The organism is Chryseobacterium cucumeris (genome assembly GCF_001593385.1).
Taxonomy (GTDB): Bacteria; Bacteroidota; Bacteroidia; order Flavobacteriales; family Weeksellaceae; genus Chryseobacterium; species Chryseobacterium cucumeris.
In genome coordinates this window covers 1-57,671 of sequence record NZ_LUVZ01000002.1, presented here as the reverse complement: position 1 = coordinate 57,671, position 57,671 = coordinate 1, and the positions used below count along the sequence as shown (strand labels likewise).

The 57,671-nt window shown below is 36.2% G+C and carries 43 protein-coding genes (1 of these 43 running past the window's edge); 7 read left to right on the top strand and 36 right to left on the bottom strand.

What is annotated here, in order from left to right; translation table 11 throughout:
- The 19 genes from A1704_RS06505 to A1704_RS24390 form a co-directional block, all read right to left on the bottom strand.
- Nucleotides 1–14: the start of a WxL protein peptidoglycan domain-containing protein gene (locus A1704_RS06505; protein ID WP_238590584.1), read on the bottom strand. 787 nt of this gene lie to the left of the window's left edge; the window shows 14 of its 801 coding nt (coding positions 1–14); it begins with the start codon at nucleotides 12–14; its stop codon lies beyond the left edge, outside the window.
- Between the two features lie 80 nt (nucleotides 15–94).
- Nucleotides 95–640, bottom strand: a complete 546-nt coding sequence (locus A1704_RS06500; RefSeq protein WP_062671703.1) for a hypothetical protein — start codon at nucleotides 638–640, stop codon at nucleotides 95–97.
- Between the two features lie 223 nt (nucleotides 641–863).
- Entirely contained in the window at nucleotides 864–1,409 is a 546-nt protein-coding gene (locus A1704_RS06495; RefSeq protein WP_062671701.1) for a hypothetical protein, read from the bottom strand.
- A 667-nt stretch (nucleotides 1,410–2,076) separates the two neighbouring features.
- Nucleotides 2,077–2,622, bottom strand: a complete 546-nt coding sequence (locus A1704_RS06490; protein ID WP_062671699.1) for a hypothetical protein — start codon at nucleotides 2,620–2,622, stop codon at nucleotides 2,077–2,079.
- A gap of 205 nt (nucleotides 2,623–2,827) precedes the next feature.
- The gene (locus A1704_RS06485; RefSeq protein WP_062671697.1) at nucleotides 2,828–3,370 is read right to left on the bottom strand and encodes a hypothetical protein; all 543 of its coding nucleotides are present in this window, start codon (nucleotides 3,368–3,370) and stop codon (nucleotides 2,828–2,830) included.
- A 320-nt stretch (nucleotides 3,371–3,690) separates the two neighbouring features.
- Nucleotides 3,691–8,448 (bottom strand): head decoration protein, encoded by a 4,758-nt coding sequence (locus A1704_RS06480; RefSeq protein WP_062671695.1) that lies wholly within the window; start codon nucleotides 8,446–8,448, stop codon nucleotides 3,691–3,693.
- Nucleotides 8,448–9,467 (bottom strand): hypothetical protein, encoded by a 1,020-nt coding sequence (locus A1704_RS06475; RefSeq protein WP_062671693.1) that lies wholly within the window; start codon nucleotides 9,465–9,467, stop codon nucleotides 8,448–8,450. The genes A1704_RS06480 and A1704_RS06475 overlap by 1 nt, the downstream gene beginning before the upstream one ends.
- Nucleotides 9,468–9,480: 13 nt before the next feature.
- Entirely contained in the window at nucleotides 9,481–10,323 is an 843-nt protein-coding gene (locus A1704_RS06470) for a hypothetical protein (protein ID WP_062671691.1), read from the bottom strand.
- Between the two features lie 325 nt (nucleotides 10,324–10,648).
- Entirely contained in the window at nucleotides 10,649–11,089 is a 441-nt protein-coding gene (locus A1704_RS06465) for a lysozyme (protein ID WP_062671689.1), read from the bottom strand.
- Nucleotides 11,086–11,655: a hypothetical protein gene (locus A1704_RS06460; protein WP_131797478.1), complete on the bottom strand. Its 570-nt coding sequence runs from the start codon at nucleotides 11,653–11,655 to the stop codon at nucleotides 11,086–11,088. The genes A1704_RS06465 and A1704_RS06460 overlap by 4 nt, the downstream gene beginning before the upstream one ends.
- A 76-nt stretch (nucleotides 11,656–11,731) precedes the next feature.
- Nucleotides 11,732–13,048: an ATP-binding protein gene (locus A1704_RS06455; protein ID WP_062671685.1), complete on the bottom strand. Its 1,317-nt coding sequence runs from the start codon at nucleotides 13,046–13,048 to the stop codon at nucleotides 11,732–11,734.
- Between the two features lie 611 nt (nucleotides 13,049–13,659).
- Entirely contained in the window at nucleotides 13,660–14,523 is an 864-nt protein-coding gene (locus tag A1704_RS06450) for a hypothetical protein (RefSeq protein WP_062671683.1), read from the bottom strand.
- Nucleotides 14,524–14,862: 339 nt separating this feature from the next.
- Nucleotides 14,863–15,720, bottom strand: coding sequence for a hypothetical protein (locus tag A1704_RS06445; RefSeq protein ID WP_062671681.1), 858 nt, complete (start codon nucleotides 15,718–15,720; stop codon nucleotides 14,863–14,865).
- Nucleotides 15,721–16,071: 351 nt separating this feature from the next.
- The gene (locus A1704_RS06440) at nucleotides 16,072–16,479 is read right to left on the bottom strand and encodes a 5-fold beta-flower protein (protein ID WP_062671679.1); all 408 of its coding nucleotides are present in this window, start codon (nucleotides 16,477–16,479) and stop codon (nucleotides 16,072–16,074) included.
- Nucleotides 16,480–16,904: 425 nt separating this feature from the next.
- Complete coding sequence (locus tag A1704_RS06435) at nucleotides 16,905–17,591, bottom strand: hypothetical protein (protein WP_062671677.1); 687 nt, start codon at nucleotides 17,589–17,591, stop codon at nucleotides 16,905–16,907.
- A 2-nt stretch (nucleotides 17,592–17,593) separates the two neighbouring features.
- Nucleotides 17,594–21,649, bottom strand: a complete 4,056-nt coding sequence (locus tag A1704_RS06430) for a hypothetical protein (RefSeq protein WP_062671675.1) — start codon at nucleotides 21,647–21,649, stop codon at nucleotides 17,594–17,596.
- Nucleotides 21,650–21,951: 302 nt separating this feature from the next.
- Nucleotides 21,952–22,332, bottom strand: a complete 381-nt coding sequence (locus A1704_RS06420) for a hypothetical protein (protein WP_062671671.1) — start codon at nucleotides 22,330–22,332, stop codon at nucleotides 21,952–21,954.
- A gap of 61 nt (nucleotides 22,333–22,393) precedes the next feature.
- On the bottom strand, nucleotides 22,394–22,561 hold the full coding sequence (locus A1704_RS24395) for a hypothetical protein (protein ID WP_156106585.1): 168 nt from the start codon (nucleotides 22,559–22,561) through the stop codon (nucleotides 22,394–22,396).
- Nucleotides 22,562–22,941: 380 nt separating this feature from the next.
- Nucleotides 22,942–23,100: a hypothetical protein gene (locus A1704_RS24390; protein WP_156106583.1), complete on the bottom strand. Its 159-nt coding sequence runs from the start codon at nucleotides 23,098–23,100 to the stop codon at nucleotides 22,942–22,944.
- A gap of 768 nt (nucleotides 23,101–23,868) precedes the next feature.
- Here A1704_RS24390 and A1704_RS06415 point away from each other — a divergent pair.
- Nucleotides 23,869–24,531: a S24 family peptidase gene (locus A1704_RS06415; RefSeq protein WP_062671670.1), complete on the top strand. Its 663-nt coding sequence runs from the start codon at nucleotides 23,869–23,871 to the stop codon at nucleotides 24,529–24,531.
- Between the two features lie 76 nt (nucleotides 24,532–24,607).
- Here A1704_RS06415 and A1704_RS06410 read toward each other — a convergent pair whose 3' ends face one another.
- From A1704_RS06410 to A1704_RS06335, 17 genes are all read right to left on the bottom strand, one after another.
- Nucleotides 24,608–25,513, bottom strand: a complete 906-nt coding sequence (locus A1704_RS06410; protein WP_062671669.1) for a hypothetical protein — start codon at nucleotides 25,511–25,513, stop codon at nucleotides 24,608–24,610.
- 114 nt (nucleotides 25,514–25,627) lie between these two features.
- Nucleotides 25,628–29,155 carry a PKD domain-containing protein gene (locus tag A1704_RS06405; protein ID WP_062671667.1) on the bottom strand — a complete coding sequence of 1,176 codons (3,528 nt, stop codon included), beginning with the start codon at nucleotides 29,153–29,155 and terminating at the stop codon, nucleotides 25,628–25,630.
- An 85-nt stretch (nucleotides 29,156–29,240) separates the two neighbouring features.
- Entirely contained in the window at nucleotides 29,241–32,243 is a 3,003-nt protein-coding gene (locus tag A1704_RS06400) for a PKD domain-containing protein (RefSeq protein WP_062671665.1), read from the bottom strand.
- The gene (locus tag A1704_RS06395) at nucleotides 32,233–35,094 is read right to left on the bottom strand and encodes a hypothetical protein (protein WP_062671663.1); all 2,862 of its coding nucleotides are present in this window, start codon (nucleotides 35,092–35,094) and stop codon (nucleotides 32,233–32,235) included. Before A1704_RS06395 ends, A1704_RS06400 begins: the two co-directional genes overlap by 11 nt.
- A 24-nt stretch (nucleotides 35,095–35,118) precedes the next feature.
- Nucleotides 35,119–38,169 (bottom strand): baseplate J/gp47 family protein, encoded by a 3,051-nt coding sequence (locus tag A1704_RS06390; RefSeq protein ID WP_062671661.1) that lies wholly within the window; start codon nucleotides 38,167–38,169, stop codon nucleotides 35,119–35,121.
- Nucleotides 38,170–38,258: 89 nt separating this feature from the next.
- Nucleotides 38,259–38,669, bottom strand: coding sequence for a GPW/gp25 family protein (locus tag A1704_RS06385; protein WP_062671659.1), 411 nt, complete (start codon nucleotides 38,667–38,669; stop codon nucleotides 38,259–38,261).
- Between the two features lie 153 nt (nucleotides 38,670–38,822).
- A complete protein-coding gene (locus A1704_RS06380; protein ID WP_034699500.1) occupies nucleotides 38,823–39,113 on the bottom strand; it encodes a PAAR domain-containing protein in 291 nt (96 codons plus the stop codon).
- Between the two features lie 5 nt (nucleotides 39,114–39,118).
- Nucleotides 39,119–40,864 (bottom strand): type VI secretion system tip protein VgrG, encoded by a 1,746-nt coding sequence (gene vgrG / locus A1704_RS06375; protein ID WP_062671657.1) that lies wholly within the window; start codon nucleotides 40,862–40,864, stop codon nucleotides 39,119–39,121.
- A gap of 1 nt (nucleotide 40,865) precedes the next feature.
- Nucleotides 40,866–41,585, bottom strand: a complete 720-nt coding sequence (locus A1704_RS06370) for a CIS tube protein (protein WP_062671655.1) — start codon at nucleotides 41,583–41,585, stop codon at nucleotides 40,866–40,868.
- Nucleotides 41,585–41,746: a DUF5908 family protein gene (locus tag A1704_RS24720; protein WP_167348777.1), complete on the bottom strand. Its 162-nt coding sequence runs from the start codon at nucleotides 41,744–41,746 to the stop codon at nucleotides 41,585–41,587. The genes A1704_RS06370 and A1704_RS24720 overlap by 1 nt, the downstream gene beginning before the upstream one ends.
- A gap of 202 nt (nucleotides 41,747–41,948) precedes the next feature.
- Complete coding sequence (locus A1704_RS06365) at nucleotides 41,949–42,416, bottom strand: phage tail protein (protein ID WP_047388278.1); 468 nt, start codon at nucleotides 42,414–42,416, stop codon at nucleotides 41,949–41,951.
- 2 nt (nucleotides 42,417–42,418) lie between these two features.
- A complete protein-coding gene (locus A1704_RS06360) occupies nucleotides 42,419–42,850 on the bottom strand; it encodes a phage tail protein (protein ID WP_034699490.1) in 432 nt (143 codons plus the stop codon).
- 34 nt (nucleotides 42,851–42,884) lie between these two features.
- A complete protein-coding gene (locus A1704_RS06355; RefSeq protein ID WP_062671653.1) occupies nucleotides 42,885–44,258 on the bottom strand; it encodes a phage tail sheath family protein in 1,374 nt (457 codons plus the stop codon).
- 23 nt (nucleotides 44,259–44,281) lie between these two features.
- Nucleotides 44,282–44,713 carry a phage tail protein gene (locus tag A1704_RS06350; RefSeq protein WP_034699490.1) on the bottom strand — a complete coding sequence of 144 codons (432 nt, stop codon included), beginning with the start codon at nucleotides 44,711–44,713 and terminating at the stop codon, nucleotides 44,282–44,284.
- Nucleotides 44,714–44,749: 36 nt separating this feature from the next.
- Nucleotides 44,750–46,471, bottom strand: a complete 1,722-nt coding sequence (locus A1704_RS24885) for a phage tail sheath family protein (protein ID WP_062671652.1) — start codon at nucleotides 46,469–46,471, stop codon at nucleotides 44,750–44,752.
- An 86-nt stretch (nucleotides 46,472–46,557) separates the two neighbouring features.
- Complete coding sequence (locus A1704_RS06340) at nucleotides 46,558–48,276, bottom strand: phage tail sheath family protein (protein ID WP_062671650.1); 1,719 nt, start codon at nucleotides 48,274–48,276, stop codon at nucleotides 46,558–46,560.
- Between the two features lie 56 nt (nucleotides 48,277–48,332).
- Nucleotides 48,333–48,917: a DUF4255 domain-containing protein gene (locus A1704_RS06335; protein ID WP_062671648.1), complete on the bottom strand. Its 585-nt coding sequence runs from the start codon at nucleotides 48,915–48,917 to the stop codon at nucleotides 48,333–48,335.
- Between the two features lie 571 nt (nucleotides 48,918–49,488).
- Here A1704_RS06335 and A1704_RS06330 point away from each other — a divergent pair.
- The 6 genes from A1704_RS06330 to A1704_RS06305 all read left to right on the top strand — a co-directional run bounded on the left by A1704_RS06330 (nucleotide 49,489) and on the right by A1704_RS06305 (nucleotide 57,517).
- Nucleotides 49,489–49,809 (top strand): hypothetical protein, encoded by a 321-nt coding sequence (locus A1704_RS06330; protein ID WP_062671646.1) that lies wholly within the window; start codon nucleotides 49,489–49,491, stop codon nucleotides 49,807–49,809.
- 46 nt (nucleotides 49,810–49,855) lie between these two features.
- Nucleotides 49,856–51,295: a contractile injection system tape measure protein gene (locus A1704_RS06325; RefSeq protein WP_062671645.1), complete on the top strand. Its 1,440-nt coding sequence runs from the start codon at nucleotides 49,856–49,858 to the stop codon at nucleotides 51,293–51,295.
- Between the two features lie 108 nt (nucleotides 51,296–51,403).
- Nucleotides 51,404–52,858, top strand: a complete 1,455-nt coding sequence (locus tag A1704_RS24840; protein WP_062671643.1) for an ATP-binding protein — start codon at nucleotides 51,404–51,406, stop codon at nucleotides 52,856–52,858.
- Nucleotides 52,859–52,882: 24 nt separating this feature from the next.
- On the top strand, nucleotides 52,883–56,584 hold the full coding sequence (locus tag A1704_RS06315) for a TNT domain-containing protein (protein ID WP_062671641.1): 3,702 nt from the start codon (nucleotides 52,883–52,885) through the stop codon (nucleotides 56,582–56,584).
- Between the two features lie 11 nt (nucleotides 56,585–56,595).
- On the top strand, nucleotides 56,596–57,111 hold the full coding sequence (locus A1704_RS06310; protein ID WP_062671639.1) for a hypothetical protein: 516 nt from the start codon (nucleotides 56,596–56,598) through the stop codon (nucleotides 57,109–57,111).
- 67 nt (nucleotides 57,112–57,178) lie between these two features.
- Nucleotides 57,179–57,517 (top strand): hypothetical protein, encoded by a 339-nt coding sequence (locus A1704_RS06305; protein WP_062671637.1) that lies wholly within the window; start codon nucleotides 57,179–57,181, stop codon nucleotides 57,515–57,517.
- Nucleotides 57,518–57,671: the final 154 nt, after the last annotated feature.

Here is a 57,671-nt window from a genome sequence, read left to right as displayed (position 1 = left end):
ATAAACTTGTTCATGGTGTAAATAGTTTAATAATAAAGATTCTCAAAACTACTGAAAACGTAGCAAAATAAGCCTTTACAAACTAAAAATTTTATTATAAAGCAGTCGCCGTATAAGTTACTGTTTGCGTATAAGTTCCCGCTGGCTTACCTAAAATATCCGAAGATGATGATTTCTCTGCTGGAATGGTGTAGTCCAGATTCAGTGTTAATGCACTTCCGAGAGGAGCATTGGATACTAAGGTTCTTTCTCCTGGGGATAAAACCACTTCGTTTTTTGCTCCGCCCATACTTCCGGGAGCTTCTGCAGCTTTGATTGTCAAAACATCCACTGGGATCGAGTTTGAACCATTGACGAAATTCGGTCCCCCTGCTTTTACCTTTACATTAAAGTTCTTCGTGGAAGTAACTTTTAAAGAGTTGGCTTTAGTAATGGTCTGATCAGAGTTATAGTCTGCTGCAGTAGCATAGTTAAAGGCAACTATACCACCAATGGCGGTACTTCCTGCGTCGATAGAGATGACATCGTTCAGGATAATTTTTACAACTGTGGTTGCAGTAGTATTTTGAGCCTGTACATTATTAGTTCCTAATATGATCGCTCCAAAAGTTAAGGCTGTGATTGCAATTTGTTTTGTCATGATAATATTATTTAATTGTTAATCTTGTTTACCTGTTCTCTTTTGAACATTACAAATCTACAGCGGTCATAAAAGTTTCTTTGTAGTGGAAAACGGAAGTACATGTAGTAAAATCACTACACAGTTTATTCACATAATAAACAAAAAAACCCTCAGTACTTTTCAGGTACTGAGGGCATGTATATTGATGTGTTTTTTTATTATAAAATTGATGTATTTTTTATTATAAAGCAGTCGCGGTATAAGTTACAGTTTGCGTATAAGTTCCCGCTGGCTTACCTAAAATATCAGAAGATGATGATTTTGCTGCTGGAATAGTATAGTCCAGATTCAGTGTTAACGCACTTCCAAGAGGAGCATTTGTAACTAAATTCTGATCTGTTGCAGATAAAACTACAGTATTTTTTGTCCCGCCCATTGTTCCGGCAGCTGTTGCTGCTTTAATAGTCAAAACATTGACAGGGATTAAGTTTGTTCCATTCATAAAACTAGCGCCTCCTGCTTTTACTTTAACATTAAAGTTCTTTGTGGAAGTAACTTTCAGAGAGTTGGCTTTAGTAATGGTCTGATCAGAGTTGTAGTCTGCTGCAGTAACATAGTTAAAATCTACCGTATTACCAATGGCAGTACTTCCTGCGTCGATGGAGATTACATCATTCAGGGTAATGTTTACAGTAGTGGTTGCTGTAGTATTTTGAGCTTGAACATTATTAGTTCCAAATATGATCGCTCCAAAAGTTAAGGCTGTGATTACGATTTGTTTTTTCATGATGGTAATATTTTATTGTTATTTTTTACTTAATTGTTATCTTTTGTATACTGCAAATTTATAGTGGTGCTAAAAGTTTCTTTGTAGTGGAAAAAGGAAGTTCGTGTAGTAAAATCACTACACGGTTTATCATTTGGACTTAAATAGGAAAGCCCTCAACATTTTCTAAGTATTGAGGGCCTATATAAATTGCTGTTATTTCTATTATAAAGCTGTCATAATATAAATTACCGTTTGTGTATAATTTTTCTTTAGGTTTTCACAAAAAAATATTTATAGATTGGTAACTTTATTATCATTGTTATTTAAGAGTATTATGGTAATATAACTCAAATAACCAATATAATTAATTTGTTATTGTAATAGTAATAATGTACCAAGCATTCAGCAAACTATTTTCAAAAGAGTGCAGGCAAACATTAATTGCTTTTTGAGATTTGATAACTTTAAATAGATATAAAACGGTTAATGAATTTACTGAATGTTTGGTTTGATGTATTAATTAGATTTCAATGTCCAAAAACATAGATTCTACCTTACAGCTGACTGATCGTTATTGCCGGATTTTGAATTTTATCTATATTGGTACAATACATAAAAAATCAAAGGCCTCCTGAGGAAGCCTTCGAAACACCAAATCACAAAATATTAATATGAAAAAATTAATTTATAAAGCAGTCGCGGTATAAGTTACTGTTTGCGTATAAGTTCCCGCTGGTTTACCTAAAATATCAGAAGATGATGATTTCGCTGCTGGAATAGTGTAGTCCAGATTCAGTGTTAACGCACTTCCAAGAGGAGCATTTGTAACTAAATTCTGATCTGTTGCTGATAAAACTACTGTATTTTTTGTCCCGCCCATTGTTCCGGCAGCTGTTGCTGCTTTAATAGTCAAAACATTGACAGGGATTAAGTTCGTTCCATTCATAAAATTAGCGCCTCCTGCTTTTACTTTAACATTAAAGTTCTTTGTGGAAGTAACTTTCAAAGAGTTGGCTTTAGTAACGGTCTGATCAGAGTTGTAGTCTGCTGCAGTAACATAGTTAAAATCAACTGTATTACCAATGGCAGTACTTCCTGCATCGATAGAGATCACATCGTTAAGGGTAATGTTTACCGTGGTGGTTGCGGTTGTATTTTGAGCCTGAACATTATTAGTTCCTAATATCATGGCTCCGAAAGTTAAGGCTGTGATTACGATTTGTTTTGTCATGGCTGTATTATTTAATTGTTATTTTTTACTTAATTGTTATCTTTTGTATACTGCAAATTTATAGTGGTGCTAAAAGTTTCCTTGTAGTGGAAAAAGGAAGTTCGTGTAGTAAAATCACTACACGGTTTATCATTTGGACTTAAATAGAAAAGCCCTCAATACTGTCAAAGTATTGAGGGCTTTTCTATTTAGAATTGTTATTTACTTACAATGCAGTGGCGGTATAAGTTATTTTTTGTGTGTAAGTTCCCTGTGGTTTTCCCAGAAGGACCTTAGATGCATTTTCCGCCGAAATGGAGTAGGCAATATTTAAAGACTGTTTGGTTCCTAAACTTGCATTACTCACCAGCACCTGATCAGTTGTAGATAAAGTGACCTCATTCAGGGTTCCCACCAAACTTCCGCCCGGTATTGCCTTGACCTTTAATATATCTACAGGAATTACATTTGCACCACTTACAAAGTGTGCCCCTTCAGATTTTACTTTTATATCAAAATTTTTAGAGGAAATAATGACTAAACTGTTGGGAACAGTCACATTTTTTGGTGAATTATAGTCTTTTGTGCTCCCATAAATAAAATCTACAGTACCTTCTGAAACAACAGAGCCAATGTCCATGGCAATAACGTCCGATAAAATAATATTTACTGATGTACTCACCTGCTCTGAACTTTGTGCCATAATCTGGTTGGTTCCTAAGGCGATTGCTCCCAAAGACAGCGCAATGATAAAAATTTGCTTTTTCATGATTAATAAATTTTAGTGAGGTGTAATAATATTATCATTCTGAATTCATTATAAATCTAATAACAATATATGACATCACCAAAGCTTTTTCACTCTAATGTGAGTGAATGTAGATTTTTCGCCGAAAATCATGGAATCAGCATAGGTATCGTAAGAATAATTGATCAAATTAACAGTATTGTAATGCTTAAGGAACTTCTCCCTGATAAAATTACTGTTTAAACATTTCATTTTAATAATAAAATATAAATGGCGCCACTTTAAAAAAAGTGACGCCATTTTATATGGGTTATATATTCCTTATTTTGAATTTTCAAGTTTTAATACATCTTATTTTCTGCATATTTATAAACTGTCTTTTCATCCCAAACAAATAATTGAATAGAGCTATACGGTGGTATTTTGTATGAATACCCTGCGCTTTTTATATCAAATCCCTGCCCATAACTATCACTGGCATTTAATACGAGTATTCTCTGACCTCGGAAAACTTTTCCTAATGTAAATTGCTCACCATACATACATCTGATGACCAGCATTCTATTATCAGAATCATAATACTGAATTCCTGGCTGCTGCTCAATCATTCCATGAGACAATCTCATTCTAGAGTCCTCATTGATAATCTCATCATCAAGGTAGGAAAGACTTCCGTCAGGAATAAATAAAGTATTAGGCTTTTCATCTTTTGATTTAAAGTTTTCAGTAGCCTTTACAGAGCCCTCAACATATACTGGACCGGCAATATTAACTTTATGCGAATCATTAGCCGGTGCACCTATACCAATATTATGGCTCTTTCTATGGAAGTTAATACCTTCCCAACCCTTATATTTACTTGAATATTTATAATACTCACCTTCCAATACAGTTAAATAGAACCCATCCTGTTCATTATATATACCGGATTCTCCGCCATTATATTCATCAGCAACCATTAATCCATTACCTGTATGACTAGTAAATTGCTGGTTTACAATAACACCGTTATTAGACATATAATTCCAGCTATTGATATTACCCTGAGAGAAATCTGCGTCACTCCAAACAGTTCTCCAAGGCTGCCATCCTATGTCTCCAGAGCCTGAATAACTTCCTCTGAATTTCATTCCATTTCCTGTTCTGTCAATGGTTAGCTGTTGTCTGCCATCAGCCGAGTTCAGATTTAAAGTAGTTGTATAATTAAACCCTGAAGATGGGGCTTCCTGTCTATAAATTCCAGATTCAGAAACTAAATTTAAATTAGCAACATATTTTAATTCTTTAAACTTATCATTCCAATTACTGATCATAGCAGGGGTAAGATTACCGGCATCCCAAATTACATTTCCCTGAAAAGTTGGTCTTGATCTTAGATGATTAATGGCACCATAATTATCAATGGTCATCGCTATCTGAGGCCCTGCTGCAAACGAATTGGTTGTTGCAAAAGCCATAGATGTACCATTTCCGTCATTACTTCGTACATATATACCGGCTTGTGTACCGCTATTAGAATAAAATCCAATGGATGCTGTATATTGATTATCAGGATTTGAACCACTTTCAGTTTCTACTAAGAAAGAGTATTCGGCTGATGTACTGGTATTGCCCCAGCCTGTGCCTGTATTTTTTGCTCTACCTTTAATAGTTTTAAGTCCGGTAATATCCTGCTGGCCATCGACATTAACAAACTTGCTGTTTGTCCAATTATGCGTTGCTAAAAATACATAACCATCTGTTCTGTGGTATATGTAAGGCGCACCTGCTGATAAACCATTTGAGAATCCTAATGTTTGAGCATTTTCGGCAGAATTAACTTTAGTATCAGGGTTAAAATTATTATTAGTCCAAAGCGATTCTCCATCTGACAGTAAAGGAATATTCCCTTTTTTCGTCATCGTTGTTGTATTTATCGCCTGCCAATATTCTAAGTGATTGCTGAATAAAGGAAAATCTATCCTGTGATACCATGTATTATTTCCTGCTATGTGTAAAGAGTTACCATAAGTAGATGGAAATCCGTTACCTGTCGCCCAATCTGTAACACTTAAAGGATAATCAGTTTTTACTGCAGTTGCATCCTGATGGTTCCCTCTTTTCGCAAGATATTCTCCGGGATTTAAATTGTTCGTAGTCCACGGAATGCCTCCCTGAATTTTAACTGCACCACTATCTGAACTTAATAATAAGTCACCACCATTTACAGCTCTCATTGCAAAGCTATCTCCTGCTCCACTCCATACGGCAGAATTTCCATCAGCTCCAATATAGGCTATATCTTTAGATCCATCATACTTTTGCCAGGTCAGATAATTCCCTGTTTGTGCTGTACTTTTCCATCTCCCTAACATAGCTGGAGTTTCTATATTGAAAGCACCTGTCATAGTACCACCATCTTTTCTGAGATAGTTTCCTAAATCTGAAGATGACACAAAATCTGAGGCTAATCTCTGGCCACCACCCGCTGTTAAGATATAGTTATCATTATACCCAACTTTATTGAAACCTCTTGAGGAAACCTGACCGGCATCAGTAAATGTTATACCATTATTTAAATCCCAATCTTCTGCATTATTGGTAACAGAGGGCGCCAATATCAAATTGTTATTGGTAGGTTTCTGAATTGACCAGGATTTATATGAACTGTTTTTTAGTTTGAAAGGTATTCTGTTATAATAGGATTTTGCTGCCGATATAATTTCATCCGTATTTCTCGTCTGGTAATCGCTCGGTTTGAAATTTACATTATCCCAGGCTTTTCTCCATAGTGTCCAATTTCCATTATGCCCACTTCTATACACCAGTTCTCCTGCATCTGCATTAGTATCATTATATTTTATCTGCAACTGTGCTGTAGTGTCCTGAGCACCCATGTGCAACATAGGACTATATAGATGCTGAACTCCGCCTGCGTTATTGTTTGCTCTGTAAACTCCGGAACTGGAATACCCTCCAAGACTATTGAAGTTATCATTAAACTGAACTGCTTTTGGAATATAGCTGCTGTCTGCAAAATTAGTTAACCAACTTCTTGTAGCGACTACATCAGACGGTAAAGTAATGATATGGGTAGGATATAAGTCAAGATTAGGTTCTAATGCATGAGACCATCCCAGATTCCAATCCTGATAATAGTTTCCATATTTAACTTCCACTCTAGCCACTTCAAATGAGAAATACCCATTCCAAAAAGTCTCTGATTCTCCTAATAAAACACTTACATATCCATCAGTCCCAATCCCAATCCTTGCAGTAGTGGTAGGAAAATTATCTGTTACTTCCCATATCGCTTTTGAACCATTAGTAACCAGAGTTCCTGATACATATTTATAGAAAGCGACATTAACTTTACCTAAGTACTGGCTTTCATATCCATAAATATTAATATCAATACTAAACATTGCATGCTCCGGTGAAGCTTGTGGCATTTTAATCGCTAAAATACCCGTATGTCCTCCAACATCATAATAGCCCTGATAAACTTTATTAAATATTCTTACTTTATTTTGGCTTTTATTAATAGATCCCCCATCTTCAAATTCTAAATCCTTTGTACCAAGATTAACATCCTGTGATGCGCCAGTATAAGGAACATAATTATTTAAAGTTGATGTATTAACAAAAGTTGACGGGTTTAAATTATGAGCATCCCAAACCACTCCATTTACTCCGTTTTTAGAGTGTATTATATCATTGTTATTAGATTCTATAATAGTATTAATCGTTGGGTTTCCTATGTATAATGTGGAGGAACCGCTATAATTTAACACCTGGTTATTACCTGTAGTAAATGAAGTAGAATAAATACCTTGTTTAGAATAAATCTGACCTGAGCGTCCCAGATAATGGGTAGGATGATCCGGATCTCCAAAATGGAAACCAATACCTTCATTCAAGCTATTGGCACTTCCCTGATAATAAGAAAGTCCATAAGCATCTGCATTAGCAAATGACCAGATTCTATTTCTTTCATCGGTTTTGTAGAACCTGTTTTGAAATCCTTCATCTGTTTGCACAAAACCTCTTGAATGGATACCATAAGGAGGAATAAACTGGGAGTCGGTATAAGAAGAAGAGGCTAATAAACCACCAGATAAAATAACTTGAGAATTATTACCGTTTAAACCCGCTATAGGTTTATCTGAATCTAATGCCCAATAGCTACCTGTATCTTTCTTCTCCCAAAATGTATTACCAGAAACTAACTCTTCTTTAGTGAGCAAATGTTTAAGATTTATCTGAACCCTTTTTGTACCTCCCGGATCCGGGTGATCCGACACTGAAGTAACTCTGTTATTCCCCTGGTCTAAACCTCCATATCCAACCGTTACTTTGACATCAAACCCCTGCCAGTAAGATAATTGGGTAAACCAAAAACAAAGTTTACCATTTAAGTTTAAGGCCGTAATTCCATTCCAGTAATATAATGTAGAATAGCCGCTATGAGAAATAATAGTCCCGTTATAGATATAGCCCTGGATCTTACAATCTAAAGGCTGATCATTGCCATACATATTACCTTTAATCTCTAAAAGAAACTGATCTCCATAGTCTACAGAATAATCTACATCAGTTTCAATTAAGGTACCCTGTGGGAAGTTTCTTCCCGAATGATACCAGGAGTCTTCTTTTCTTCGGGAATCATAATCTCCACCGCCTCCCGTCAGAAATTTTTCATTATCTGACCCATCTTTATAATACCCGGCCGATCTCACATAATCAAAAGCATTGCCATTGATATTCATAAAGTGATACCCATTTGGCCTATACTGTAGTGTAGCAGCGTAAAGCCCCGGCTGATGAAAAGAAATTGCAGGGTAAATTGTATCAGACACACCATTACCTCTTACTTCTAAAGCAACTGCATTATAAGCATTACCTGTAGCTCCTGAAAAGGATTTTCTTACCGGTATATCCTGGTATGTATTGGTTGTTACTAAATTTAAATCAGAAACTATTTCCGCATGGGTTCGTGTGCTAATTTTTTTCGTTACAGAATTCCAAACCATTACAGAACCTGCATCGTTTGGAACACTTTTCACAATTATTTCGCCTTCTACAGCGATATGATTGTTAAAATATTCAGGAGCAATCATTAGTCTAATCTAGCAGTTAAAGTAATTCTATATTCATTCGGGGTAAGAGGTGCCAAAACATCTATTTGTACGTCATTTTCTGATATAACCGTACAGCTTACATTTATTTTTCTATTATCAGCATTACGATAACAGATATAGTCAACATTGATGGTATTCCAGCCATGGGTGATGGGGAAAGTAACGGACGATCCGTCTCCGATGTGCCATGTTTGGGATTTAATTTTTGCATCCAAAACAGCTTTGGTAGATTTTGGAGTCATTGCTTTAGTAATATTGACTCCTTCAATAGCTTCAACATCTGTAGCGATCTGGATCAGACCTTTTACCGAATCTGTAGCGTCTACAATATCAGGAATACCTTTTTCTATAATCTGATAATTTTTAGGGATATTGTAAGCATCATCGGTATTGGCAATAAGATGGTCACCCACAGATACAGGTTCATTGCCCACCCATCCATTGGCTGTAATTACCCATACCATTCCTGTTTTAATTACAGCTGCTGTAGCAGGTGATGGCATCGTCATTGAACCTTCAACAGTAGAAGGAATATAACCTCCCGGCTGATAGATCAGTGCTCCTGTAAGGCTTTGTCCTATGAAGTTTTCAACATAAGTTTTAATCTTATAGGATGACCATGTAAAGGTACCTGACTGAATAGCGTCATTCACAACAATAGAAACAATATCTGCATTGGTAAGATTTCGGCCTGCTACTTTAATAACATGCCCTGAACTATTGGTCAATATCTGACTTAGCAATAGAAGCCCGCTTGTCTGATTGGTCTGAAATGGATTATTAGTCAGCGGATAATCCGGATGTACATAATTTTCGGCCAAATTAATCCATTCGGTTCCGTTCCATTGATGCAACTGGCCGTTATAATCAATTACCCAGCCTGCAGGAACACCATCCGTACTGGGAAATGAAGTAAATTGTTGAAAACGGGTACGTTGTAGTTCCCCGAAAAAATTATCCTGATTTGCGTTGTTACTGATTACTGCATTGTTATTCATAGTTTTCTATTTTTTATGGTTTAACTTTTAAAATGAGAATGTTTATAGGATTAGCAAGGTCGCCCAGCATCTTGATCTCGATGGTTTGATTGGTTGCATAATCGTCAATATTTATTTTTTTTCCGGTAACACTATCCCGGGCCTGAATGATTACATTTTCCGTTTCAAGGGTATTGGGAAATACTGCACTTCCGGTAATCTGCACTACTGCACTTTCAGCTGTCTGAGAGATCAGCAAAACCTTATCATAGATCTGCTTATTAAATTCCTGTTGATTTTTCGGGCTGCTTAGCCAATCGTAGTCCAATACCAGCTTTACTTTATCTTCACTTGATTCTCCGATAGGAAGAGCTTTTAAAGCTTCAATATCATCACGGTTTTTTTTAATGAAGTTTACTATTTCCTGAAGTTCATCTAAAGACAGATCATTAGACAAGAGGATTTTTCTAACATTTTCTATCTTCAGGGCTAAGTCTTTATCAGCATCTTTCAGTGCATCTACAAAGCTATTTACCTGTATTTTAGTGTACACATTCCCCAATTGATCAGAACTGTCAATTGTAGCAACATTGCTTATTCCAAGTTTGCTTTTCCAGCTGTCAACATGAGCCGAGGTCAGATTACCGGCATTCAATAAAGCCAGATATTCCGAATGAGCTTTTGGGTCTTTTAAGTGTTCCTGAAATGCTTCCGCACTGGCAAATAATTGAAAGATTTCTTCAAATCCTTCAATACCTGTCACAGGGATTAAGTCATCTTTGTGATAAAAAGATAAAAACGTGTCTTTAAACTGGGTTTCTGTTGGAAAATCTCCAGTTTCAAACCAACTTAAAATTGTATGTAATGGTGTACTCATTTGATAATTGATAATTAGTTTTGATAAAATTGTTAATTGGGAAAGGCTTAAAGATGATTTCTATCGTGTGATATTTTAAGCGAGCGAAGAAGTCCATATATCTGCAGATGATGCTATACCACATTGCATTCACTCAGAAAGAATCAATGAAGCGGATTCCACTTTGCAATCTCAAAATATTACAATGATACTATAACATCTTTGCCTGAAACCTGAACTGTATGAGCAGTTTGAAGGCGGAACAAAGTAGGCTGCACATGAATTTGGAGATTTATTTCCAATGATAACAGAGGGTTTAGAGTTCCCAGTATTAGGTAGAAATCGTTTATTTAGAAAAGAACAGATCAGCTTCAGCCTTTCTTCTGTGGATGAGTCCGTTTAATGTTTTTCCGGCAGCCGTAATGTATTTTGTGGTAAACCAATTTCTGATAGCCTGCTCTTCTGCTTTTTTATTAATCAAAGAAAATAGTCCGTCTGATCCACCGGTATTGTAAGTGTGTGAAACAAGAGCATCAAATTGATTCTGAGTAAGATTCAGTTTAATTTTGCTGTTGACGATTTTTTCATAAGTTGGTAAAACTGATGAAAATAGCTCTATTCCTTTCTCTTTAGTGATGGCAGGATCTTTCATGGTTACTTTTTTCCCTCCGGGATAGTACGTGTTGCCATATCCAATTGTCGGAATTCCTGCAGAATCCAGATAAGGCTTTGAACTGAAACCTTCAAATGATACAATCAGATTGATTCCCTTTTGTGATGTTTTCATGTTTTAAAATATTTGTAGGTGAAAAAGATGAGTATTAAAGTGATTCCAATAATTGTAATGAAAATCCAGGCCAGGATCTCCAATCCATCTGTTTGAATTTTCCTGGTTTCTTCAGAGACTTTTGAAGCCACTTCTTTAACTGTTTCTTTTGAACTTGTTTTTTGGATCAAATCCTGGATAACATGAGTAGTTTCTTCTTTTCTAAGCTCTGATTTTTCATGGTTGCCCTTTGCGTAAGAGCTGCTGATGGAATATTCTGCATTTCCCACAATAGAAATACGTTGAAGCGTATCACGTCCCACTACATTATGGAAAACAAAGGGATTAGATGCATCCGATTTTCCTTTAATCAATAGCTCTCCGGATATTTCATTTCTCTCTTCCTTCAGCGACACCTCATCCGATATACTTTGAGCTGACTGTGAGCTTTGAAGGATTAAAGAATCAGCTTTTATTTCTTCTGTTTTTTTTGTATTTTCTTTATAAGTGGCTGTAATTTTGTGTTTACTCCGGCAGCCCAACATGAGACTGCTCAATATGAGCAATAACAGAATTTTTGTTTTCATGAGTTTTAGTTTTAAAAATTGAAAAGGCTTATCTTGAATTCTTCAATCCCAGAAAATCCAAATGATATTCAAATTCTTACATAAAGATTTTATCTTCTTTTACGTATTCTTTTTTGATGCTATCTAGCAACATGTCTAAGCTTACTTTGAAACCAGGTTCTTTTAACGCAATTGTTTTTAAACTTACATCCTGTATGATATTCATAATATTTGAACCGGTTAACTCATATCGTTGAGCAATTTGCTCCAGATCAATATCTTCAAGTTGTAATTGTTCGGGTAAATTTTGCTGCCAGATACGCAGACGCTCTTCATGCTTTGGATTATTAAATTGTATGCAGCTATGAAAGCGTCGCGTAAAGGCTTTATCCATATTATTTTTAAAGTTGGATGCCAGAATAATAAGGCCTGAAAATGTTTCTATGCGTTGCAGCAAATAAGAAACTTCCTGATTGGCATATTTGTCATGGGCATCTTTTACAGAGGTTCGTTTTCCGAAAATAGCATCTGCTTCATCAAAAAATAAAATCCAGTTTTTATTTTCTGCTTTGTTGAATAGTTTAGCTAATTGTTTTTCTGTTTCTCCGATGTATTTTGAGACCAGCATAGAAACATCCACTCTGAAAACAGGACGCTGAGTATATTTCCCTAAAAGGCTGGCCGCAAGAGTTTTTCCTGTTCCCGGTTCTCCATGAAACAACACTCTGAACCCTGGTTTAAGTTTGGTCTGCATATTCCAATCTTCCATCAAAGTCCGGCTGCTATTGTACCAGGCTTCAATACTTTTAAGCTCCTGTAAAGTAGTTTGAGGAAGAATCAAATCTGTCCATGATCGATGGGTGAGTATTTGTTCTGCAGGAAACTCATTGCTCATTTTTGGTAATAATTCCAGGCCAAACATGATCTTTTTAAAAGCTTCTTCATGAATATTGATCTGACTGTTCATTGATGCATGTTCATGGGCTGAACCTGAAAAAACAATGAGCTCTTCCTGATTCAAAACTGAATCCGGGCCGAAATAATCCAGTGATTTTAATCTTTCTGAAATACTATCCCCTCCCAAAACGTACTGGACTGTCTGAATTGTAGGATAAAAGAGCCTGCCGCTATCGTTGGTTGAACAGAAGTCAAACAGTGCACTCCCCGGAAACTCCAGATAAATGCGTTTCAGAAATGCGGGATCCAATCGTGGCAATAAAGCCATTAAAAGAATCACAACTTCCTGATGGGCAAGCTCTTTCTCTGAAATATAATCACCTAATTGAAAATTTTCATGGTTATTAGTATTAAATTCAGGAGCTCCTACATTAAAATCCTCTGAAGGATTGTTGATACGCCATGTAATAACCTTTTCTAAATGAGTAAATAATTTTTGTAATTGTTCTGACTCCATTGGTTTTTATCTTTTTTAAGATCCTGTGGTCTGCATCCATTTCACTTTTAAGATGCTTCCACTGATCCTGTCGTTGATTTCAAGAAACCTCAACCGGAAAGTTGCTCACATTCGAGTATCTCTCTACAGTTGACATAGTACTGTTTTTGGAAAGTAGTTCCTTCATTGGAACCCTTCTTTTTAAGGAATAAATCTGCATTTAAAAGAGAAGAAGAGATCCGAAGACCTGCCATTCTGCCTAATGCTTATACATTAAAAAATTCCGGAACTTCAGATGCTAAAAGGTGTGCCAGTAAAAGTCTCTCCGATTGAGGTGATATTTTAGTAATGAGAATGTAATGGATTACTTCTCTGCCGCCTTGTGATCTTAATATATTTTATAGGGATAGGATGCGGCTTGTTGTATTACATAATAGCAATTACTATGTTGTTGTGTACAGTTCAAAATTAATCCCTTTTTTGTTCTTATAAAAGTTTTCTGCCCTATCTGTACTGTAGTTGCAGTAACTCTTAATTTTTTTTTGAATCAAATGATGGTTTATATCATTACTGTTACTTCAGAAGTATGAAGATTTTGCACTACTGATTCCTGTTAAGAAATTCCAGCCACACTATTTTTCATTAATAGAATAACTACATTCGATTCTTACATTTCTGACTTTTTCTACCTGACCGCCCCACCAACTCTCCTGACTTTGCCCGGCGTTTAAGATTCCAGTTGTTAAAAGTCTATCATCATCCACATCATACACGTTACATTGTATGGATTGATTGATTTCCTGAAGGTCTGCATTATAATAGAGATACAGGAAATCCCATACATCATAATGCTCGGTAACAGAATCTTCAGTTTTGTATTTATCTCCCCAGTATTGCGAATATGCTCTATATTGGATAGGTATTTCAGTTTTATTAATAAACTTAATGTTTGTATTGACAACATTTACTTTTTGTTGAATATCTTCTTTATGAATATCTATGGGGACATTATAGTTCTTCAGTTCTCCAAAGTCGAATCCATCAGGAATTGCAGGCAGATTGTTCCCAAATAATCTACGAACGTAATAGTTATTACCTAATTGATAGCCAAAACTATAATATTCGGTTCCTTTTAAATCACCACCTCCTGTTGTTTTTTCTATTGCAATAGTATAAGGTGCACTGCCCAATAAGAATTGTCTTATTGTACCTACTTTGGTGGAATCTCTAATAATGATCACCTGATCTTCTTCATCCTGTGAAGTGATTACAACCTGTACTTCTAAGTCTCCGATGTTATTTGCAGAATAGTAAACAAATGCATTATCAATATATGCCATACGGTTAACAAAAGCTACCAATTCTCTTTTTGTCAGGACATCATTCTTATGCCTTAAGGAATCTATCAATTCCGAAAATTGACCTTGCGTTGGATGTTTACCTGTTTCGAAATAGGTTTTTAATTCTTCTCTTGGGGTTAATTTATTTTCTTCCATTATATTTTATTATTCTTTACAATTTAATTGCCTTTGGATTCAATGATTATTTTTTTATGTTTTTAAAATTCGGGATTCATCCTTTTGTTATTCCTGTAAAAATTTAAAAGTTTCTCCATTCTGCTGTATCCTTTGGTTTTAATAATCGGATGATGGATTACTTAATTTCGAAACCGAAGTTCATCTTTTTTCTCTTTCCGGGAAAGTTTTTTGAATGCTCTGTTCTGTAGTTGCAGTAAGTGTTATTTTTTTAAAGACCCAGAGCGTTGAACATCTCGGATGCAATAGCCTCCATCCCCAAATCACCGGGATGAATCAGAACTCCTCTTTTAGCTTTTACTATTTTACATTTTCAGAATAGCTGCATTCGATTCTTATATTTCTGATTCCATTAACCTGACCGCCATTCAAAGAAACCTGGTTTTGTCCTGCTGGTAAATAACCAGTGGCCAAAAGGGTGTCATTTTCAGCATTAAAGATTTCACATTTAATGGATTGAATAACTTTTGTAAGGTCTGCTCTATAATAGAAACTCAAAGAATCTTCCAGGTCATAATGATCCGTAACTGTATCTTCAGCTCTATATCGATTATTCCATCCCGCGCTTTCTATTCTATACTGGATAGGCACTTCAGTTTTATTAACGAACTTAACACTGGTGTTTAAAATGTTTATTTTTCTTCCAAAACCTCCTTTCGAAAGTTGTATAGGTAACCCAATACCTTCCAGCTCTCCAAAGTCAAATCCAACGGGGATTGTCTTCAGATTATTCCCGAAAAATCTGTAAACAGTGTAAGTTTGATCTAATTGATACGCCAAACTATAATATTCCGTTTCTTTCAAATCACCTTCAAAGATTTCTTTTACTTTTATCGTATAAGGTGCACTCCCTACAAAATAACGTTTGTCTAAAAAGCTTTTGAAATCAGCAGATGAGATCACCTGATCCGGTTCATCATTTGTGCTTACTACGATTGAAAATTTTAGATTTCCGACATTATTTGTTGAAAAATTAACGTATGAGTTATCAATAGCTGCCAAACTATTGGCAAAAATGGCCAGTTCTCTTTTGGTAAGAACATCTTCTCTAAGTCTTAAGGAATCTATCAGATCTTCAAACTGGCTTTGTGTGGGATATTTTCCTGTTTCAAAATAGTTTTTTAACTGGTCTCTGGTTGTTAGTTTATTTTCCTCCATAATACTTCTTTATAATTTATGCTTGCGGGCATTATTACACTTTGGTTTCAATGATAATTTATGTTATGTTTTAAAGTTCTGAACTCATCCTTTTTTATCCCTGGAAAAGGGTTTTAGTCTCGTTACGCTGTAGTTACAGCACCGTTTTGTTATAAGAAGCAGGATGATGACTTCTTATGTTTCATTGCCCAAAATTCATACTTTTTTTGTTCCTGTGAAAGTTTTTTGGCCCCGCTATTCTGTAGTTGCAGTACCCTCTACTTTTCAGGAATAAAAAAGGCCCGGATCTTATAATCCGAGCCTTTTTAGCTTCTATCCTTAACGTTAATTTTTTTTTCGCAGAGTTGATGATTAATCCAGCTTAAAGAAGAAATATACTACCGCCGCCCACTCTTTTTTGATTCCTTTTGCATACCCGATAGTGCTACGGCTGCTGTTTTCAACCGTTCCATCATCTTTGATGTAGCCAATGGTGGAATGACTGCTGTTTTCTACAGTACCATCTTTTTTTACATAGCCTACCGTAGAACGGCTCTTATTTTCAATAGTTCCGTCAATTTTGATGTACCCAATAGTGCTTCGACTTTTATTTTCGATAGTCCCATCATTTTTAATGTATCCCACAGTGGAATGACTGCTGTTTTCTATGGTCCCATCACTTTTGATATAACCAGTGGTGCTGTGGCTTCCGGATTCTATAGTTTGGGCGCTTACAGAAAGACTGAAGAGAAGGGAACAAAAGAATAGTGTTTTTTTCATATTCAATATTTTAATGAGTTGTTAACTTTGGTTATTTGATGTATTCAAAAGTATTGATTATTCTTTTATAAAGATAAAAACTTGTAGATAAATGATTGAAAATAAAACCGCACGAAAGGATTCGTGCGGTAGCAGGAGTGAATGTTATTGAAAGAAAAAGCGAAACTTCCAGTTTTGGAAATTTCGCTTTTTATGATAGCTATTGAATTAAATATATTTTAAATAATGCTCCATTCCATTACATCTTCGACATCTAACAGTTCTAGATAACACTCTATTTCTATTGTTTTAAGTTCTTAAAAGAAATATCTATCATCCCATATTGGTTCGAATCTCCTGCTCGTATCCATTTATAGCTTGGATGCAATGGTGAAGACTTAAAAGTATTGATTGTTATGTTAGACATTATGTCTTTAAATATGAATTTATTTTATTTTTAATGATTCATATAATTTTATAAATTCATCCATCTTAAAATCAGGAAAGAGTAAAGGCATATCTTCCACAAAATCATCATATCTGGATTTCCCCAACATTGCACCATCATACTTTCCATACTCAAGATATACAATTACATATTGCCACATCATATAACCTCTTGCTGCAAAAACAAGTTCCACATAGCCTTCAAAATTTACTTTTAATGGATAGAAGCCTATTCCAAAATCATGAAAATAAACCATTTCATCTTCATTTTCTTTACTAAAAACACCAGCACAAACATCTTCAATATAATCTACAGGTATAAATTGCCCCGTTTTTGAAAAAGAATCTTCACCTTCTATATAATAGTTGTAGCCTTTTTCAAGTTCAACAATATTGGGTCTTTCAAATAATTCGTCTAAAGGAACTATATTGATTATTCCACGTTCACTTGTTTTTTGTCCTTCGTTTCTTGTAGGAATATTACCTTCCCAATTATATGAATAGCCATTAGTAAAACTATAAAATCCCAGCATTGTATCTAATAAATAGTGTTTATATTCATTAAAAAAATCTTCTCCTTTCGATTTGGTACTTCTTGGTCCATCACCTCCAATAAATTTTATTAGCTTTTGGTCCTCAGCTTCAATTAATGGCTTTACTAATCTTTGATACTCGTATTTATCCATATTTAAAATTCAATTTTTCCGTTCGCCACTAATTTATTCAATTTTTCTTTAGTAATATGATTAATTTTAATTAGATCATTAATTTCTAAATATCCAATTCTTCTTCTCAAATTAAATATCCCAGTGGCTATTGTTTCGCTAAAAACAGATTTTAAATCTTCTACAGTAGCAGCATTTATGTTTATCTTCGAATCTCCTTTCTTTAAATCATAATTCGATAAATCGGAATCTTTTAAATCATTTACAATTGTTTCCAAATGTACATTTTTTCCTTTAGCTGCACCTGTTTCTTCGTCTATTTCAACTGCATGAGCTGTAAGTTTTAAAGGTACAAACTGTTCATTCAATATGATTTCTCTCAATACTTTTTTCTCAGTTTCCAACTTGTCACTATTTTCTAATTGACTTAATAAATGGCTATTAACCTTTCTTCCATAGACTGCCTTTACATTATAATGATAAGTTATGTTTTTCTCAATACCATCTTTTAATGTTTTCTCAATACTGCTCTCATGGTTACTGTTAGCACTTCTAGACAAAGGAGTTAAGTTTTCCCAAATACCTGGACCATGTAGTTTTTGACTTAATAAATGTCCTCTAACATAAAAGCGATACCTTTTATCAATATTCGAATAAACGGGTGTGGTTATCCCCCCGGTATCAGAACCTTGTGTTCCAGAATGAGGTATTTTCGACAAATATTCTATAGTCATAGAATCACCAAATCCACCGTAAGTTGTACCCTTAAATATTGGAACTGATGATTGTCCCACTTTAAATAATTCTTTTGTTAAAATAAAAATTTCATTAAAAATTTTAGACATTTTAGTTTCATACTTTTCATCTTTATTGTCTAATGCTTTCATCTGAACTACAAGATTCAACAATTTTTGCTTTGTAGCTACTTTCTTAGGATCTGACTTATCAATTTCAACTGTTTTTATGTAATCTTCATAAGTTCTTGGAGTACTTCTCATCATCAAAACATCTTTATCTCCTTTATCTTCGAAATATAAAGTATGCTTATCCCCTCTAGGTGTTTCAAATTTTTCTTTACCATTAAAATCTCCTTCCTTAGCATTATTCTCTTCTTTATTTTCTTTAACCTTTTTATCTCTTTTGTCCTTCTTACCAAAGCCTAGTTTCCCAACACCAATTTTTCCAAGCAAACCTTTAGCTTTACTCTTCACAAAAGTCCAGAACTTAGTAATAGCTTTCACAATACGCTCACGTATTTTACGTATTACCCCCACAACTTTATCTGCTAATCCACCAATTCCCAATAATGAAGCTAAGAAACCTATCAGTACAGGAACAGCTTTACCTAATGCATTTTCTATGGCTTTGGCTACTGCACCTACATTTCCGCTGGCGATTGCTTTTATACTATCAGTGAAGGCTTTTACCAGTTCCATGATTTGTGCTGCACGCTGAATGAAGAATTTCACAACATCTATAATCGCCATTGCTGCTTTTATAAATGCTCCTACGGGAGTCATTAATCCCATGATCCATTTAATACCTGCCTGGATTACCTGTGTCTGGATAATGTCCATAATAGCATCCATTACCGTAGCTTTGAGGTCCACAAACTGATCTTTCAAATGCTCCCAAAGTCCGGCAACACCTTCTTTACGAACAATCTGTACCATTTCAAAGCTTGTTTCAAGAACTTTCATTACAGGTTCTCCTATCACTTTAGAACCGATGGCTCTAATGCCGCTCCATGTTAGGCCAAGCACCTGCGTGGTAATGGAGAAAATTCCTTTTAATGAGAATACATCTTCCGGCATCGTGCTAGAAATACCTTTCATTGCTCCGGTTAACCATCCAAAGAAGCCAGTTTTAAGGTGGGTCCAGATATTGTTCCCGAAATTGGTAAACCCTTGTGAAACTCCGGCAATAAGATTTTTGAAAAACCCTATCGGATCCATGATGATCGCCTGAATAGCACTGATAACCCCGGATAATAAATTGGTAAGCGTATTTTTAATTTCAATAATAATAGCAAACACGCTGGTTTTAAGTACCTCAAGAGCCTGATTAACCCATCCACTATTTTGTGTTTTTAAGTCTGAAATTCTGGCATCAATACTGGTTATATTGTCTGCGTATTTTTTAGCCAATACATCAATTAATGCATCCTTTTTACTGTTTACACTGTCTTCCAATGCATTGAATTTGCTTTGGATCTCTGCAATAGCATCTTTTCCAATTTTTCTTAAACTTGGTGATAAGCTGTTGACATAAGTCTGTACCTCTTTTTTGCCTTTAGCAATTCTGGTTTTGGCTGCATTAAGCTGAGTGGTAACATGGGTTGCAATTTGGTCAATAAACTTATCCATGACTTTAATGTACAGGTCCTTACCACTGTCAAAAAATTTATTGACTTCTTTAGGTAGTCCTGTAGCTTTGTCCCACAACCATTTCCCAGCGGCAACTAAAGCTCCGTATTTTGCATAGGCATCTCCATAACGCTTCTTTTTATAAGCCTTCATTTCTTTATCGACATGGGCTTCAAATGCTTTTTTAGCTTCTCTGCTGCCATTATCAAATTTTTCGGCCACCGACTTATCCAGATTATTTAAAATACCATCCACATCGGTTTTAGAAGTATGATAAATAGTATTAATGTGATCGGCAATTTCTTTTCGTTTTTGACTGTCTTTGCCTGAGGTTTGCTTTTGTTCACCTTGTACATTACCTAATCCGCCTTTTCTTGCACCATGCATGCCACTAATGTGATGTGCCGCCTGTGTTTGGGCTTCATTACGGGTTTTAGACAGCTCTTTATTTTCGTTGGTTCTGAACTGTTGAGTTGCTGCAGCACTTTGGGTTTTGGCTTTATTCTTTTGTGCCAAAGCATCTGTAAACGTAGGCTCATTAGATTTTGCCAACATCGTATCGGTGACTCCATTAGCTTTCATTTCACTGTCGATGCTTGCTGTTTGCTCCTTAATAGGCTGTTCTACGCTTTCTGCATTTCTTTTCACTGGCATCGCTTTCGCTACATTGGGTATTCCCGGAGCATTACCTATATGTTGTGCTGGCATTTTTGCAACGGCACGAACAGGCTGTGCAGCGGTATCAGGTTGTGCAGCTGTTGCAGAAGCAATATCATTAGATGCCAGATTCTTCTCTTTTTTAACATCGCCTACTGCCTTTTGATTAACTTCCTGTATATTGTTGTGTTTCTCAAACTCATCTGCCTGCTCTTCATTTTTCGGAAGCCTGATGTTATGTATTTTTTCACTCAGTAAAGCTTTAAAATCTTCTTTCTTGAACAGCCCTGGTTTTTGTTCATCCATGGTGTTCACCTGGCTGGCTTGCGCCATACTCTGACGTTCGTTGGCTGGTGATGGTGCTGCTGCCTGTGCATCTTCAGATGATTTTTTTGCAGGTTCGTGGCGTTTCTGCACCTGAGCTGTAGCACTGATCCGTCCGCTCAATTCTATAAATCCGGGATTATCCGTAGCATTTGCTGAAGTCTTAGTTTCAGTATCAGCTTCCAACGTTTTATCTGCAATGACAGACTGAGGTTTTTCTACAACAGCAACTTCCGGTTTCCTGGAAACGGCTTTTCCTGTCGTCTTTGTATCCGCTTTTGCTTCCTGATTGCTCTTGCTTTCCTGATAAACTACAGCTTGTTCTTGTACTGTTTTGGGCAGATAGGTTCCCGATTTGAGTTTATGATAATCTTGTATTTGATTGTCATTCAAAGTAGACATATAGCCTTTTTCAATTTTCCTGGTGTCAGGATGATTGATATCTCCGGTTTTCGCCAGACTCTCCTGGAGTTTTCCATAATTTTTTTCTGCTCCCTGCCCATAAATATTTCGTGAATCATGAACCCCTGCAATAGTACCATTGAGGTTGAGCAGGCTGTCATTAGGGTTTCCTGATCCGGTAGTAATGCCTTTATTTCCGGATTTCTGGGTTTGTATACTACCCCCATCTACCTCAGAAAGAGGCATAACCACCGGATTTTTCGGCTTTTGCTTTTTGCTCTGGTTTTTATGGGTCTTATTGTCTTTTTCTACAGGTTTTGCTGCTTTCATTGACTTAGTTTTTTAATTTCATATTGTTTAAAAGACCTATAGGCACAACTAAAATATTGTGCCTTATAGGGTGCCTGCCGGGTTGGAAAAATCATACCGGGTGCGGTAGATTCTTTAAGAATGTAAGTAAATAGAAATGGTATTTGACTTTGAGAAACAGGCAACACTGAACCATTTCCTTGTTTGTTCTCTTGTTTTTGAATTTTCAGGTTTTTAAGTTTTAGTTCCACTCTTTTTCAGGATAATATCTCCTGCAGAGTGACTGATTCTGTTATTATGATAAAGACTGTCTCAAAATCTTTTTATGATTTCATCTCATCTTTCTTTTCTTCTTCCTCGTCAGACTGTCTGTCTGTCTTCACTCCATATCGGTTATCAATAAAAAGATTCACTGCTTTATCAATCCAGTTGGGAAGGTTTGTAGTGATCATTTTCAGAAATTTATCATAACCGTAGCCAAGCACAAATAATATCCCGGTTGAATACCATTTGTCATGCAACTCAGCTCTGTTCATTAAGTAGCTCATCGTAAAGCCTACGATGACTACGATTACCAATGTGATAAAATGTTCCCATGGTTGTTTTTTCTCTTTATTTTGTATGGAGACCAGTACCCTCAGTAATCCTCCTGAAAAAGCTATTGCAGTTCCGATCAAAAGGGCTTTTATACTATCCAGATTCATTCTTTTTCTTCTCTATTATTTATTAAAATGTTTAATTTTCAAACCACTTTCAGATGTTTGATTATTCCTGAGACAGGATGTACATATCATCTAAAAATTTTCTGATTTTCATGATATTTTCGCTCTCATCTGCATACGCTAACTCGTCAATAATATCACTGATATCTCTACCTGGTTTCTTCAGTTTTTCCTTATCTTTTTTCTTTTTTTTCTTTTCCTTTTTTTTCATGGTTACTAGAATTTTGTTAAATGAATAATTGCTTTTTTAGTTTTTTAAAATAGATTTCTCCTCCAATACACTAAGGCCAAACGGTTTACTTTTACAATTCATGTTTCAATTAAAAAAACAGAACTACAAAGCAAAAACCGTTTTTCACCTTAATATTTTACCTATAATTTAAATTTGAGAAAGATATCAGAGCAGCCTTTTAATCTGATGGATGAGGCTGTTGAGGATTTAGCAATAGCTTTGAATCCTTTTTTATCTTTTTAGAATGAATAATTTCAAGAAATGAATTATGAATACACACTATCTACAAACATTATCTTACTGATATTCACATTACAATATTAAATGGTAAGGATTGAGCTTTCTTCCGCGACCTTATACTATGGCTGAAGAATGATGTTATATATTGTTCTCTCAGACAGGAACAACATTTCCATCAGCTCGTTGACAATCACTTTCATTTGTTTATCCTGATTACGTTTTACATAATCAATGACAAAATCTTTTCTTTTTTCGACTAATTCTTTACTACGTTTCATATTCTATGGTTAAAAGTTTTTTTTGGTTAAAAAGTTTTTTTTTAATCAGACAGGCTTTCTTCTCTTGCCTGTTGACCTTTTCATTAAGTCATAAGAATCCCTAAAGACGAACATTTCGCCTTCTAAAAAGATGTCTAATTCAATTAATTCTTGTTTTTTTAGAAGCCGGTACCAGGTATTTCTCAATAAATCTTACCCTGACTTCTTTATTTTAAATTTCATTTGCCCTCTAAGAATGTATTAGCAACTTTACTGACAACTATAATTAATCGATATTTTATATGTTGAGCAGAGTATTATTCTACATATTGGGCTTGTTTTTTTATTTTCAGGAAAAAAACAAAGAGCAAAATGATTGCTTTATTCAGATATCTATCAAAAATAAACGCATTTTTATCATTAATGGAACAAATTAAAAACGAACAAAAAACAAATAAAAGCATACAATAAAACGCACTTTTTGCACCTTACAGAGTATTTAAAATTTTCTCTATCCCTACTAGCTCGAGATAAAACAAAAAGATAAAATATCTTTATTTTAAATACCACACATGAAAAACAAACACTTAACTTATTTATTTACATTTAATTAAATACAAAAAACAATATTTTAAAATATTAAAAAAAAATTAAATTTTAAATATAATTTTGTACATTTGTACTGTTCCATCTTAACGACGAAACAAATATACGAACATTGTTCGTTTTTCAAAACAAAAACGAACAAATTATTCATTTTTTTTTACAAATAACTATAAACATATCAAAATGAACTATTTAGAATTCAAAGAAATCAGAAAGAAACTAAACATGAAGCAGGCTGATATAGCAAAATCTATAGGAGTGGGCACCAGAGCCGTGCAATATTGGGAAAAAGGCGAACGAAAAATACCGGAAACTACGGCTTACTTTGTTACGAATTTACTGTTAAAACAACAGGAACTCAATGATGACAGTGCGTCTCCGGTTGTTTTTTCAGATTTAAAAATCATGCACGTTCCATTGGCGAATCAATACGCACAAGCTGGCTATCTGAGTAATTTTGCTGATGAGGAATATATAGAAAGCTTACCCACAATTCCTTTTACAGATGATGTAGAGCACAGAGGTGAATACATGTGTTTTGAAGTAAAAGGAGACAGTATGGATAACGGATCATACGAAAGCTATCTGGAAGGTGATATTATCTTATGCAGAAACATCAGACAGGATTACTGGATGAGTAGACTCCATTACGACAAGTGGGATTTTGTAATCGTTCACAAAGAGAAAGGGATTTTGGTAAAGCGAATCATTAACCATGATGTGGAGAGAGGGATTATTACCCTTCATTCTCTGAATGAATATTATGAAGATTTCGAGATCCATTTGAAGGATGTTGCGAAACTTTTCAATATTATAAGTACAAGACGTAAAAACAACAGAAGATAACTGCCTAGGGAAATAAAATCCTCAATTTCTTGAGGATTTTATTGGGGCATCTCAGATCATTATAGTGTAAGATATTCTAATAACACTGCTCTTCATCGATTCTCTGTATTTCAGCTGATTGCGGATCTACCCAATAAATTAAACCTGGGTTAAATTCTGAATCAGACCTTAGGAATCGTATCCATCTTATTCCGCTTTTTTTGAAATTCTCAGGTGCATTTTGCTCAAACTCTCTTATATTATCCGGTATTGCGAGCATACCATTAGTCAGGTAGATCAAACTTCCTATACCTGGTCTAAAGGGACTTAAAGTTACTTTCATTTTCCAGGCAGGAGATGTTCCGAAACAAAGAGAATCCCGGTTCAGATCATCTACCTCAGACAAGCAGTAAGCTTCTACTCCCCATATTCCTGAGTCAAATTTCACAAAATCCGACCATTCCGAAATTCCATTGGGTCTGCAATATTTTCTTATTCTTATGTATAAAGGAGTTTTATCCGGAATATTTCCATTTCTCATGTCAATATTTTCAAATTGGGTATAATTTACATCACTAAAGCCCACCTTTGAATAAATAATATCTTCATCTTTAAAAGCAGGATCTTTCGCTATCTGGTACTCCAATGCCGCAAGATTACTGGTATTAAAAACCACGTAGTTCATTACCAGCTGCCCATCCTCCAGTACTTTTACATCAAGAACCTTCGGAGTTTCACAGGAAGAGCTGCACCCTCCAACGTTCAATGTAGCATTGCTTTTAGCCACAACTCCATTTACTCCCAGTTCAACATCCAGATTGTAAGTACCCACCTCCTGTATACCAGGCAGTTTTATTGAATTACTATCCTGAAGCACTGCATTCCTTATATCAACAGTTTCTACATTTGTGGATCCCGGTGGATAATTGTATTTCACAGAAGCATCTGTTATTGTCTCGGAAGATTGATATTGTATTTTAAATGAAACATCACATTTTTCCATTATATTATGTTTATTGTTGTTATTTATTTTTCTAGTGTGTAAGGGATGTTGTAATTATTCAAAAAAATAAAAAAACACCCCTTTATATCAGATATAGCACAAAGAATATGTTCCTTAATCCACTCTTATTTCTGCTACATCAACTTCAAATGCATCACTATTAGCATCTTTGACCAAAAGCTGGAATTTATATTTCCCAACCTGTAAATCTTTGATGGTAAGAGTCGGTTCATTAACATTTTCAAGGATTACATCCGGACCTTCTAATTTGCTCCAGAAATACAGAAGCACATCTGCTCCTCTACCCCATCCTTTCAGTCCCAATTCTCTAAAACGTAAATTAGACAAAAGAATATTCTGATTACCACCGGCACTGGCTAAAATAGTGGGCAGCTCAACAATACAGCAATTTTTATTAGGAAAGCTAATGCTATTGATCACAACCGTTGGACGATATTCATTTTTATAAGAAAGAATGTTTGAAGTCACTGAATTATTTTCTCCATCTACTACAACCGCTTTATATAGATTTGTACCAACCCCGTTTATAGAATCTGTAAATGTAGTCCCCGTAAGATTGCCAATAAACACATTCCATGTAGCCCCGTTATTGGTGCTTTTATGAATCTGAATATTGGTAATATCACCATCAGGATCACTTGCATTTACACTAACTGTGTAACTACAAGCAGACTGTGTACATACCCTGTCTTCAATTCCGTCTGTATCAGTCCATTTGATTGATACAACAGGTGGATGATTTTCTTTTTTATAAGACAGAATATTTGAAGTTGTTGCATTGTTTTTTCTATCTGTAACAATTGCTTTATACAATTGTGTACCAGCACTGTTGATGGTATCTGTAAATGAAGTTCCAGTAAGATTACCAATAAACAAGCTCCATGCAGCTCCATTATCAGTACTTTTAAAAATCTGGATAGTTGCAATATCTTCATCCTGATCCGTTGCATAAACGTCTATGGTAAAACTACAAACCGACTGTCTGCATAACCTGTCCTCAACTCCTGAATTATCCTTCCATCTGATCAATGCAGTAGGTGGGTGATTATTCTGATCTTTTTCAATTCCAATATCATCAAATCCCGGAAGATTCACAGTGTCTCCCGCTTCTCTACATGAACCCACCAATCCGAATCTAATATCGTATTTACCTAAAGGCAACTTGATTGATCTTCGCGGATTGTATGATCCAGATTCATAATGCCATCCATTTTCCTGGTCATTTGAATCATAAATATTCAAGCCTGTTACTCCAGTCAGATCTTTAGGTAAATCCCAATCAAATGTGAATGTCTGGGTACCATCACCATTATCAACAACGGAATATTTAATATTTGAAATCACAGGACACTCTTTGGTCAGTGGTAAATTTACAGCTACCGCCTGGGTACAGCCATTACCAATCACCTTCACTCTTACTGTTGGAATCCTTGAAGGATCCAGATTGTAATACTTATAACTCAGATATCCATTTTCATCCGGATTGACAGGGGTCCAAACATCAGTCCCCAGGAAATCCCAGCTGTATGCATAGTCGGCAAAGTTTGCTCCGGAAACTTTAAAGTTTACTATTGTTGCGGTTGAATCTCCTCCAGGATAAATAACAGGTTGAACAACTTCTACTTTTATATCCGGTTCCGAAATCACTTTAATGCTGCAATCAGTAGGTTTTCCATTGACAGTAAAGGTAATTTGCTGATCATAGAACTGTTCTTCCACAGCCTTCGGATCAAAGACATATTGTCCATTGATAAATTTCACACCATTACTGATATTTGCTTTCACAACACCATTCATTGGGGATACTGTAAAAGGTACAGGATTGGATTCAGCACAGATAACAGAAGTTGGCAAACTTAATTTGACAATCGCTTTTGGAGTACAACAGATGTATGGAAGTGAAAAGTCTGCAATAACTTTTGGATTTTTTATGGAATCATAAACCAGGATAAAAGTACCTCCACTTTTTACTCCCCGCTTATGTTCCAATCCCGAATTCTTTTCTACGTATTCATTGAAATAGGCTTTTGACAGGTCTTTATTTCCTTTTAATTCTTCCAAAGACAAGAGCATAATATCAAATCCCAGCTGCAGCTTATCCTTGATTTCTTTTATCTGTTCAAAAGCAACCTGATAATCCATTCCCTGATGACCTTCTATATTATAAAACGAATAGTTATCTATGTTGAGATGTAAAGGATTTTCCTGTTCGGATTTTCCTATTAACACCCAATCCGTATCAAATGTTAGATTGCTGTCAGAAGACCTATTGCTTGTTTTATCAAAGTTCCATGCTTTTAAGAAATCTTCTGTAACCGTGTAATAAAAAGGAATTGCTTTATTACTCAGAGGATTTAATTTTTGTGATGGAGTAATTTTTACCTTTTCCTTATTTCTAATAATATTATCAGGATTAAAATATCCTACTTGCTGATTAAAGCGATTAATCAGGGTTTTAACTTTTTGGGTTGCTTTATCATCATCCAAAGCAGGCGAGTTATAAAACTGGTGTCTTGAGAAATCCAATTGGAGATCTGATTGTAATTTCCCAAGCATGATGTGTTTAGGAAAAGAAACAAAATCCGGAAGACATTTGGTGAATGCTTTGGGAAGCAATTCTATAATTTCAGAATAGGTATCCATTAAATCCTTTACGACATCATAAGCATACTGAAACCCTGAATCCTGATTAAAAATTCTGGTAAATGATGCTTTAAATGTATCATGGTTGGCGGTTGAAATCCCTACTATTTTACCGATTGCATCCATTCTATCAAAAACCATCTTCCCAAAATTTGTTTTATCCAGAGCTTTGATATATATATTCTTTAAATCAGAAGCGCTCAACTTTTTTTCTGAAACAAACTGTTCTAAAATAACCCGGTTTTGTTTCACCGGCTCCATGATATCTTCGATAAACAAAGGATGAGGCTGAAGACGATCTTTTCTTTTCAGTTGAACCTCACCTGTTATGGGGTCAGGTAGCGTAAAACCATCTTCTCCAAGAATATGATTGATCCCACTTGCAGTAGTAACTAATACTTTAAGGTTTCTGATTTGTTGTATTCCATGATTATCACAATCAACTCCTCTACAAGGTTTAATTTCTTTTTCATAGTCTTCCAAATACAGCAGCAGGTACTTGTCTTCTAAATTTGTAAGACTATTAATAGGTTGAAAATCTGATATTGCTTCCTGAGCTGTTGCCAATTCCCATAGTTCAATCTGCTCGCTTCCCTCGTAAAATGACGGGTATTTTATTTTAAAATTATCATATATTTTAAAATGGGTGAAGTCTTTATTTGCCAGATCAACCGTCTTCAGATCACTCATGTACAGATCTTCACTCTTCTTACTCGTATTGTTCAGGGTTAATAAATCGCCGTCGGTGGTAAGTGCTACTCCCTGAGAAAGCTGTATACTGCTGAGCAGCCTGTTTTTATAAATAAGGTTTGGTTTGAGACCGCATACAATACCCACTCCCTGCAGCAATACTCTGGACAAACGGTCCTGATCTTCGAAAAAATCCAGGAACTCATTGAACTGATCAGGATCTTCTATATACTGCCCTTTACTGAATTTACGGTATTGGACTGCTATATTACTTAATTGATTCTTCATTATTGTTCATTTTTAATGATTTATTAAGGTCTTTTAATAAACTTCATAGACAATTCAGACTGTCTATGAAGTTATTATCTGACTATTATTTTGTCACTCCTGTACAAGGGTTTATTTTCAGGAAATTCCCGTTTGGATATCCTTTATAAATAGGAACTGTAGCGTTTGCTAAGTAAATTTCCGTATAAGCAACATCCTGGTGGCAACCAGTAGGTGGTCTGTTATTAACTGGTAAAGCACATTCCAGTGAAAACTCTACAAAACCATCTGATGATTGTGATGCCATTTGCTTAGCTTCAGCCTGAGTAATGATAATTTCATTATATCTGCTCAATGCAGGAGTACCTGGTTTATGGTTACCTCTATCCTGATTACCTCCTGTATTACTTAAATGGATATTTCCAATAAAGCCAGGGTATGGATTGACCCCTCCTATTACAATATCATTTCCTTTTAAGTTGAAAGTAGCATCATTACAAACGTGGCCTTGGTCTACATCATCTCTGTACTGAATAACCACTCTCATCCCACTTAAACATGCAATAGTGGATTGACCTTTTAATTTTAGCGGAGCTAATTTATAGACCGTACTACAGCCGTTAGCATTGGTTACTGTAAGTGTTGGATTGAAAGTTTTTTCTTGTCCTGCAACAAGTTTATATACATGGAGTTTTTTGTTAGCAGGTGCCTCATTATGGATGATTGGAGTACCATCATCAAAATTCCAGGTAAATGTAACCCCTGTAAAGTCTCCGGTAACATTAAATTCAACCGTAGCATCCGGATTGTTTGCATTTTCGTCCATCGTAGGAGCATCATAACTCACAGTACCGGTAGTAACAGATACGTTTGGCTGTGCGTACACTACCATTTGTGCTTCAACAGGATCATCATTAACGGTAAACGTAATCGTCTGTCCGAAATAAGCTGCGTTAACCAGACCAGGATCGAAGAAGCTTTGACCTCCGGATTGTGTAACTGCAGGAATCGGAGCACCATTCACAAATGCTTTTACTTGTCCGTCTAACGGAACAATGGTCATCAACACCGGAGCATCTTTCTGACATAGTTTGTTTGCCGGTAACGACAGGAATGCAGGATCCTTTTTAGAACAACACAGATAAGGCAGTGAAAAGTCCGCAAGAACCTGATTTTCATCTTCTGAGTAATAAATCAATGCGAAAGTTCCGCCCGGCTCTACTCCTGCCTTATGTTCAAGGCCCGATTTTCTTTCTAAGAATTCGCTTAAAAGCTCACTTACCACATCGTCTTTTTTAGGATCCTGTTTTACTACTGTAACGCCATCTGAAGATCCTTCTTTTGAGAATTCAGCCTGGTTCAGCAATCTCAGCTGTTCATCCAGTTTAGAAATGTTCAGTAAAGTACTCTGTGAATTAAGTGTTCTGTTGCTAACATCGCTGGAAATGGATATCAGCTGCTTTCTGAGTTCATCAATAGATACTGTTTTTTCACGGATTGGCGGCTCGCTACCAGGCTTTCCTCCTTTTTCCAAAACCAATGCAATGACATCAAAAGCTAATCCGTATTGTGTTTTAAGATCATTGATGTTTTGCAATGCTGTTTTATAAGGCATTCCCAGGTGACCTTCAATTCTATAAAAATCATTATTGTCAATGTTATAATTCAGTGGATTCTGGATAAAATCTTCTCCTGCTAAATTGGCTGTATGATAGCTTAAATTGTAAGCTGCCCTATCGGTTTTTGTTTTTTCAAAATTCCATTGGGCTAACAAGGATTTGTCTACGTTATAGTAATATGGTATTGCCTTATTACCTAATCTTACATTCATATTTGAAGGCGTAATTTTAATTCGTCCAATATAGGTTTGAAATCCATTAACCTTCTGTACAAAACGATTGGCAAGCATTACAACTCTCTCATAATTCTCGTCATCATTGGTAGTAATAGGTGAATTATAAAAACTGTGACGGAAAGGGATATATTTTCCTAATTCCTGCTTTGCTCCGACTGGCCCTAACATAAGGTGCTTAGGAAATGAAGCAATATCCGGACAGCATTCAGCATTCAGATGCAGGATCAGCCCTTTTATTTCGTTGTAGGTGTCAATTAAGTCTTTTAATAAATCATATCGGTATTGATAATCTTCTAAGCCTGGAGAAGTGCTTGTCAGCAAAGGGTTCAGTTTATCAAAAAGCGTCTGCCCACCCAGATTCATATTTACGTTAAAAGCTCCTGCAATAGAGGTAAAACCATCACTTAATTCTGCAACAGTACTGATAGCACCTTGAAATTTTGTTTTTAACTGCGGCGCGGTTTTTACAAGAGGATCCAGAATAACTCTTTTCGCCTCTATATGAGGTAAACTGTCAAAAAGCTTTTCATAAGTATTGTGCTGCTTATAGATCGCATCTTTTGCGTCACCTTTCGTGATAAGCTCTGAAACAGATGCAGAATCTGCCAGAAGCACTTTAAGATTAGCAACCTGCTCTGCTCCATTGTTGTCACAATCTGCATCCTGACATGGGGTTTCATCATTAGAATAACTTTCCAGATACAGAATTACAATTTTATCATTTAATGAACTGTAAATCTCTCTTACCTGTTTAAAATCTGCAGCATTAGCTCCTTCGTTCACTAACTGTGTGTACTCTTGTGTTGTAAACAGTTCTAAAAGAGGAATTTGCTGTCCTCCGATACGAAAATGCTCATACCCCAGAACATCAACATAATTTCTATAATATCTGTAATTTTTAGCATCGAAATCTATAACAGCCTCTGATTTTTTGCTTGCTGCCTGACGCAGTGTTATCAAGTCTCCATCAGTAGTAACCCCGGCTCCCTGTGTAATCATAATAGTATCAAGAGGAATCTCAAGATCCATATCTCCGGGTCTGGATGTTTTTTCTGTTAAAGTAGGTAAGATTTCAAGTTCCACATATTTTGATTGAAAACCGCATACCACTCCTACGCCGCTCAGTCGGGTTCTTGATAATCTGTCCTGATCTTCAAAATAGTCTATAAATTCGTTTAATTGCCCTTCTGTTAACGCCTGATTGTCGTTGAACTTTCTATATTGGGTTGTTACATTGTCTAATTTAGTGTTCATTATTTTTCATTTTTTTTGATAAGTTCGATTGTCCTAATATGATCTTTCCGTCCAGCGTGTCGTTATCATTGGCATCACAGTCTAAAAGTCTTCCTGGTCGATAAATATTGTTTAAATGGCTGAGAGCATTCAGTAAATCCGTAATGCTGTTTCCAAGATTCGTAATATTATTTCTCGATTTATCTGAGAGGTATTTTTTAAATGCTGCTTCAAATTCGGCCAAATCGTTCTGAGCTGTTTGTTTTTCACTCAAACGGTCTCCCACCCAGCAGATTTTTGCTAAAACATGAGCAGGGATCTCCTGCCTGATCACGGTTTCCGCATAACGTCTGAAATCCGGATCCTGGAAACGGTAAGCAAACCCCGGAAGGACAACACTTACCCTGTAAGAATAAGGATCAAACACATCCACATCTGTTTCACAACCTTCACAAGAAGACATAAAGGCTTCCGAATATTCTATCGGATCTGTTGCAGGGTTTTCTTCCTCCAGATCATACATGATTCTGAAAGTACCTCCGATAGACATACAGCCAATACCTCCCATGAGTTTATAATCCTTAGTGGTTGGCTTTAATAACAAGTGCTCAACAAGGAAAATACCCTCTTCTGTAAATTCATACTTGAAATACTTCACCGTTGCCTTAATTCCGTCTTTCAATTCTTTCAAATCTGAATAAGGGCTGGTTTTTTTGTGGACAGCAATTACATTTTGTTCATCGGTATCATCTACAATTTCAAAATAATAGTTACCACCCAATGAAACACGGATTTTTATATTTCCAATGAAACAGTATCCCTTTTCACATGCTTTTAATTTTTCCAATGTAACTTCAGGATGTTTCTCATCTAAGATGTCTAATGCATTCTGAAGATCTTCCTCATCAATCTGAATGGTTTGATAAATGGCATCATTCAGGTTTTTTATAGCAATATGCTCAGTCGTATAGCTATTTACAGATGATAAGATAATATTACTGCCGGCATCTTTTATTTTCCAGGTATAAGTATTTTTACCAGCATTATCTGTTGTTTCAATAATGGATACCGGCGTTTGAGATAAGTTTCTCTGAGTATAATCTTTAATCCCCAGCAAGCGGGCAATTCTTTTCTGAACACCTGAAATATTACTGGTATTCCAAAGATCTGAATCTCCAATTAAGGTATAATTATATCCCAACCCTCTGTCTTTACTTAATGATGAATATTCTTTCAGGAAATTTTCTTTGTTGTTTAAGACAATTTCATCGGTGGATTTCCCATACAATGATTTCATTAAGAAGGTATAGTCGCTGAATGTTTCAGCAAAACGGGAGATCAGATGATCCAAAACTTCGTTTCGGCGTTCCACACTGTTATCCAGCTCTTCATATAACGAATCTGTAAGTTGATCATCACTCTCAGTATCATAGTCAGAAACCAGTTCATCAAAGCCTTTAATATTCTTAAGAGTCTGGGTAAAAAAGGTTCTTTTTAACTTACCATTAATGCTTAACACTTCTTTTACTTTTTCCAGGTGTTTGAAATAGCCGGCAAGGATCTGATCAAAAAATAACAAATACCCTTTCATTTGTTTGGCCAGGGCTTCTCTCTCCGGGGATGGATTTCCAATAATTCCAGATTCTCCTACTCCATAGGTATCCGGGAATTCATTCAGAATAGTAGCGTAGTTCGCAATATCATATGAAGTTCCTTGTGGCAATATCAATTCTTTATTCTGCCTTGCATCTTCTCTAAGTACTTCTTCTTCTCTTTTAAGGGTTTCTAAGTAATCCTGAACTTTTTTGTCATTGATATTTAACGGAAGAGATCCTTTGCTGTAACTGAATGAACTCAGTTCACACAGTTCCGGTTTTCTGCCTTTTTCAACACAGATCAGCCAATCATTATTTTGTTTGATCACACTGTCACAACCTGCAATAGACACGTCATGAATTTCTTTAACCCCATCAATTTTCATGATTTCACTGATGATATCGGAAAGACGAACTTCTGTTCTTAACTGGCTGTTTTTAAGCTCTTCCGTATCGATAAAGCCATTCTCAAGAAGCGGACCTTCAAAAATCTGATCTGTGGTCAGACCTTTGTCCAGCATTTGTTTCAGCGAATAAAAATGAACCTCCGGAGACAGATAATTATTGATTGTTCTGATGACTTTAGCATGCACCAGTTCTTCATCTGCTTTGCTGACAAGTCCGATACGGGCACACACTGCAACTTTCTGTATTTCAACTTCTTTAATTTCTGCCAGGTCTTCACAAAGCCCTCTATTAGCATGATAACTGTCTAATATTTTTATATTGACATTGGATTTTTCACATCCGATACCATCCGCATCAATATCTTCAGCGTAATCTACATAAAGGTCGTACAATCCTTTTATGTTAAAACTTTTTGTCTTTTCTCCGATAGGTTTAAAGTCTAAATCCCCGGTTTTACAATCGACATATAATTTTTCATTTTTAGGAACCAGCCAACAGTTACGGATTGGTCTTTTAAGACTTCCAGCCGTGCTGATATCGATAAACAACTTTCTGTAGTCCAGTTCGTTTAAAGGTCTTGAAGGTAAAATTTCTGCAGCCTTTAAAAACTGGGTATGAATGTCTTTATTTGCATCATCAGATGCTAAGATATCTTCCATGTTCAGGTTCATCCTCATCCCAAGATCCGTTATGGCATAACTTAAAACTTCCAGAGTGGTGATACCAGGATCATGAGAGTTATAATCGGTCCAGAGTTTTCCTCCTAACTTTTCTATGTATTCAATTCCTGTTTTGCGTAGAAAATGAAAATCTGTCTGATCCCCGGTTTCTATATTTTTTGATATACTAATATGTTTATTTTCTGACATGATTATGTTTCTTCTTGTTTATTATTAAATACATACCTGTTCTGTAATCGTGACATTGTGCTGCTTGGCAGATACCAGAATTGATTTTGGATCAACTTCAATTAAAGATTGTCTTTGCAGGACATTATTCACAAATATTTTAATCTCATCAATGTAATCCACATAATACAACTGCTCCAGATAATTAACCAACTGATTAATATTCAGTTCTACATTAAAATCAATATTTTCAGAGTCTGTAAAAGCCCATGGCGATATATATTTTTTAATATCTTCGTCCAGCTGTTTGATGTAAAATGCTTCATCATACTCCTCAAAGAACCTGACCTTTGTTTCTACTTTTGCTTCTTTATAATTGGGATTAATGACCTGAGCTTTCACGTGCATTGTATTTAATTCATTTACATAATTTTGAATTTTATTCAATGAAGCACGGCTTACTCTCGGCTGATAGACATCAAAAGCATTTTTATTTTTAATATTCGGAACCACCATCAGGGTCACATGGCCCGGCGCCATATATGAATCTTCGGAAGTATGATTTAAACATTTTACCTTAAAGACTTCCGGGAATTCCTGCAATACCAAATGTTCGTAATCCCATTGGGTAATGGCTCTGTGCTTATGTCTTAATCGTTCACTTACCCGTCTGTAAAACTCCGTATCTGTTTCCTTGTATTTACCATCAAACGAGTTATAAGGCTGGCTGACAGATTTTACCTGAGGAACTCTGGTGATAAGCTTAGTAATGGTTTTCGCTTCCAGTCCGTTATTGAGATGAGACAGGTCATTATCCTGATTCTCGAAGGTTGCTAAAACAGCCTGAGTGTAGATCCCCTGGATTTTGCATACGGCATCATAACTTCTTTGTGATCTGGCTCTGATCCAGACTAATCCATCGGTAAATCTTGTATGGCTTTTATCGATATCTTTAGGTACCTTAAACTTGACAATCCCTGATTCCAGGAACTTTCTGGGCTCGTTTTGCAGCATATAATCCGACAAACTTTTCCATGTATTGTTTGAAAGGATATTCCATTCTATAAATTCTTTTTCAAGGAAAGTATCCACCAGAGGGTTTTCACTTCCTTCCAGCATTTGAATTAATAGAGACACGGTAGTCTGGGGCATTGCTTCCAGACCGATGTACAATTCACCTCCGTTTTGGTGTACCGGTACAATGCTTTTGGTTTCGACTTCCTTTTCGTATTGACCGAACACGTCTTCGTGATACAGCTGTACTTCTTTATTTTTTGAAGCTTCTCCGGCAGATTCTTTTTCCAGATACGAGTACACATTTTCTTTCGCGCTGTAATTCAGCTCTATATCTTCAGCAAAAGGAATATATGGCTCGTTAGGAATAAGTTTTTTAAAGCTCGGATTACTTGATAATGCCAATGTATACAGTTTAGGGTATACATCCTGTAATGACGACTGGTTCAGCGTTACTCTGATCGTCTCACTTGTTCCGGCTTTATTACTTGCATTATTTACGGAAAACTGGATTTTATAAGCGTCTTTTACTTTCGTGAATACATCAATATCATTAGCCTTTTCATACCAGATTTCCTTATCCAGCAAGGCAACATCTGCTTTAAAATAAGCGTCAGAACCTACGATTGAGGAGCTTTTTAAGGCCTCAAAATCAGTCAAGCTGATATTTTGATTTGGCTGAATAACATATCCGCTGTATAAATCTTTTATAGAATCCGGAGCATTCTTCCAATTGATCGTGATGTCTGCATTTTGCCATTTTTTGGAAAACAGTTCAGGACATTTGATATAGAAATTAGATCCTTTAACAGGTTGTGCGGTGAAAGGATAATAAGGCTTTTCTGAATTTAACGCCCCATTGTCATTTTCTAGCTGAATAGATTTTACTCCCTTTACATCAACTGCTATTTCGATGTTCTTTATTGATTTTTCTGAAAGAGCTTCATACACATCATAGTATTTTTCTCCTTCAATCATCAATCTTACTACAGGAAAGCTGGTTTGAAATGTTTCTGCCAGCACTTCTTTATTGTATTTAACAACAGCCGGGAACTCTTTTTGTAATGTAATAGAAAGTTCTAATCTTTCTTCTTCGTTTTTAATACATGTTAAATCAGCACCTGATAACCATTCTTTCTCTCCGCTGCAAAGCACTTTGATATTATTTTTAATCTCTGTTTTTGAAAGGCTTTGTAATTTCTGGGTTGAGTTCTTATTAAAATCAATCTTAAGAGTAATGGTACGCTCTCCTTCTTTTAAATCAAGTAATGAGGATGCTATGGAAAAACCCAGTTTGGCTTTTGGAAGTTCCTTATAAATAGATTTATTGGAAACGGTTTCATCAGAATTATATCCAAACGGCCACCAATAATTGTTGTTTTCCGGCAATTTATCACCCAATCCGTCAGCAGAGTTGGCTACGGGAGCCATTTTCAGTTCTCTGTTTTCCACGTCATTTAAAAAACTTTTGATCTCAACTACTTTTGCCTGATTGGCTATAAGTTCATCACCTGTTTTGTAAATTCGTTTTTTGCCATTAGCATCTTTATTCCCATCCAGTAATGTACCGGCTGGAATTTTTTCCTGAATCGCTTTTTTGGCGAGTTCAAAAATCACATAAACTTTGTCTGATTTGGCATCATTTTTCTCAATTTGAAGAATTTCATTATAATAGAAATCCAGGTGCCTTTTCGTCAGATTATTGAAGGCTTTTTTTGAGAAATCCAATAATTTTAAAAAGCAAACAAATAAAGTCAGGTGAGGTGTCAGGCTGCTATCCTGTTCAAACTGGGACATAAGATCTGTAACCTGTTTTTTCATACTTTTATACTCAACGCTTTCTCTACGCGGGATAGGATCGGCATCATCACCCAGAAAGAAGTTTCCCCACTTTCCTTTGGGTTTTGTATTATCATCTTTGTCAAAATAGTTTACATGTTGAGCAAAATTGTTTGCGAATAATAGCCAGTCAAACAAATCGAAATCGTGTAACTCAAGATTCCCAGGATCTAGTTCTGCTAAAAAGCGCTGCATTTGTGATTTTCCTTCACGATAATGTGAAAATGTATCTGTTTTTTTCATTTGTTTATATTTATCTTTCTATGGTCAGATGCAATACTTATTGTAGTGTTTGGTAGTATTCAAAATGGCTACAGACATCCCGTAATTCATTATATTTCGGTAGCTTCTCCTTTGTAAAAAGGGAAAACCATATTGCTTCTTGTATTAGTATTTCTTACTTCGTAGTCAACTTGTATTAAAACTTCACCCTGAAGTTCTTCCTGAGTATCAATTTCAATACTTAGAATATTGATTCTGGGCTCATGATATAAAATAGCACGCTCAACGATTCCTTTCATTTGGGTAATCAGCGTTAAGTCCAGAGGTTTAAAGAGCATTTCCTGCAAGTCACACCCGTAATTTGGGAACATGACACGTTCACCAGGGCGTGTTGACAATAAAATCTTAAGGCTGTTATTGATGTCTTCTACATCTTTGGTCATGACCAGTTTTCCTTCAGTCTCGTTAAACTCAGGCGGAAAACTCCAGCCTGTTCCTAAAAAATCTGTATTTATTTTCATACGTTATTTGTTATATTGAATGTTCACATCCTGCATCTGTGCATAGAGTTTTTGGTTATTCTAACCGTTTTATTATTGATGTTTTACATTTTTATGTTGAGTCGGATTCTATGTATATGGGAGCTTATGATGGCATTAAAGCTGTCTTCCCTATTATCCGCCTATTAAAACAGTAGCATCACCTGCGGTTATTACCCCTCCATGAGCGGTAGAATCTCCCATTCTGGCGGCAGGTTTTCCGCCTATCAATACGCTTGAAGATCCTGACGCAATGGTGTCCGGTGGCCCTGTACATACTGCTTTATCTCCTTGTCTTGCTGCAGGCATTCCGCCGATAAGTACCGTGGGTTCTCCTGCCGGAATAATAGGACCTCCTACATGGGGAACTGTTCCTGTTACCATAGGACAGGTATGCATATCTGTAATTCTTGCTGCCGGTTTCATGATTATTAATTAATTTTAACTTGAGATCCTTTTACTACGGTTACTGCTCCTGATTTAAGCTCTGAACCAGAACTTCCTTCTGCTTTGAACTGAGCGCTTGCTTTTACATTGATATTCGTTCCTTCCATATTGATATCACCCTTTGCTTTGATCTTGATGTCTTTCCCGCTTTCCATACTAATACCATCTTTGTTAAGGGTAAGAATATTAGAATGTTCGTCTTCTATTTTAATAACATCTGCATCTTCATCTACAATCACTTTTTTGCCTTTTGGGGTTTCGAGCGTATATGAAATTTTGTCATCATTAAAGATCATTTTCATTTTGCTTCGGGTCACAAATCCTTTTTCATGGTTATCATCAGAAGCTACAATGGGAGCAGGTTTTGCACTACTGTTCAGCATTCCAAGTACCACAGCATCATTGGGATCATCATTAATAAATCCGATAATGACTTCGTCTCCGATTTCCGGTCTGAAGAATGATCCTCTGTTTTCTCCTGCATCAAGGGTGGCTATTCTTGCCCAAATCCCTTCTTCTTCGTTATTAATGATAGGAATCTGTACTAAAATTCTATCTTCTCCGTCCGGATCTGATTCCAATTGAGACACTACTCCTACATGCAATCCGCTTATGGCAGGAATAATTCCTGAACCTGGCATTTCACTTACATCATAGGTTTCTGAGAACCATGTTGGAGAAAGTCCGAACTGAGCGTCTACCAGCCAGTTTCCTTCAGCAATTTCATGGCGGACACCGGTTACGTATATTTTTCCGTTGAATCGGTTTCCAACGCCTTGCAGTGTCAAAGTAACTCCCGGTTTCACAGATGGAATTCCCTGGAATTTTACTCTTCCTCTTGTTTTGGCTAATTGCTGGAAGGTTGCTTTGGCATCACCCCATTCCTGCAGTTCTCCCTGAGTGAGGTTTCCACCATGTTTAAGCTGCAGGTCTTCGATTCCGAAAACATCTGCTAAATCACCTGATGAAAGATTTCCGTTGAGGTTGACAGCAGGATCCTGAGCTTCCACTTCAGTCAGTTCCTGATCGGTATAGCTCCATGTTTTGGCTGTAATCTTGTTGAACTGGTCTCTGGCATCAATTTCTCCGTCAAATTCATGTACAGATGATCCGTAAACCACTGTTTCTACGGCTTCACCACTAAAATCAGGTTTAGCGATTTTGATAGTTCCGTCTTCAACAGAGCAAAGTTTACCGTTGGCCTGCGCTCTGGTAAGCATAAAATCCCAATCGGAAGCCTGGTACTGAACCAATTCCTTATGTGAATTGGAAGTCGTTTCAACATCGGCAGTAAGTCCGTTATTACCTACCAATTCTTCAATAACATCACTGTCTGTACTTTCGTAGAAATATTTGCTTTTTCTTCCTAAGGTCATTTTTACAGCCTTATCTCTGCATTCTACAATCAGATAAGAAGAACCGTTTCTGATTTTGATATTGTGCTTTACGACAACTCCTTTAAAAATGGTTTCCTCTTCAGAATGGTATCCAGCGGTGATCTCAATTTCTTTTCCGGGAATTAACAGATCTTCATTACTGAGCTTGAAATCCTGCTCCGGTACACTTCCGTCTAAAATAACAATCCGGGCATAAGGAATTCTGTTGAATTCTTTTTCCACGATAATGCTTTTCACCCCGTACTTCCCCGGCAGTTCTGTGCCTCCAGACATCACCTTATAGGTAACTAAATCTGGATTTTTTGCTGTTTGTATGTATCCGCTATTATTCATGTTATGAAACTTTTTCTAACGGCGGAAAGAATAATTCCTGGCCTGGTTTTAACTGTCTGAAGTTGACAAGATTATTTATTTTAGCTACTTCCAGATAATATTTGGAATCTCCGTAAATTCTTTCGGTCATTAATGGTAGTGTATCTTCTGCCTGTACCGTTCTTTTATGGGTAAGATCCGGAGATTGCAGATTTTCAATTTTACCGGCAAGTTTCGGACTTGTTGATTCACTGAACGTTGCCTTTCCTATAGCTCTTAAGGGCTGGCCTTCATTGTCAAATAGCTTATATTCTAACGTTAATTCAGAAAGTACCCCTTTAAATTCAAAACTACCCCAGTTAAGAATAACATTATAGGGTTTATGAATAGAGCCTTCGAGCTCACCTGTCGCCTTATAAAAATCTTCAATCTGTTTTGTTACAGCTGTTTTTGCAAAAGATTTTCCTTTAATTTTATTGATCAGTTTAATACCGGAATTTGCTTCCGTAACTCCTGTCCCATCAAATAGAAATTCTAATTGCAAATCAGGTGAAGCTGATGAGGTATATCCTAAATTAGGTTTAGAGTTACCATCTGCCTGGTCTTTATTATATTTCGTTTTATAGGTCATGGAAAAACCTGTCGGATTGATAAAAGCTTTAAAAGCACCGCTCTGAATTCTTTTATCATAATCAGAGTTTTCGTAGGTTCCGATTGTTAGTTTTTGAATTGCTCCTCTCATTATCTTTCTTTTTTACGGTGTTCTATCTTTGCTGCCTGTTCTACACTTTCGCTGATGGCGCGCATGAGCTGTGCTTCATCTACCGATGTGGCAGTTGTAGTTGCTTCTGCTTTTTCGTCCACATTTATTTTAATGTGAAGCTCTTTTATTTCTATTGGCATTTCGTTTGTTTTTTAATGATCATTAATATTCAAAACACTAATAACCAATGATTTAACATGTTTATTTAAAAAAATCCAAGCACATGAAGGGTGTGTTCAGTCTCTGTTATAGACCAATCTGTTGTTTTTTTATGAAAAAAGATTTGGGTAAAATTTATCTTTAAACTAACACACGTTCAAGTGCTTAGATTTGATTTAGAAATTACAAGCCTAAGCTTGCTAACGATGAGGGTATTGTGAAATATCTATATTTCAGTTCTATTGTTTCAATAGCAAGTTTGCTTTCTTCTGCGTTGAATTCGGATACTTCCCATCTTACGGGGTATGCTCCCACTACATTCCAAACCATTAGGGGTGCTGTAGACTGAATCCCGCCTGAAAGAGTAATGATCAGGTCTCTGGGTTCAAACTGGAAGTTTTCCATCGCATTTCTACACCAGCTTATCAATCCGGAACTTACGATTAATCCACGCTTAAGAACTAAATTAGGATATTTGGGTCTCAAAGGAAGCTGGTGTGTAAACCTGTTTTCGCCTCCTTCGGCATATTCTTCAGTTCCAATTTCTGTTGATAAACCAGATATAGATTGAAATCTGGAGTCAATACCCTCTGTTGTTGAAATCCCGTTAACAATAAAAGAGAAACTGGTTGGAGGATATAAAACTGCCATGATTAGTTATTTTCAATAGTTAATCCTTCGTGTGCAATTTCTAAGGTTTCGATAGCCACCTCATTCCCTTCAGCTTTCAGATCTGTTGATTGCAATTTAAGCGGGAATGCATTTTTCACTTTCCATGTTACTGCAGGAGCTCCTGTTTCATCCAGAAGGGAGATCGTGATAGATCTACGCTCTACTGTACTTAGCTGAATACTTTGGAACCAATCGAAATATTCGTTATCAGTTTTAAAAGTTCCTCTTTTTAAAGTGATGTTACTGAAAGTTTTCATTCCAGGCATCTTAATCTTACTGAAGTCAGGACTTGCGCCATGTCTGTATTCAATTAAAGCTGCTTCAACATTTAAACCGCTGACTTCCTGAAATCCTACTTTTGTTCCACCCCAATCTACTTCAAAGGCAAACTTTACTAATGGATATGTACTCATAATATTTTTATATTTAATTGTTATTTAATTGATTTTATGCTTCCTGTAATTTGTGTGAAAAACGTAACACGATAAATTCAGCAGGACGTACTGCAGCCATACCGATTTCGATGTTCATTCTTCCTTCTAAAATATCCTGAGCCGACATTGTTTTGTGCAGACCAACGCTTACGTAATAAGCTTCTTCCGGCTTGCTTCCTGCTAATGCACCATCTCTCCACTGCTGATCAAGGAAATTCTCAATCATCGCCTGTACACGAACCCATGTATTGGCAGTATTCGGTTCAAAAACGAAACGTTCTGTAGCTTTCTTCACAGACTCTTCTACCATGTTGAAGAATCTACGTACAGGTACATATTTCCATTCGTTACTGTTTCCGTCTAACGTTCTTGCTCCCCAGACTAATGTTCCTTTTCCGGTAAAAGTTCTGATCGCGTTGATTGATTTTCCTGCTACCGCATCTACGTTCAATCCTTCTTGCTCTTCATGAGAAATTTTCGCTACAGGTGCCAGTACATTGCTGATTGCTAAGTTGGCAGGTGCTTTCCATACTCCGGAAGTACTGTCTACTTTAGCATAAATCCCAGCCATTGATGAAGATGGAGTCAGTACCACTCTTTTAGAGGCAATGACTGTCTGAGCCTGATTGTATAATGCTGAACTTTTTGATTTCAACCACGCTAAATTGTTTTCATTCTGAGGCATTGTAACGTCTACAAGTGCTCCTGCAGCATTGATTTCTTTATAGCTATCGATTTTAACGTCTTTATCATCAAAGCTATAGCTTAACACTGTTTCTAATTTTGGATAATATGCAGCTCCATATTTTAATCCTGTAGCATTTACTCCGGCTCTAAAGGCAGCAGCATCTTCAAAAACATCCATAATAACGAATCTGTCTTTCAAGTCTTCTGCCTGATCCAACGCTTTATTGTAAAGTTTATAAGCATCTGCTCCTAGAACTTCAGCATCCGGGAAAACAATAAGCGTTGGTTCGTCTTCTTTTTCCAATGATTTTAATCCGAACCATAAACCGCCGGCAAGTGTTTCTGTTCCTAAGGCAGGAGTTTTATCATAATCTGCCACTGAAACGACATAACATGGGCCTCCACCATTGGCAAAGTACATTTGCATCGCATAATGCATTTTATAAGGACTTAGTTTGGCGTTGTCTACTTTTGCCGTTACCACAGTATCTTCAATCGAAATAGAGATCGCTGTTTTTTCATTTTTTGCTCCTCCAAAAATGGTTTCATATTCCAACATAGAAGAGATTCTTGTCGGTTCATTTCTTGGTCCTTTATCCGTATGTCCGATAAAAGCAGGGATAGCCGTTTCTACTTGTGCTACAGAGGGTGGGAATTTCGCAATTTCTTCTACGTAAACTCCAGGTGTTTTGTAATTCATTTGTTAAAAATTTAAAGTTAATATTAGTTATTTTCAATAGTTAATCCTTCGTGGGCAATTTCCAGTGTTTCAATAGCCACCTCATTCCCTTCAGCTTTCAAGTCTGTTGATTGCAATTTAAGTGGGAATGCATTTTTCACTTTCCACGTTACTGCAGGAGCTCCTGTTTCATCTAAAAGGGAAATCGTGATAGATCTACGCTCTACTGTACTTAGCTGAATACTTTGGAACCAGTCGAAATATTCGTTATCAGTTTTGAAAGTTCCTCTTTTTAAAGTGATGTTACTGAAAGTTTTCATTCCAGGCATCTTAATTTTACTGAAGTCAGGACTTGCGCCATGTCTGTATTCAATTAAAGCTGCTTCAACATTTAAACCGCTGACTTCCTGAAAACCTACTTTTGTTCCGCCCCAATCTACTTCAAAGGCAAACTTTACTAATGGATATGTACTCATAATTTATTTTTAATTTTAATTGTTATTTAATTGATTTTATGCTTCCTGTAATTTGTGTGAAAAATTGAGGACGATAAATTCAGCAGGACGAACTGCAGCCATACCGATTTCAATGTTCATTCTTCCTTCTAAAATATCCTGAGCCGACATTGTTTTGTGCAGACCAACACTTACGTAATAAGCTTCTTCCGGCTTGCTTCCTGCTAATGCACCATCTCTCCACTGCTGATCAAGGAAATTCTCGATCATAGCCTGTACACGAGTCCAAGTATTGGCAGTATTCGGTTCAAAGACGAAACGTTCTGTAGCTTTCTTCACAGACTCTTCTACCATGTTGAAAAATCTACGTACAGATACATATCTCCATTCATTGCTGTTTCCGTCTAATGTTCTTGCCCCCCAGACTAATGTTCCTTTTCCTGCAAAAGTTCTGATCGCGTTGATTGATTTTCCTGAGGTAGCATCTACATTAAGCAGCTCCTGTTCTTTGTTGGAGATTTTTACAGCGGGTACATCTACCAGGCTAAGCCCTAAATTAGCCGGTGATTTCCATACTCCGGAAGTACTGTCTACTTTAGCATAAACTCCGGCAATTGCAGATGACGGTGCCAGTACTACTGACGCAGACTGAATTGCTTTTTTAGCCTGATTATACATTTCAGAATTAGCAATCTTCAATTCTGCTAAAGTTGTGATACCAGATGCACCGGTAACTGAAATATCAGCATCTTTGAAATCATAGCTTAAAACAGTCTTCAGTTTTGGATAATAAGCCGCACCATATTTCAGACCTGTAGAAGTTACTTTGTCTCTAAAAGCGGCAGCGTCTTGAAGAATATCCATAATAACGAATCTGTCTTTTAATAATTCTGCCTGATCTAAAGCCTTATTATACAAAGCATAGATTTTGCCGATAGCAACAGAATTACCCGCTCTGGAAGTAACAAGACTGCTGGCAGCAAGAGCATCAGTCTCCATAGTAGAAGCTGTAGTAAAATCTGTTTCAAGAGCAGTAGCAACAGCCTGAGCAGCAGCCTTAACCGTAGCAACCGTAGCATTAGCAACAGCAGCAGCCACCTTAACTGCGGCTACAACAGCCTGACCACCCTTAGCACCAGCAACCTGTAAATCGTTAGGATTAGCAACATTAAACTCAGCTGCCTTAGCAACTGCAGCCGCAACTGCAGCGTCTACATTAGCCCCTGCAACAGCATCTGCAACCACACCTGCAATACTTTTAGCGGCAGAAGCAATATTTTTAGCATATACCGTTTTAGCAACAATAGACTGAGCATCAGCAACATCAGCAGCAGAAGGAGCTAAACTTTGAAGATCCGGGAAAACGATCAGGGTAGGTTCGTCTTCTTTTTTTAGTAATTCAAGACCTGATAAAAAAGCTTCTGCCGGTGTAGGAGCACCTACAGCCTCTGGACTTTTATAATCTCCTACAGAAACAATATAACAAGGACCTCCACCATTGGCAAAATACATCTGCATGGCATAATACATTTTAAAGTCGCTTACCTTAGTTGGAATTGCTGTTGCAACACCATCTTTGAAAGCTACAGCGAAGATTTCAGGGTTTGCTTTTCCAAAAATTTCTTCATACTCCAACATCGAAGCAATTCTTGTTGGTTTATTTTTCGGTCCATCCGCTGTATACCCAATAAAAGCAGGGATAGCCGTTTCAACTTGCGCTACGGAAGGGGGAAATTTTCCTTGTTCCTCCACGTAAACTCCAGGGGTTTTGTAATTCATTTTAAAAAATTTTACGTTAATATTAATTATTCCTCGAAGTAAAACTTCGGGTATTTATTCGTGATTGATTTATTGATTTTATCTTTCTAGAACTGTTGTAATTTGTGCGAGAAGTTGAGTACAATAAACTCTGCAGGACGCACTAATGCTATTTTAAGGTCTACATTCATTATAGTAGTTCCTTCTACTCCTTTCACTGTTACTTCATAAGCTTCTTTCGGAGTACTTCCTGCCAATGCACCTTCCATCCATTGCTGGTTAAGAAAATTTTCCAGCATTGTTTTTGCCCGTAACCATGTGTGAGGGATATTAGGTTCATTCATAAACTTGTTGAGGGCATCGTTGACCGATTGTCTGATCATATTATAATAGCGGCGTACATGTACATACTTCCATTCGTTATCTTTCCCTTCATCATTTTTATCTTTTCCTTCAAGCGTTCTGGCTCCCCAGATTAAGGTACCTTTTCCTGTAAATGTTCTGATCGCATTGATGGATTTCCCGAAAGCATCTATATTTAAAGCAGCCTGCTCCTGATCTGAAATTTTTTCTGTCGGGGTAATAACGTGGCTGATATTGATATTTGCCGGAGCTTTCCACACTCCTCTTGTGCTGTCTATTCTGCCATATACTCCTGCTATTGCTGATGATGGCGGTAAAACAACTTTTAACGACTGCATTTCTTTTTTCACCTGATTATATAATGCCGAATTGGATGATTCCAGATTTTTAAGGGTAATCCCATCTGCATCTCCTTTTTCGTCTTTTACCCCGAGAATTGCCGTTTTTAAATCAGTAAACTCTCCGGTGAAACCAGGTGCATTTTCATCTGAGCCATCAGGGACCATAAAATCATCTATTGTTCCGTCATAAATGGCTTCTAATACAATCTGTGCCTCAGAAATTGCTACGGTTAAAGCATTTTTTTTATCACCTGCATCTGCATTTTCATTCACTTCTTCTGCTATCGCAATAGCCTGCCCTAATAAATCGGCAAGGACGTAAGCATCCGCAGATCCGGTTGAGATTTCGGCACTCGCCAAACTTTTTAATTCATCTAAAGCAGCAGTCTCCCCAGCGTAAAAAAGAGCACTTCCTTGTCCTGCTTTTTGTAAACCGGCATGTACTATAGGTGTTTTAGTCTCATCAAAAGTATAATTCAAAATGGTTTTTAAGTGAGGAAAGTAAGCGGCTGCATGATTGGTTGGGTTTACTTTATTTCTAAAAGATTCAATCGTGGTAAGATTGTCTGATTGGATCACAGAATTTCCGTAATAGGTATCCAGTATAACAAATCTGTTTTTAGTCTCATCTTTAGCTTTATCAATAGCCTGATTGTAAATGCTATAAAACTCAGATTCATTGGTAAGCGAAATAGCATCAGGGAAAATAATAAGAATAGGTTCTTTAATTTTTTTATGATCGATTTTAGCCAGTCCCGCTTCCAATGAGGATAATTGTACTTGTACTGATGTATAATCCCCTACAGAAATGATATAACACGGTCCTCCGCCATTGGCAAAATACATTTGTAGCGAATAATACATTAAAAATTGTACCTGAGGTGCTACAATAGTTGCTCCTTTGCCTTCTACATCCTGTAGCTGGATATTCTCTTCTTTTGCTTTTCCAAAATATTGCTCATATTCTAAAAGAGAACGGATGATGAATGGCTCATTATACCCAACAGGGAGTAATTCGGTATACCCAATAAATACTGGCATAGCCGTTTCTATGTAGGCAACTGAGTATGGAAGTTTCGTAATTTCTTCAACAGAAACACCTGGTGTTGCTGGATTTAACATGTTCAAAAGTTTAAAGGGTTATTAGTTTTTAGTTTTTTAGTTTTTTACTTTTATGATTAATCAACTTTAATACTCTGTATATTAATGTCATTAATTAATTTAACAGGAACTACCTCCTTAGCTGCAATTTTTATCACACTGATTTTATATAAAGCGGAAGGCATTATTTTTCCGCCTAATAAGCCCCATACGTAACTTAGCTGTTCAAAGGGAATGGAATGCAGTTCAATTCTGAAGCTGAAATTATTTTCAGGCTCAAGGTCAACATACTCCAGAACATTCTTAGCCTGAAATATCTCAATAACTTTTGAAATACTCAGTAAAGATTTGCTGTACGTACTTCTGTTGGCAGCAATCATTACATATAGATTTAAGTAGGCAGGAGTACTTTCCTTATCATATCGGACCGGATTGTTTTCCACTACAACCGGCTGATACCTTGATCTGTTTTTCAATGTTGATTCTTCCTCAATATTGAGCAGACTAATTACTACTTTGTTACTAAGTCCTTCAGTGTTTTCATCATGTTTTGCGATGTCATCAACGATAGCAATTTCAATCTCACCAGGAACGTTAGGATCCCATAAACCATCCGGAGCATTTAGCTGATTTTTTAAAACTGTTAATACTTTATTAATCATAATTTCTGTTCTTAATTATTATGGTGCAAACATACAATCACCCCCCGTCAAAAGACAAATATTTTGGGCGCTCAATACAGTCTTTGCAGTAAATAGGATTTTAATTCTTATCAAAGAAAACTAAAAACAACACCATTAATTCACTGAAGATAAATGCGTTAAAAACGACATTTAAAAATAAAATTCTAACCTGAAGATTTTTATCCTTTAATGATGGTCAATTTCAGTCTGCCAACTGAGCTTTTATTCTGTTTAAAAAGTCCATTGTATTTCAACCTAAGATTATGCCTTAATGAAATAGTTGTTTTTAGTGGTTTCGCATTTTTTGAATGGTACGTATTCGAATATGGTGATTGATTTTCTAAAGTATAAGTTCACCAAAAAACATAGGCTTTCCTGATGAGAAAGATCAGCTTTTCTGCATCCGGTAATTTCCAAAAGGTATAAATCTGCATCCTTAGAATATAATTTTGTCTTTTACTGCAAAGACAGAATAGAGCGGCCTTATAATTCGAAAAATAGGATCTCTTCTTTCTAATTTTGACCCAATAATTTTAAAAACATTAATCATATGAACATTAAAAATCTTTTCAGTAAACGCAATGAAATCATTGGCGGTCATTTTAATGAACTACGTTCCAAATTGGGTATGGCAGATCAGAATGAAGAAGCTATTTTCTCTTTAAGGGAAGAAATTTGTAATGCATGTCCTCTAAAAAACGGTAACAATTGCAACGCAATGAAATGGCTTAATCCAGAGACTCTGGAAGTAATAGATGGTCCAAAAGATGGATTTGTAAGAGGCTGCGGATGCAGATTGAGTGCCAAGCAGAGATCAAGATTCAGTCTTTGTCCTGCAGGTTTCTGGGGTGGAGAGTTCGACAAAAAGTAGAACTGTCCGATGTTTCTCAATATTGTATCATTTAAACCTATTTAATGTGAAGCAAAATCATATCATTCAGAAAGTTTTTCTTGAAATTACCGTCAACAACAAGGAAAAGGCTCTTCGTATAAAAGACGATATAAACAGCTTTTTGTCTATTGATGTTTTTCCGGAAATAGAAAAACATATTAAGGCTTTAGAAGATAAGCTGGCTGGTCATACCCTGCAGATTCCCCGTTTAGAATTAAATGTGGAAGTAACAAGCAGCGCATTAAATACGGAGTTAAAAGGTCAAATAGCTGAACTCTTTAAAGATGAATTGTCGGAAATTACCAAACCCGTTGAAACTCCCCATCAGGTAACAGAAAGTGATGCTAAATCCTATCTGATAGACCATCAGGAAAAGATGCTCAAAGCATTGATCTATTTTTTAGAAAAAGGAACGATGCCCTGGTGGAGTTCGGAGAGCAATGCGATATCTGTTTTGGAACCAGCCGTTTTTGATCGCCTTATTTCGGTCGCCGGCTTTCAAAAAAGTATCATATCTGCTTTATCAAAAGAAAATGTCCGAAACCGACTTATCAATCAGTTTTCCAATGAACAAATTGCACAATTATGTCTGGCAGTTTTGAAAAATAAGAAACTGACCATCAACCTGGAGCCTGGTACAATACGTCGTTTATCGAAGCTGAGCCATGTGGATAGAAATGCAATATGGAATTTGGTCTTCAGTGTCATATCGGAGTATCTGAATACATCCGATAATCAGCCCCGTGAGTATCTTTTACAAGCAATTTCAACAATAGAACAGATTGGTTTATCAACAACAAACAATCATCAGAACAGGAAAACAATAGTTAAGATATTCCCTTTTATTACAGAAAATGAAATTTCTGAAAACATCAGAACGAATGCAGCGGGTCAACCTGAAAATGCAGGAACCTCAATAGAAACCATTCGGCAAAAAAATGCAATCATTCAGGAAGATGTAAATCAGAACGAGGGACAATATATTCAAAATGCGGGGCTTATTTTGATCCATCCATTCATCAGACCTCTGTTTGAACATTGTGAACTCCTGGATGCCAAAACCCAGCAGCTCATTGATCCGGAATTGTGTGCCCATGTATTGCATTATATTGCCACCGGAAAAACAAATGCTCCTGAATATGACATGATTTTTGAAAAATTCCTGTGCAATATTCCCATACATCAAACAATTAACAGACATATTAAACTTTCACGGAAGCATAAATCGCAGGCCAAAAAAGTTATAGAAAGTGTACAGCACAACTGGGCTCCCATGAAAAAATCATCTGTTGCATTACTACAAAATGAGTTCTTCCAGCGTACAGGAAAATTAGTCATCACGGACTCAGATGATACTCTTATTGTAGAACGAAAGACACAGGATATTCTTCTTGAAAAACTTTCCTGGGGAATTGGTCTCGTAAAACTCCCCTGGCAAAAAAAATTCATATTCGTAAACTGGTAATAACAGGTTACATTTTCTAAATACTCTAAAGCTTTCCAAATACTCTGAAGTTGCTGATTTTACATCAGCAATACCCTCACTGCAACCCTATTAATTCAAAATAAGATTATGAAATCTCCTAATAACCATGAACATTCACCATTAATAAAAACCACTATTAATGAAAAAACAGAAATAACCAATCCTTTATTTCAAGCCAGCCCTGTCAATCATAACTCTTTAAATGAAGAAATGAAATGGCTGCAATCGCTTATTGAAAAACGATGCAAAGAATTGTTTCTGGAAGATGAGACCGAGTTGAATATGGGCTACGAAATACCTGAAACTCCCGAATCAGATGACCAATCTCCCTATTCTGTTACAATAGAAAAACACCAGCTTACTGTTCTGGACAGAATTATCTTAGCGCTGGGCATTGCTTCGGCTCATTATCCGTCCGTCCTGAAAACATTTGTACAGATAGAAGAAAGCAGCAATGCTTTTGCTATTGAAGCAGGTGGTGAATATGATAGAATCAGCCGCAGTTTTAAACCAACATTTCAAACCGCTCTTTTTTTGCTGGCGGGTAAAGATTTATCACTGTGGTCTCAGTATGGTGCACAACTCGTCAATGGTAGTGTACTCTTGAAAAATGATATTATTTACAATCGTTCTTCAACAGAATTTATTCATGGAAAAATTGAATTGGATACCGCTTATCTGAATTATTTCTTATCAGGTCAGAAACCACAACTGGATCATGGTTCTTACTTTCCCGGCAGGCTTTACAAATCTGATCTTACCATGGAAGATATTATTTTGGAAGATAATGTCCGTGAACAGATAAAACCCATCGGACATTATATAAAAGCATTGGAAAACGGCTTTTTCAAAACCAATGAGCATAGCTTTAAACCAGGCTTTATTGCTTTATTCTACGGTACGCCGGGAACGGGAAAAACAATGCTTGCCGGAATTCTTGCCAACACTTATGGTATTGATATGTACCATGTAGATCTCTCACAGGTTGTGAGCAAATACATTGGTGAAACGGAGAAAAATCTTGAAGTGTTATTCAACAGACTGCAGGGTAAAAACTGCATGCTATTTTTTGACGAAGCTGACGCTTTGTTTGGGAAACGTTCTGATGTAAAAGATGCCCATGACCGCTACGCCAACCAGGAAGTCTCCTATTTATTGCAGCGAATAGAAAAATTTGACGGACTAACAATTCTGGCCTCCAATTTTGAAAACAATATGGATGACGCTTTCAAGCGCCGTATAGATGTTTCCGTCAATGTAATACGCCCTACAGAAACAACCAGAAAAGCCCTGTGGGAGCATTATTTGCCTAAAAACATAACTTTTGAAAGTAATGATCTTTTGCAACATTTGACCAAAGAATACACTTATACGGGGGCTAACATCCGAAACATTATGAAAAATGCAGCGATGGCACTGCATGACCGTAATGAAACCTGCATTACCTATTCATTAATAAGCACCTATTTAATGATAGAAAACGAAAAGGCTTTTGGAAAAAATCAATCCCGTCTCAGCCCATTTGTACAAAAACAAGAATAAAAAACTCATCTAATAACCAATAACATGAGCAGACACAAAAAGACATTTGCACCCAGGGCTGGCAGGTCCGGGAAGCAAAACACCAATAGTAAAGAGGATAAAGATAAGCATGAGCAAATCACCGATCAGGACAGCAAAATATCTCTCGCTAAAGCAGAAAGTACCCAAATAACATATGAACCTTTTAAAAACAGAGCATTCAATAAAGTAGAAAAAAATGCCTCTGTTATTCAATTATTTGACAAAGGGCAGCATATCTCAACGCTTCATAACGCCCTTAATAAATTAGGACATCAAACTCCTGAAAATAAGAATCTTTTCTGGAACGAAACCAAGACCGGAATCATCAACTTTCAACGCAAAAATAATATTAATACTTCCGGTACTCTTAATAGGGAAACCTTGCTGAAAATGAATGAAGCATTGAATTTCTTAAACAGTCGGAAAGAAGTTGGAATTCCTGTTTCTGAACGTGCAAAAATGCTGTACGAAGCCTTTGAGCACAGAACAATGGGGATTTTTGCAGGAACTGATGAAGATAAAGTTTTTATGGCTTTAGAAAAACTTTCCTATGAAGAAAGATACGAGCTTATTCAATATTATGACGCAACATACAAACCTAAAAGAAAAGTAGGTTTAGTACAGGATTTATATGAAGAATTAGGCAACAAAGACTTATTTAAAGCAATCCGGTTATTATATGCAAACTATGAAGAGCCACAACCAGTGCTGGAGCCAGAGCCGGCACATCCTGAAGGTGAGCTGCTGCAGGAAGTTGTGGTCACAGGTAAAGGATCATGGATTAAGCCTAAGACAAAGTATGCCATAGAAGGACAACCTATAGAGTTTGATTGTACCTATCAATATGAAACTCCTGTTATGTATGCTGAAGGAAACAAACCAAAAGTTCCGGAAGTTGTCCGAAAAGTATTGATCCGGAATAACGGCAGAGTATATAATCTGTTTGAATACCCTTTTAGAAAGGACACTAAAACATTCAGACAGGATGGAACGGCAATCAGCCAGTTTTCAATCAATACCCATCAATCAGGGAACTTTACATTTGTCTTCATCATAGAAAATACCCTAACAAAGGAATTCAGAGCTTATACCAAAGAATATCAGGTTAAGACCCTTGAAGAGGCGGCAGCGGGTGATTTGAAAAATAATAAAATTCAAAATTATTCAGATTTCAGACAACAGGTAGCTTTTATTGAGTTCAATCTTTCGAAAGGAGCAGCTGAAGAGCAGAAAAGCAATCCAAATTTCTTTATTAAATCCGAATCTAAAAACCCTGAAGAAGTTGGAAGTGTTTCTCCTAATCATATTCCACGTTTGTATTATTCGATTAAAGGACGGCCTATTCCTAAAGATCATCATTATTTCTGGTTTGCTGAAATCAATACTCCAAAAGAAATGGGAGTAGAATATGCTAAAAATGCGGATGTCTACGGTTATAAAAGAGGAGAATACTTTGGCCGTGATGGCTGGAATATGAATTCGGCTCAGACAACAGCTACTTTTGTAAACTCACTAACAGGAGTTTATACCATTCATTGTCTGGTATTAGACAAAAATAATAATCTGACAGGACAGGAAGCATCTTACCGACAGGTTATCTTACCCAAGGATGATTATCAGGCTCTAAAAAACATACGAGACTATAAGAAAAACATTGACAAAAGCTTTAATACCATTGCTCCCCAAACAGCATTAGCTATTAATGCCGTAGCCATCAATGAGGAAACAACAGAAACCTTGTCTCTCAATTTGTTTATAGGAAAAAGCAAAAAGAATCCGGGCAATTATGTATTAACAGATCTTACTCCAGGTGTACAGCATCAGCGTACTTATGAAGGAAATAATTTAAAAGATTTATTTGAAGAATTTGACAGCAGAAACACCTATCCGGATGGGATTCTGGCTTATGAAATTCCGTCCAATAGATTAGGTTATCCTACTCTAAAAGGAAATTTCACTACTAACGGGGCATCGTTCATGGAATCGCTTTCTACGGGAGCGGGTTGGGCTTCTTTAGGTTTCGCAGTAGCAGGATTGGTTGCTTCATTTACGCCGGCAGCACCTATTGCTCCTTACTTATTTATAGCTGCAGGTGCCACAGGTGCCACTTCCGGAACTGCCAGCATTATTGATAAAGTACAAAAAGGAACATTGACCAATGAAACCCTGACTTTAGATGTCATTATGATAGCTTCCAGCTTTTTAGGAATGGCAGGCTCATTGTCCAGCATCGCTAAGGCTTCCTCTATTATAAAATTATCATCAACAGGGATGCAGTATATCATTTTAACTGATTTTGCCCTTAATGGCACTGCTGCAGTGATGATTACAGTTGATGGCTTGGAAAGCATACAAGATATCCATGATAATAAAAACTTAACTACTGCAGAAAAAATAGATGCGATTGTTAAAATTTTAGGACAGCTGACATTAACTGCAGGATTGGTCATGCTAAGCAGTAAAAACTTAAAAGGAGGAGAATTAGAGAAACTGCCAAAGGTAAAAAGGCAAACCTCAAAAAAACCTTACAATCCGGAGCAGCATAGTGAGTTTATTGATACGCCTGAGAATTTAACGGGCGGAAAAATACCTAAAAATACAGCCACCAATAAACCGGCAGTACACGCTCTGGAGAATACTTATAAACAACCCGATTTTAATCAGTTCATGAAATCCGTTGAAACCGGTTTCCCATCTGATGAAATCGCAAAACAGGCTTATAATTTATTTAAAAATAAAAACTGGAAACAATTAGAACAATTATTTACGGATAAGAATCTCAATGAAAACTGGCCTCCGAACCGTGGGGCAACAAGTACCATAGAGGTTACCTTAAAAGAAGGAACTATTTTTGACAGATACGGCGGATGGATCGATGAAAATGGAGTTTTCCAGGATAAAGGAACCTTTGCAGGAAAAGATGGTACTCCTTATACAGACAGAGCTTTATCTAAAGGGACAGATAGTAAACCATATACAAGGTATAAAGTTCTGAAAGACATACCTCTAGTCAGTGAAGGGGAAATCATTCCTTGGTTTGGAGAAAAAGGCGGAGGTATTCAATATGAACTTCCGGTATCTATCAATGATTTAATAAAAGAAGGATATATAAAACCTATCGCTAAAACATCAAAAAACACTACTTTAGCTGAGTCAAAAGTTATTACAGAAGGTGAACATACATCAGGAATTAAAGACTTAGGAGAAGAAAGTACACCAATCAATAGCAAGGAAGAGGTAGTTCAGGTTGAAAAAATAAAAACCACAGGATATCCAGAGGACCAATTGACTTCAACAGGAAAAAACAAGCCTCCGCTTACTCCCGAAGAACTGCAAAGAGTAATTGATTGGCAGAACTATAGAAATAATTTCTTAAAGAAATGGAGAGATTTGGATTTTTCTCATCATTTGCAGGATTTAAAGAGAAAGCTTGAAAAAGCTCGGAACAGTATTAAAAAAAATCTAACACCAGATGATTTAGCTGCTGTAATTAAGGAGAAAAGAGGAGAGCAAATTTTAGATTCAAATGGAATTCCTTATGATCATCTGGCTGAAAATGAACAAGCAATGAACAGTATTATAAATGCTACGAAAGCTTTAAAAAGCCAGATGTCTAAAAATCCATTAAACTATCAGGAATTTGAAGATTTACTAAAAGATTTAAGTAAATTAAAAGAAGAAATAAATAAAACAATAAAAAATTAATTACAAATATCATGAATGTAAAAGAAATGCAGCAATTACTTGAAAATGAATCAGACGGAAACGAATTATATGATTTGTTAATAGATTGCGGAAAAAAATATTCTTGGACACCTCAGGAAAAAAACCAGTTAAAGAATACTATTGTAAAAATATGCGACGATCCCAACGAGCAAGCACGCAGTGCATCCATCAGAGTTTTGTGCTTTTATTGGGGAATGGACGAATTTAGAGATAAAGCATGGGAAATGTTTTCTTATGATAAAGATGACGACGTACGATCAGATGCCCTGATCAGTTGGGCAAACACATATCGTAAACAGAATAAAGCATCAGTTATGAAAACCCTTTATTCAATTCTCGAAAATAAAAATACTGAAGTTAATATTAGGGAAACTGCTTACCGATGTATATTTTATGTATCTCCGTTACCCCCTGAAAACAGACCAAACCAAATTTCAGACTGGGATCATTTTGATGAAAATGTAGATTGGAAGTTAATAGAAAAATTGATTTCAGAAGCACAATAATTTTAAATTGAGGCTTAAAGAACATATCCTTTAGTAAATTATTATATTAAATCTAAACTAAAAAAATATGATCAGAAAAAACGATATAACCAGGCAAAAATTATTTGATGGCGATGAACAAGAATGTCTAAAAGAAATTTTTGAAATTGAAAATCAGAAAATCAAATTGATTGATTTTTACAACAGTCCGTTAAGAGATTTAAAAAAAGAAATAGATGATGAAAGCTTTGAAACCATCGTCAAAGAAAGTCAATTTAATGTAAAAAATACTTTTATTGAAAAATACGTATCTGAAGAAGGATTAGAAGTTCATTATCTGAAAAAGAATGATGTGATCTGTCTGTTTTCATATGGAGAATTTCAACCCGGAAGGTATATGCTGTTTTTAGAAGGCATTTATCAATAAGTAAAAAATACAATCAGAGCAGATTATTTGAATTAGTCAATACTTAATCTGACAGTTATAATCAAATTAAATAACTTTAAAACAGATTAAGTATTATGACAACACAACAAAAAATTATCAAAAACAAGCTAGGCGTACTTGAATTAGCACAACA

What these genes read in the sequence shown, in the direction of transcription:
- A1704_RS06460 (WP_131797478.1), bottom strand. Translation starts at nt 11,655, where the DNA reads ATGAAAACAAAAATTCTGTTATTGCTCATATTGAGCAGTCTCATGTTG.
- A1704_RS06340 (WP_062671650.1), bottom strand. Translation starts at nt 48,276, where the DNA reads ATGTTAAATCCAGCAACACCAGGTGTTTCTGTTGAAGAAATTACGAAA.
- A1704_RS06420 (WP_062671671.1), bottom strand. Translation starts at nt 22,332, where the DNA reads ATGAATCTGGATAGTATAAAAGCCCTTTTGATCGGAACTGCAATAGCT.
- A1704_RS06365 (WP_047388278.1), bottom strand. Translation starts at nt 42,416, where the DNA reads ATGGCAGTTTTATATCCTCCAACCAGTTTCTCTTTTATTGTTAACGGG.
- A1704_RS06400 (WP_062671665.1), bottom strand. Translation starts at nt 32,243, where the DNA reads ATGAACACTAAATTAGACAATGTAACAACCCAATATAGAAAGTTCAAC.
- A1704_RS06305 (WP_062671637.1), top strand. Translation starts at nt 57,179, where the DNA reads ATGATCAGAAAAAACGATATAACCAGGCAAAAATTATTTGATGGCGAT.
- A1704_RS06445 (WP_062671681.1), bottom strand. Translation starts at nt 15,720, where the DNA reads ATGGAGGAAAATAAACTAACAACCAGAGACCAGTTAAAAAACTATTTT.
- A1704_RS24885 (WP_062671652.1), bottom strand. Translation starts at nt 46,471, where the DNA reads ATGAATTACAAAACCCCTGGAGTTTACGTGGAGGAACAAGGAAAATTT.
- A1704_RS06455 (WP_062671685.1), bottom strand. Translation starts at nt 13,048, where the DNA reads ATGGAGTCAGAACAATTACAAAAATTATTTACTCATTTAGAAAAGGTT.
- A1704_RS24390 (WP_156106583.1), bottom strand. Translation starts at nt 23,100, where the DNA reads ATGAAACGTAGTAAAGAATTAGTCGAAAAAAGAAAAGATTTTGTCATT.
- A1704_RS06335 (WP_062671648.1), bottom strand. Translation starts at nt 48,917, where the DNA reads ATGATTAATAAAGTATTAACAGTTTTAAAAAATCAGCTAAATGCTCCG.
- A1704_RS06500 (WP_062671703.1), bottom strand. Translation starts at nt 640, where the DNA reads ATGACAAAACAAATTGCAATCACAGCCTTAACTTTTGGAGCGATCATA.
- A1704_RS06315 (WP_062671641.1), top strand. Translation starts at nt 52,883, where the DNA reads ATGAGCAGACACAAAAAGACATTTGCACCCAGGGCTGGCAGGTCCGGG.
- A1704_RS24840 (WP_062671643.1), top strand. Translation starts at nt 51,404, where the DNA reads ATGAAATCTCCTAATAACCATGAACATTCACCATTAATAAAAACCACT.
- A1704_RS06380 (WP_034699500.1), bottom strand. Translation starts at nt 39,113, where the DNA reads ATGAAACCGGCAGCAAGAATTACAGATATGCATACCTGTCCTATGGTA.
- A1704_RS06385 (WP_062671659.1), bottom strand. Translation starts at nt 38,669, where the DNA reads ATGAAAATAAATACAGATTTTTTAGGAACAGGCTGGAGTTTTCCGCCT.
- A1704_RS06360 (WP_034699490.1), bottom strand. Translation starts at nt 42,850, where the DNA reads ATGAGTACATATCCATTAGTAAAGTTTGCCTTTGAAGTAGATTGGGGT.
- A1704_RS06435 (WP_062671677.1), bottom strand. Translation starts at nt 17,591, where the DNA reads ATGGATAAATACGAGTATCAAAGATTAGTAAAGCCATTAATTGAAGCT.
- A1704_RS06370 (WP_062671655.1), bottom strand. Translation starts at nt 41,585, where the DNA reads ATGAGAGGAGCAATTCAAAAACTAACAATCGGAACCTACGAAAACTCT.
- A1704_RS06480 (WP_062671695.1), bottom strand. Translation starts at nt 8,448, where the DNA reads ATGATTGCTCCTGAATATTTTAACAATCATATCGCTGTAGAAGGCGAA.
- A1704_RS06430 (WP_062671675.1), bottom strand. Translation starts at nt 21,649, where the DNA reads ATGAAAGCAGCAAAACCTGTAGAAAAAGACAATAAGACCCATAAAAAC.
- vgrG (WP_062671657.1), bottom strand. Translation starts at nt 40,864, where the DNA reads ATGAATAATAGCGGATACATACAAACAGCAAAAAATCCAGATTTAGTT.
- A1704_RS06410 (WP_062671669.1), bottom strand. Translation starts at nt 25,513, where the DNA reads ATGGAAAAATGTGATGTTTCATTTAAAATACAATATCAATCTTCCGAG.
- A1704_RS06415 (WP_062671670.1), top strand. Translation starts at nt 23,869, where the DNA reads ATGAACTATTTAGAATTCAAAGAAATCAGAAAGAAACTAAACATGAAG.
- A1704_RS06450 (WP_062671683.1), bottom strand. Translation starts at nt 14,523, where the DNA reads ATGGAAGAAAATAAATTAACCCCAAGAGAAGAATTAAAAACCTATTTC.
- A1704_RS06475 (WP_062671693.1), bottom strand. Translation starts at nt 9,467, where the DNA reads ATGAATAACAATGCAGTAATCAGTAACAACGCAAATCAGGATAATTTT.
- A1704_RS06330 (WP_062671646.1), top strand. Translation starts at nt 49,489, where the DNA reads ATGAACATTAAAAATCTTTTCAGTAAACGCAATGAAATCATTGGCGGT.
- A1704_RS06310 (WP_062671639.1), top strand. Translation starts at nt 56,596, where the DNA reads ATGAATGTAAAAGAAATGCAGCAATTACTTGAAAATGAATCAGACGGA.
- A1704_RS06495 (WP_062671701.1), bottom strand. Translation starts at nt 1,409, where the DNA reads ATGAAAAAACAAATCGTAATCACAGCCTTAACTTTTGGAGCGATCATA.
- A1704_RS06490 (WP_062671699.1), bottom strand. Translation starts at nt 2,622, where the DNA reads ATGACAAAACAAATCGTAATCACAGCCTTAACTTTCGGAGCCATGATA.
- A1704_RS06390 (WP_062671661.1), bottom strand. Translation starts at nt 38,169, where the DNA reads ATGAAAAAAACAGATACATTTTCACATTATCGTGAAGGAAAATCACAA.
- A1704_RS06350 (WP_034699490.1), bottom strand. Translation starts at nt 44,713, where the DNA reads ATGAGTACATATCCATTAGTAAAGTTTGCCTTTGAAGTAGATTGGGGC.
- A1704_RS24720 (WP_167348777.1), bottom strand. Translation starts at nt 41,746, where the DNA reads ATGCCAATAGAAATAAAAGAGCTTCACATTAAAATAAATGTGGACGAA.
- A1704_RS06470 (WP_062671691.1), bottom strand. Translation starts at nt 10,323, where the DNA reads ATGAGTACACCATTACATACAATTTTAAGTTGGTTTGAAACTGGAGAT.
- A1704_RS06405 (WP_062671667.1), bottom strand. Translation starts at nt 29,155, where the DNA reads ATGAAGAATCAATTAAGTAATATAGCAGTCCAATACCGTAAATTCAGT.
- A1704_RS06465 (WP_062671689.1), bottom strand. Translation starts at nt 11,089, where the DNA reads ATGAAAACATCACAAAAGGGAATCAATCTGATTGTATCATTTGAAGGT.
- A1704_RS24395 (WP_156106585.1), bottom strand. Translation starts at nt 22,561, where the DNA reads ATGAAAAAAAAGGAAAAGAAAAAAAAGAAAAAAGATAAGGAAAAACTG.
- A1704_RS06440 (WP_062671679.1), bottom strand. Translation starts at nt 16,479, where the DNA reads ATGAAAAAAACACTATTCTTTTGTTCCCTTCTCTTCAGTCTTTCTGTA.
- A1704_RS06485 (WP_062671697.1), bottom strand. Translation starts at nt 3,370, where the DNA reads ATGAAAAAGCAAATTTTTATCATTGCGCTGTCTTTGGGAGCAATCGCC.
- A1704_RS06395 (WP_062671663.1), bottom strand. Translation starts at nt 35,094, where the DNA reads ATGTCAGAAAATAAACATATTAGTATATCAAAAAATATAGAAACCGGG.
- A1704_RS06355 (WP_062671653.1), bottom strand. Translation starts at nt 44,258, where the DNA reads ATGAATTACAAAACACCTGGAGTTTACGTAGAAGAAATTGCGAAATTC.